Annotated in this window: 51 protein-coding genes, 1 tRNA gene, 1 other RNA gene and 1 pseudogene (2 of these 54 running past the window's edge); 30 read left to right on the top strand and 24 right to left on the bottom strand. The window is 67.1% G+C overall.

Features of this window, described 5'->3' with window-relative positions; genetic code table 11:
* On the top strand, positions 1-2,052 hold the final stretch of the coding sequence (locus tag J7I84_RS10405; RefSeq protein WP_214944192.1) for a DEAD/DEAH box helicase. 3,066 nt of this gene lie to the left of the window's left edge; the window shows 2,052 of its 5,118 coding nt (coding positions 3,067-5,118); the start codon falls outside the window, past its left edge; the stop codon is at positions 2,050-2,052.
* Positions 2,045-2,875, top strand: a complete 831-nt coding sequence (locus J7I84_RS10400) for a DNA-formamidopyrimidine glycosylase family protein (protein WP_214944190.1) — start codon at positions 2,045-2,047, stop codon at positions 2,873-2,875. Before J7I84_RS10405 ends, J7I84_RS10400 begins: the two co-directional genes overlap by 8 nt.
* 18 nt (positions 2,876-2,893) lie before the next feature.
* Here J7I84_RS10400 and J7I84_RS10395 read toward each other — a convergent pair whose 3' ends face one another.
* A complete protein-coding gene (locus J7I84_RS10395) occupies positions 2,894-3,514 on the bottom strand; it encodes a YitT family protein (RefSeq protein ID WP_214944188.1) in 621 nt (206 codons plus the stop codon).
* A 60-nt stretch (positions 3,515-3,574) separates the two neighbouring features.
* Between J7I84_RS10395 and J7I84_RS10390 the strand changes: the two genes are divergently transcribed.
* Positions 3,575-5,086: a PLP-dependent aminotransferase family protein gene (locus tag J7I84_RS10390; RefSeq protein ID WP_214944186.1), complete on the top strand. Its 1,512-nt coding sequence runs from the start codon at positions 3,575-3,577 to the stop codon at positions 5,084-5,086.
* A 162-nt stretch (positions 5,087-5,248) separates the two neighbouring features.
* Here the strand turns inward: J7I84_RS10390 and J7I84_RS10385 are convergent, their stop codons facing one another.
* Both J7I84_RS10385 and J7I84_RS10380 read right to left on the bottom strand, forming a co-directional pair.
* Positions 5,249-5,944 (bottom strand): SRPBCC domain-containing protein, encoded by a 696-nt coding sequence (locus J7I84_RS10385; protein WP_214944185.1) that lies wholly within the window; start codon positions 5,942-5,944, stop codon positions 5,249-5,251.
* Positions 5,941-6,579 (bottom strand): helix-turn-helix domain-containing protein, encoded by a 639-nt coding sequence (locus J7I84_RS10380; RefSeq protein ID WP_214944183.1) that lies wholly within the window; start codon positions 6,577-6,579, stop codon positions 5,941-5,943. The genes J7I84_RS10385 and J7I84_RS10380 overlap by 4 nt, the downstream gene beginning before the upstream one ends.
* A 106-nt stretch (positions 6,580-6,685) precedes the next feature.
* Here J7I84_RS10380 and J7I84_RS10375 point away from each other — a divergent pair, with 106 nt between their 5' ends.
* Positions 6,686-7,669, top strand: a complete 984-nt coding sequence (locus J7I84_RS10375) for an RluA family pseudouridine synthase (protein ID WP_214944228.1) — start codon at positions 6,686-6,688, stop codon at positions 7,667-7,669.
* On the opposite strand, the gene J7I84_RS10370 is transcribed toward J7I84_RS10375, so the two are convergent.
* Positions 7,641-8,171 (bottom strand): O-acetyl-ADP-ribose deacetylase, encoded by a 531-nt coding sequence (locus J7I84_RS10370; RefSeq protein WP_214944181.1) that lies wholly within the window; start codon positions 8,169-8,171, stop codon positions 7,641-7,643. The two genes, J7I84_RS10375 and J7I84_RS10370, sit on opposite strands and share 29 nt — an antisense overlap.
* A 34-nt stretch (positions 8,172-8,205) precedes the next feature.
* On the opposite strand from J7I84_RS10370, the gene J7I84_RS10365 reads away from it, so the two are divergent.
* A complete protein-coding gene (locus J7I84_RS10365; RefSeq protein ID WP_214944179.1) occupies positions 8,206-8,829 on the top strand; it encodes a DedA family protein in 624 nt (207 codons plus the stop codon).
* Here J7I84_RS10365 and J7I84_RS10360 read toward each other — a convergent pair.
* From J7I84_RS10360 to J7I84_RS10340, 5 genes are all read right to left on the bottom strand, one after another.
* Entirely contained in the window at positions 8,826-9,131 is a 306-nt protein-coding gene (locus J7I84_RS10360; protein ID WP_214944177.1) for a hypothetical protein, read from the bottom strand. The genes J7I84_RS10365 and J7I84_RS10360 overlap by 4 nt on opposite strands.
* A 151-nt stretch (positions 9,132-9,282) precedes the next feature.
* The gene (ppc, locus tag J7I84_RS10355) at positions 9,283-12,090 is read right to left on the bottom strand and encodes a phosphoenolpyruvate carboxylase (RefSeq protein WP_214944175.1); all 2,808 of its coding nucleotides are present in this window, start codon (positions 12,088-12,090) and stop codon (positions 9,283-9,285) included.
* Between the two features lie 113 nt (positions 12,091-12,203).
* Positions 12,204-12,743 (bottom strand): hypothetical protein, encoded by a 540-nt coding sequence (locus J7I84_RS10350; protein ID WP_214944173.1) that lies wholly within the window; start codon positions 12,741-12,743, stop codon positions 12,204-12,206.
* A gap of 31 nt (positions 12,744-12,774) precedes the next feature.
* Complete coding sequence (locus J7I84_RS10345; protein WP_214944226.1) at positions 12,775-13,338, bottom strand: dihydrofolate reductase family protein; 564 nt, start codon at positions 13,336-13,338, stop codon at positions 12,775-12,777.
* An 8-nt stretch (positions 13,339-13,346) separates the two neighbouring features.
* Positions 13,347-14,030 carry an NADPH-dependent F420 reductase gene (locus J7I84_RS10340; protein ID WP_214944171.1) on the bottom strand — a complete coding sequence of 228 codons (684 nt, stop codon included), beginning with the start codon at positions 14,028-14,030 and terminating at the stop codon, positions 13,347-13,349.
* Between the two features lie 123 nt (positions 14,031-14,153).
* On the opposite strand from J7I84_RS10340, the gene J7I84_RS10335 reads away from it, so the two are divergent.
* Positions 14,154-14,993 carry a DUF1684 domain-containing protein gene (locus J7I84_RS10335; protein ID WP_214944169.1) on the top strand — a complete coding sequence of 280 codons (840 nt, stop codon included), beginning with the start codon at positions 14,154-14,156 and terminating at the stop codon, positions 14,991-14,993.
* A gap of 12 nt (positions 14,994-15,005) precedes the next feature.
* On the opposite strand, the gene J7I84_RS10330 is transcribed toward J7I84_RS10335, so the two are convergent.
* Positions 15,006-16,211: an acyl-CoA dehydrogenase family protein gene (locus J7I84_RS10330; RefSeq protein ID WP_214944167.1), complete on the bottom strand. Its 1,206-nt coding sequence runs from the start codon at positions 16,209-16,211 to the stop codon at positions 15,006-15,008.
* Positions 16,208-17,002: an SDR family NAD(P)-dependent oxidoreductase gene (locus J7I84_RS10325; RefSeq protein WP_214944165.1), complete on the bottom strand. Its 795-nt coding sequence runs from the start codon at positions 17,000-17,002 to the stop codon at positions 16,208-16,210. The genes J7I84_RS10330 and J7I84_RS10325 overlap by 4 nt, the downstream gene beginning before the upstream one ends.
* A gap of 141 nt (positions 17,003-17,143) precedes the next feature.
* Here J7I84_RS10325 and J7I84_RS10320 point away from each other — a divergent pair, with 141 nt between their 5' ends.
* Complete coding sequence (locus J7I84_RS10320; RefSeq protein WP_214944163.1) at positions 17,144-18,424, top strand: glycoside hydrolase family 76 protein; 1,281 nt, start codon at positions 17,144-17,146, stop codon at positions 18,422-18,424.
* Here the strand turns inward: J7I84_RS10320 and J7I84_RS10315 are convergent.
* The gene (locus J7I84_RS10315; protein ID WP_214944162.1) at positions 18,421-19,023 is read right to left on the bottom strand and encodes a YdeI family protein; all 603 of its coding nucleotides are present in this window, start codon (positions 19,021-19,023) and stop codon (positions 18,421-18,423) included. The two genes, J7I84_RS10320 and J7I84_RS10315, sit on opposite strands and share 4 nt — an antisense overlap.
* 105 nt (positions 19,024-19,128) lie before the next feature.
* On the opposite strand from J7I84_RS10315, the gene J7I84_RS10310 reads away from it, so the two are divergent.
* The 8 genes from J7I84_RS10310 to J7I84_RS10275 all read left to right on the top strand — a co-directional run bounded on the left by J7I84_RS10310 (position 19,129) and on the right by J7I84_RS10275 (position 26,711).
* Positions 19,129-19,917: a VOC family protein gene (locus tag J7I84_RS10310; RefSeq protein ID WP_214944224.1), complete on the top strand. Its 789-nt coding sequence runs from the start codon at positions 19,129-19,131 to the stop codon at positions 19,915-19,917.
* Between the two features lie 9 nt (positions 19,918-19,926).
* Positions 19,927-20,466, top strand: coding sequence for an NUDIX hydrolase family protein (locus tag J7I84_RS10305; protein ID WP_214944160.1), 540 nt, complete (start codon positions 19,927-19,929; stop codon positions 20,464-20,466).
* 88 nt (positions 20,467-20,554) lie between these two features.
* Entirely contained in the window at positions 20,555-21,586 is a 1,032-nt protein-coding gene (locus J7I84_RS10300; protein WP_214944158.1) for a DUF6707 family protein, read from the top strand.
* A gap of 83 nt (positions 21,587-21,669) precedes the next feature.
* Entirely contained in the window at positions 21,670-22,395 is a 726-nt protein-coding gene (locus tag J7I84_RS10295; protein WP_214944156.1) for an SRPBCC domain-containing protein, read from the top strand.
* A gap of 99 nt (positions 22,396-22,494) precedes the next feature.
* The gene (gene tgt / locus J7I84_RS10290) at positions 22,495-23,781 is read left to right on the top strand and encodes a tRNA guanosine(34) transglycosylase Tgt (protein WP_214944154.1); all 1,287 of its coding nucleotides are present in this window, start codon (positions 22,495-22,497) and stop codon (positions 23,779-23,781) included.
* Positions 23,782-23,816: 35 nt separating this feature from the next.
* Entirely contained in the window at positions 23,817-24,566 is a 750-nt protein-coding gene (locus J7I84_RS10285; RefSeq protein WP_214944152.1) for a dienelactone hydrolase family protein, read from the top strand.
* A 175-nt stretch (positions 24,567-24,741) separates the two neighbouring features.
* Entirely contained in the window at positions 24,742-25,680 is a 939-nt protein-coding gene (locus tag J7I84_RS10280) for a type IV toxin-antitoxin system AbiEi family antitoxin domain-containing protein (protein WP_214944150.1), read from the top strand.
* A 173-nt stretch (positions 25,681-25,853) separates the two neighbouring features.
* The gene (locus J7I84_RS10275; RefSeq protein ID WP_214944148.1) at positions 25,854-26,711 is read left to right on the top strand and encodes a hydroxymethylpyrimidine/phosphomethylpyrimidine kinase; all 858 of its coding nucleotides are present in this window, start codon (positions 25,854-25,856) and stop codon (positions 26,709-26,711) included.
* A gap of 23 nt (positions 26,712-26,734) precedes the next feature.
* Here J7I84_RS10275 and J7I84_RS10270 read toward each other — a convergent pair whose 3' ends face one another.
* Positions 26,735-28,483, bottom strand: coding sequence for a pyruvate dehydrogenase (locus tag J7I84_RS10270; protein ID WP_214944146.1), 1,749 nt, complete (start codon positions 28,481-28,483; stop codon positions 26,735-26,737).
* Between the two features lie 164 nt (positions 28,484-28,647).
* A complete protein-coding gene (locus tag J7I84_RS10265) occupies positions 28,648-30,042 on the bottom strand; it encodes an MFS transporter (protein WP_214944144.1) in 1,395 nt (464 codons plus the stop codon).
* Between the two features lie 236 nt (positions 30,043-30,278).
* On the opposite strand from J7I84_RS10265, the gene J7I84_RS10260 reads away from it, so the two are divergent.
* The 3 genes from J7I84_RS10260 to J7I84_RS10250 are packed head-to-tail and all read left to right on the top strand — an operon-like array spanning position 30,279 to position 33,422.
* Positions 30,279-30,950, top strand: a complete 672-nt coding sequence (locus J7I84_RS10260) for a response regulator transcription factor (RefSeq protein ID WP_214944142.1) — start codon at positions 30,279-30,281, stop codon at positions 30,948-30,950.
* Positions 30,947-32,398, top strand: coding sequence for a HAMP domain-containing sensor histidine kinase (locus J7I84_RS10255; RefSeq protein WP_214944140.1), 1,452 nt, complete (start codon positions 30,947-30,949; stop codon positions 32,396-32,398). Before J7I84_RS10260 ends, J7I84_RS10255 begins: the two co-directional genes overlap by 4 nt.
* Before the next feature lie 40 nt (positions 32,399-32,438).
* Complete coding sequence (locus J7I84_RS10250; protein WP_251046435.1) at positions 32,439-33,422, top strand: TAXI family TRAP transporter solute-binding subunit; 984 nt, start codon at positions 32,439-32,441, stop codon at positions 33,420-33,422.
* A 172-nt stretch (positions 33,423-33,594) separates the two neighbouring features.
* Here J7I84_RS10250 and J7I84_RS10245 read toward each other — a convergent pair whose 3' ends face one another.
* Positions 33,595-35,079, bottom strand: a complete 1,485-nt coding sequence (locus J7I84_RS10245) for a helix-turn-helix transcriptional regulator (RefSeq protein WP_214944136.1) — start codon at positions 35,077-35,079, stop codon at positions 33,595-33,597.
* Positions 35,080-35,255: 176 nt separating this feature from the next.
* Here J7I84_RS10245 and aceA point away from each other — a divergent pair, with 176 nt between their 5' ends.
* Positions 35,256-36,572, top strand: coding sequence for an isocitrate lyase (gene aceA, locus J7I84_RS10240; RefSeq protein ID WP_214944133.1), 1,317 nt, complete (start codon positions 35,256-35,258; stop codon positions 36,570-36,572).
* A 255-nt stretch (positions 36,573-36,827) separates the two neighbouring features.
* Positions 36,828-38,480, top strand: coding sequence for a malate synthase A (aceB, locus tag J7I84_RS10235; RefSeq protein WP_214944132.1), 1,653 nt, complete (start codon positions 36,828-36,830; stop codon positions 38,478-38,480).
* Positions 38,481-38,724: 244 nt separating this feature from the next.
* On the opposite strand, the gene J7I84_RS10230 is transcribed toward aceB, so the two are convergent.
* On the bottom strand, positions 38,725-39,918 hold the full coding sequence (locus tag J7I84_RS10230) for a CynX/NimT family MFS transporter (protein ID WP_214944130.1): 1,194 nt from the start codon (positions 39,916-39,918) through the stop codon (positions 38,725-38,727).
* Between the two features lie 143 nt (positions 39,919-40,061).
* Between J7I84_RS10230 and J7I84_RS10225 the strand changes: the two genes are divergently transcribed.
* Complete coding sequence (locus J7I84_RS10225; protein WP_214944128.1) at positions 40,062-41,021, top strand: D-2-hydroxyacid dehydrogenase family protein; 960 nt, start codon at positions 40,062-40,064, stop codon at positions 41,019-41,021.
* A 14-nt stretch (positions 41,022-41,035) separates the two neighbouring features.
* Positions 41,036-41,569: a GNAT family N-acetyltransferase gene (locus J7I84_RS10220; protein ID WP_214944126.1), complete on the top strand. Its 534-nt coding sequence runs from the start codon at positions 41,036-41,038 to the stop codon at positions 41,567-41,569.
* Between the two features lie 21 nt (positions 41,570-41,590).
* Here J7I84_RS10220 and J7I84_RS10215 read toward each other — a convergent pair whose 3' ends face one another.
* Complete coding sequence (locus tag J7I84_RS10215; RefSeq protein ID WP_214944124.1) at positions 41,591-43,771, bottom strand: glycogen debranching N-terminal domain-containing protein; 2,181 nt, start codon at positions 43,769-43,771, stop codon at positions 41,591-41,593.
* 59 nt (positions 43,772-43,830) lie between these two features.
* A complete protein-coding gene (locus J7I84_RS10210) occupies positions 43,831-44,892 on the bottom strand; it encodes a glycosyltransferase family 4 protein (protein ID WP_214944122.1) in 1,062 nt (353 codons plus the stop codon).
* Between the two features lie 218 nt (positions 44,893-45,110).
* Here J7I84_RS10210 and J7I84_RS10205 point away from each other — a divergent pair, with 218 nt between their 5' ends.
* Together J7I84_RS10205 and J7I84_RS10200 are read left to right on the top strand one after the other, a co-directional pair.
* Positions 45,111-45,809, top strand: coding sequence for a DsbA family oxidoreductase (locus tag J7I84_RS10205; RefSeq protein WP_214944120.1), 699 nt, complete (start codon positions 45,111-45,113; stop codon positions 45,807-45,809).
* Positions 45,810-45,844: 35 nt separating this feature from the next.
* Positions 45,845-46,495, top strand: a complete 651-nt coding sequence (locus tag J7I84_RS10200) for a TetR/AcrR family transcriptional regulator (RefSeq protein WP_214944118.1) — start codon at positions 45,845-45,847, stop codon at positions 46,493-46,495.
* 14 nt (positions 46,496-46,509) lie between these two features.
* On the opposite strand, the gene J7I84_RS10195 is transcribed toward J7I84_RS10200, so the two are convergent.
* Together J7I84_RS10195 and J7I84_RS10190 are read right to left on the bottom strand one after the other, a co-directional pair.
* Positions 46,510-47,184 (bottom strand): LytR C-terminal domain-containing protein, encoded by a 675-nt coding sequence (locus tag J7I84_RS10195; protein ID WP_214944116.1) that lies wholly within the window; start codon positions 47,182-47,184, stop codon positions 46,510-46,512.
* Positions 47,177-47,476, bottom strand: a complete 300-nt coding sequence (locus J7I84_RS10190) for a type II toxin-antitoxin system VapB family antitoxin (protein WP_210411385.1) — start codon at positions 47,474-47,476, stop codon at positions 47,177-47,179. The genes J7I84_RS10195 and J7I84_RS10190 overlap by 8 nt, the downstream gene beginning before the upstream one ends.
* Before the next feature lie 147 nt (positions 47,477-47,623).
* On the opposite strand from J7I84_RS10190, the gene J7I84_RS10185 reads away from it, so the two are divergent.
* Positions 47,624-48,553 carry a hypothetical protein gene (locus J7I84_RS10185; protein ID WP_214944114.1) on the top strand — a complete coding sequence of 310 codons (930 nt, stop codon included), beginning with the start codon at positions 47,624-47,626 and terminating at the stop codon, positions 48,551-48,553.
* A gap of 84 nt (positions 48,554-48,637) precedes the next feature.
* Positions 48,638-50,275, top strand: coding sequence for a stealth family protein (locus J7I84_RS10180; protein WP_214944111.1), 1,638 nt, complete (start codon positions 48,638-48,640; stop codon positions 50,273-50,275).
* Positions 50,276-50,329: 54 nt separating this feature from the next.
* Here the strand turns inward: J7I84_RS10180 and J7I84_RS10175 are convergent, their stop codons facing one another.
* Together J7I84_RS10175 and J7I84_RS10170 are read right to left on the bottom strand one after the other, a co-directional pair.
* The gene (locus J7I84_RS10175) at positions 50,330-51,259 is read right to left on the bottom strand and encodes a phosphodiesterase (RefSeq protein WP_214944109.1); all 930 of its coding nucleotides are present in this window, start codon (positions 51,257-51,259) and stop codon (positions 50,330-50,332) included.
* 160 nt (positions 51,260-51,419) lie between these two features.
* Positions 51,420-51,932 (bottom strand): glutathione peroxidase, encoded by a 513-nt coding sequence (locus J7I84_RS10170; RefSeq protein ID WP_214944107.1) that lies wholly within the window; start codon positions 51,930-51,932, stop codon positions 51,420-51,422.
* Between the two features lie 107 nt (positions 51,933-52,039).
* Between J7I84_RS10170 and J7I84_RS21905 the strand changes: the two genes are divergently transcribed.
* Complete coding sequence (locus J7I84_RS21905) at positions 52,040-52,801, top strand: hypothetical protein (RefSeq protein WP_311381116.1); 762 nt, start codon at positions 52,040-52,042, stop codon at positions 52,799-52,801.
* Between the two features lie 95 nt (positions 52,802-52,896).
* Here J7I84_RS21905 and J7I84_RS21900 read toward each other — a convergent pair.
* A pseudogene (locus J7I84_RS21900) lies at positions 52,897-53,202 on the bottom strand (M23 family metallopeptidase); the annotation flags it as partial.
* A gap of 622 nt (positions 53,203-53,824) precedes the next feature.
* On the opposite strand from J7I84_RS21900, the gene J7I84_RS10160 reads away from it, so the two are divergent.
* Positions 53,825-54,760 carry an oxygenase MpaB family protein gene (locus J7I84_RS10160; RefSeq protein ID WP_214944103.1) on the top strand — a complete coding sequence of 312 codons (936 nt, stop codon included), beginning with the start codon at positions 53,825-53,827 and terminating at the stop codon, positions 54,758-54,760.
* A gap of 79 nt (positions 54,761-54,839) precedes the next feature.
* On the opposite strand, the gene J7I84_RS10155 is transcribed toward J7I84_RS10160, so the two are convergent.
* Positions 54,840-54,924: transfer RNA gene (locus J7I84_RS10155), tRNA-Ser, on the bottom strand.
* 393 nt (positions 54,925-55,317) lie between these two features.
* On the opposite strand from J7I84_RS10155, the gene ffs reads away from it, so the two are divergent.
* Together ffs and J7I84_RS10145 are read left to right on the top strand one after the other, a co-directional pair.
* Positions 55,318-55,414, top strand: an RNA gene (gene ffs / locus J7I84_RS10150) — signal recognition particle sRNA small type.
* Between the two features lie 21 nt (positions 55,415-55,435).
* A protein-coding gene (locus J7I84_RS10145) for a DNA polymerase III subunit gamma and tau (protein WP_214944222.1) crosses the window boundary here: on the top strand, positions 55,436-55,798 show its start. The gene runs 3,153 nt beyond the window's last position; the window shows 363 of its 3,516 coding nt (coding positions 1-363); it begins with the start codon at positions 55,436-55,438; the stop codon falls past the right edge of the window.

The raw sequence follows: 55,798 nt of genomic DNA, 5'->3' as shown, positions 1-55,798 counted from the left end.
CAGGGTGTTCTGGGGCAGGACGCCGCTGTGGTTGGCCAGGCCGAGGCCGCGCCTGTAGATGCTGTGGCCGTCGAAGCCACGCCCGGAGTCCCCCTCGAAGCTGTGCCCATGGAGGCAGCCGCCCCCGCCACCGTTGCGGAAGCGGCGGCGCACCTGACCGCCCTCCAGCGCGCCAACCGCGCCATCAGGGTCAACATCGGCGGCGTGGAACGCTTCGCGGCAGTGGAGGATGCCGCCCGGCTCCGCGACGCCATCGGCGTGCCGCTGCCCATGGGAGTTCCGCTGGCCTTCATCGAGCCGGTTGCCGATCCCCTGGGCGACCTCGTCTCCCGGTATGCCCGCACCCACGGCCCCTTCACCGCAGCGGAGGCGGCGGCCCGGCTGGGTCTTGGCGTGGCAGTGGTGGGCACGGCGCTGAAACGCCTGGCGGCAGATGGACGTGTGGTGGAAGGCGAATTCCGGCCGCACGTCACCCCACCCGGAACCGCACACCCGGACTCCCCACCGCAGGAGGACGCCGCCCACGAATCCGGCCTTGGTGCCGAAACGCAGCCACCGGATGAACCGCCGCCACCTCCTGCCGGCTCCTCGGCCGGCATCACGCACACCGTCGCCAGTGAATGGTGCGACGCCGAAGTACTGCGCAAGCTCCGCCGTCGTTCGCTGGCCGCCCTGCGCGCGGAAGTGGAGCCGGTGGACGGCGCCGCATACGGACGCTTCCTGCCCGCGTGGCAGCATGTCAGGACCCCGGGCGGCGGCCGTGGCCAGCCCTCCCTGCGGGGCCTGGACGGCATCATCACCGCTATCGACCAGCTCTCGGGAGTGCCCGTGCCCGCCTCGGCATGGGAACCCTTGGTGCTGGCCACCCGCGTATCCAACTACCAGCCGGCCATGCTGGATGAACTGATGGCCGCCGGTGAAGTCCTGTGGTCCGGTGCCGGGTCGTTGCCCGGGAACGACGGCTGGATCAGCCTTCATTTGGCGGACTCAGTGGAATTGACGCTCAACCCGTCGCCCGAGTTTGAACCGGGGGACGCCGGCCGGCGGCTCCTGGACCACCTGCGGAACAACGGCGGCGGGTATTTCTTCCGGCAGCTGACCGAGGTGGCCGGGGGCATGGACACCGTCCTTAGCGACCAGGAGGTGGTGGCCGCGCTCTGGGACTTGGCGTGGGCCGGGAGGATCACCGGAGACACGTTCTCCCCTGTCCGCGCCCTGATTGCCGGGGGCCACACGGCCCACCGCCAGGTGGCCCGCGCACCGCGCGCCAGGGCGCCGCGGCTGGGGCGCCTGGGCCGTTCCCACGGGACAGGCCTGATGGGATCCCCCGGGCTCGCCGGTGGCCGGTATGGATCGCAGGGTGCCGCCACCCCGCCCACTGCCGCCGGCCGTTGGTCTGCCCTGCCCGAGCCTGAACTTGATGCCACCGTCCACGCCCGCGCTACCGCGGAACTGCTGCTGGACCGTTACGGCGTGGTCACCAGGGGCTCCGTTATGGCAGAGCAGATCCTGGGCGGCTTCGGGCTCATGTACAAGGTGCTGGCCCGGCTGGAGGAGGCAGGCCGCTGCCGCCGCGGCTACTTCATCGAACACCTCGGCGCCGCCCAGTTCGCGGTTCCCGCCACCGTGGACCGGCTCCGCTCCTACTCAGAGGACACCCAGCTGGCAAAGGTGGAACCCGTGGCCCTGGCCCTCGCCGCCACCGATCCCGCCAACCCCTACGGTGCCGCCCTGCCCTGGCCGGCCTTGCAGGATGACGCCGGCACCGGCCACCGGCCCGGCCGGAAGGCCGGTGCGCTGGTTGTGCTGGTGGACGGGGCGCTGGTCCTCTATGTGGAGCGCGGCGGGAAGACCCTGCTTGCCTTCAGCCAGGACGACGCCGTCCTGGCGGCGGCAGGTGCGGCGCTGGTGGGTGTGGTGACCCGCGGAGCAGTGGACAAGCTGATCATGGAGAAGGTGAACGGGCACGGAATCCTGGATACTCCGGTCGCCGTTGCCCTCAGCTCCGCCGGCGCCTACTCCACGCCGAAGGGACTGAGGATCCGTGCCTGAGGGCGATTCCGTCTGGCGGGCCGCGCACCAATTGCATGCGGCCCTCGCGGGACAGACACTGATTGCCTCGGACTTCCGTGTGCCCCGGTTCGCCACGCTGGACCTCTCCGGCTGGACTGTGGACGAGGTGGTCCCCCGGGGCAAGCACCTGCTGATGCGGGTGGTCGGCCCGGAGGACAAGCGGCTGACCATCCACTCGCACCTGAAGATGGAAGGTGCCTGGCAGGTCTATCCACCCGGCGGGAGATGGCGCAAACCGGGTTTCACCGCACGGTGCGTCCTTCGTACCGCCGTGGCCGACGCCGTCGGTTTCTCCCTTGGAATCGTGGAAGTGGTGGCCACCGCCAATGAGGATTCGATCGTCGGATTCCTCGGCCCGGACCTCCTGGGCCCGGACTGGGACCTGGACGAGGCCGAACGCCGTGTCAGGTCGCGTCCCGAGGTTCCCATCGGCGTAGCGCTGCTGGACCAGCGAAACCTGGCGGGGATCGGCAACATCTACCGCTGCGAAGCGTGCTTCCTCTCCGGAATACATCCCGCCACCCCCGTCGCCGGCGTCGCGGACGTGCGGACCCTGATGATCGACGCGAAGCAGCTCTTGGAGGTCAACCTGGGCCCGGGACGCCGTGTCACCGTCCTCAATCCCCGTGGCTTGCCGGTAGGCAGGATGGCCGGCCGGCCGGGCTACTGGGTGTACGGGGGTGAGCGACGGCCATGCCTGAAATGCGGCACCCCCATCCGGCGCGGGCTCCTGGGCAAGCCGAACGGCGAAGAGGAACGGGACATCTATTTCTGCCCCAAGTGCCAGCCCGCGCCGGCCTGACATCCGGTCTGGGTGGTGTTAGCAGTTCGCGGGGCTGGGCTCCTTGGCGGATTTGGACTCCCCGGTTCCGACCATGAAGCGCGGCAGCAATATGTGCACCAAGGGACCGATCGCCAAGGCGTAGACCACGGTACCCGCGCCCACCGATCCACCGAGCAGCCAGCCGGCGGCCAGCACCGTCACCTCGATGAGCGTGCGGGAGAGCCTGACGGACCATCCCGTGCGCCGGGCCAGGCCGGTCATCAGGCCGTCCCGGGCACCTGGCCCGAAACCGGCGCCGATGTAGCAGGCCGAGGCAACGGCGTTCACCAGCACGGCCCCCGTGAGAAGGCCAGCCTGAACGGCCAGATGGGTCGCCGGCGGGATCAGTGCCAGCCCGATGTCCGCGAAGACGCCCACCAGGACGGCGTTGCAGAGCGTTCCGAAGCCGGGCATCTGGCGCAACGGGATCCAGAGCAGCAGCACCAGGAAACTTACGGCGATCACCACCACGCCGATGCTCAGCCCGCTGCGGTTGGCCAGCCCCTGGTGGAACACGTCCCACGGGTCCAGGCCCAGGCCGGCCCGGATGAACATGGCCAGGGAGATGCCGTACATGGCGAGGCCGGTGAAGAGCTGGACGAGTCTGCGGGTCATCATGCAACCATGCTCGCAGCCAACTGGCATTCAATTACATATCCAGTCTGAAATACTGGCTACATGGCTGCTGCCCTTACCGCCCTGGCTTTGTCCCGCCTTCTTGGACCGTGGAACAGCGGACCCGGGCCCGCGTACCGTGAACTGGCGGACGTGGTGCGGCTGCTCATCCTTGACGGGCGGATCCCGCTGGATACAGCCTTGCCCAGCGAGCGCTCGCTGTGCTCAACCCTGGCGGTCAGCCGGACAACCATCACGGCCGCATACTCCAGCCTCCGGGACCAAGGCTTCCTGAGCAGTGGCCAAGGCAGCCGCGGCAAGACCCGCATCCCCGAACTGACTCCCTTCGGTCCGGCGCTCTTCGGCCCGCAGCCGCCTTCCGCCGGCGCCCTGGCAGCACCCGGGCTCACCGCACCCGGGCTCACCGCGCCCGGTCTGACGGCGCCCGGAGGACTGGTGGACCTGGCCTATTCGGCGCTGCCTGCCAGTGGGGAGGTGGTGCACCGGGCCTTCGCCGCGGCGCTGACGGAACTCCCCGCACTGCTGCCGGGGTTCGGCTACGACGCCCTGGGACTGCTGCCCCTGCGGCAAGCGATTGCGGACCGGTACACCGCCGCCGGAGTGCCAACGCAGCCGGGCCAGGTCATGGTGACCTCCGGCGCCCAGCACGCCCTCACCATCATCATCCGCACCCTGGCAGACCGGCAGGACCGCATCCTGGTGGAGCATCCCAGCTACCCCCACGCGCTGGATGCCATCCGTTCCGCCCGGTGCCGCCCCGTCCCGGTGGCCTTCGCCGAGTCCGGCTGGGACCTTACCGCCATGGAATCCGTGATGGCCCAGCAGCAACCGAAGCTCGCCTACCTGGTCCCGGATTTCCATAACCCCACGGGGATGATCATGCCTGACGCCCAGCGCCGCCGGCTGGCCCGCGCGGCCGCCCTGGCCGAAACCGTGCTGGTCGCGGATGAGACGCTGCGCGACCTGAACCTCGACGGCGTTGCCACCACTCCCCTGGCCGGCTTCAGCAGCGCCGTGGTGTCTATCGGATCGCTGAGCAAGTCACACTGGGCAGGCCTCCGTACCGGCTGGATCCGCGCTTCGGAGGCCATGATTCAGCGGTTTGCCGCGGCCCGTACCACCCTGGACCTTGGCGGCCCCGTCATGGAGCAGCTCGCGGCGGCGCACCTGGTACGGGCACTGGAGGAGCCGCTGCCCGCACTGCTGCAGACGCTGCGCCGTAACCGGTCCGCGCTGCTCGGCCTCCTGGCGGAGCACCTTCCCGCATGGCAGGTGACTCCGCCTGCCGGTGGCCTCTCCGTGTGGTGCCGGCTCCCCGCGCCCATCAGCACTGCGCTGACCGTACTGGCCCCGGAATTCGGCATCAGGCTGGCGGCCGGACCCCGGTTCGGAATCGGCGGCGCGTTTGAACGCAACCTGCGCGTGCCCTTCACCCTCCCGCCGGACAGGCTCGAGATTGCGGTCCTTGCCCTCCGGGCGGCCCAGGACAGGCTTGATGCCGCGCCCCAGCTGCGGCGCTCCCTGACCCAGGCGCCCGCCGTCGCCATCGCCTGAGCAGACAACTGGACCGATACATCTGTACCCGTGCCACGGGGTGGCACCTGTCGACGCCGCAAACATGCTGCGACCCGCTCGTTACCTGGCGCGGGGGGTATATCGGGTGCGTCAGGTAACGAGCGCAGCCGGCGGCAGTTTGCGCGTCGACAGTAAACGGGACTACGACGCGTATACGTGCTCCAGGAATGCGCCCCACGCCTTGGCCGTGGCCTCCGTGTCACTGGTGCCACTGAAGTCGTGCACCGTCATGCCCACGGGGGCACCGAAGGCGTTGCGGCCAAAGAACCGGTACATCGCATCCGCCGTGCGCACGCCCAGGAAGTGCTCATTCGAGAAGTCCACCTCGCCCGCCAGCCGCCCCACGCCGTCGACCTCCACATCAACGGCGGCGCCCTGCTCCGCGGAGCCGACGCCCAGCGCTTCACGGAGCCGTGTGAAACCGTCCGCCGCCTGGGATGCCGCGGGGGCCTGGATGTCGGTGAACACCACGGGGCGGCCGTCGAAGTACTGCAGGTACTGGCCCAGCGTGTGCAGGTAGAACTCAGTGTGGCGGCTGGCGCCGTCGTACTGCTGGTCCCAGTTATCCGCGAAAATCCCGCTGTGGACGTAGTGGAGCCGGGCGCGGCCGCCGTCCAGCGGCTCCAGCACGTGCTCCAGCTGGTTGAACCAGCCGTCCGGCCCGTCCATCCGGGACACCAGGTGGTGGGGGTACTCCTCCACCGTCCTGACCGCGGGCCACTGGTCCGTGGGAAACATCCAGGCCGGCGTTCCGTTCGTGACCGCTTCCCAGACGCGTTCCGGCGTGCCGGGCAGCTCCGTGTCGTGGATGATCTCAAAGTCCCGTTGGTCGCTCATTTGTCCTGCTCCTTGCCTGATGTGGATTTGTTCGTTGCCTTGCGGGCACTGGTTTCTTTAAGGGCCGGGTGCAGTGCCACAACGAGCCGGTGCCGCCGCCCTTGGGGCGACCCGCCGCCGTCGTGGTACTTGTCCACCAGCCGCGTGACCTCGATGCCGAGTTCCTCGGCGAACGCGGCCCTGTCCGCGGCAGTGCGGAAGGTGATGTCGCCGTCAATGGCGAACGTGGCCAGCTTCTGCCTGGCAGCGGTGGCGCCGGCAATGAGCCTTCCCACTTCCTGCACCATCCGCGCGGCCAGCGCCAGCAGCCAGAACGCGGAGAAACGGTCGGCGAACCGGCCGGGGTCCGGGGACACGGCGGCGAGCGCGGAAGGTGAGATGAGGTAGGAGGCTGCCGTGGCCTGAAGGACCCGCTCGGTCACATTGCCCTTGCGGCGCTCCTCCACCAGGTCCACCAGGCCGTACCGCTCCAGGGCCTTGAGGTGGTAGTTCACTTTCTGCCGGGGCAGGCCGATGCGCACCGCCAGCTGCGTAGCCGAGGCCGGCTGGACCAGTTCCCGCAGGATCCGGGTGCGGATGGGGTCCAGGGAGACCTCGGCCGCGGCCGGGTCCTCGATGACTGCGATGTCCTGCATGCCTCCAGTGTCCAACCGACAACTTTTCTTGTCAAGAACTTTATTATCGTCGGCGCCACCGAGGGCCCCAAACCGGCCAGGACGGCGCCGGTAGAATGGACCAGTGATGCAATCCCCCCTCCCCGTGCGCGACGGCGTGAATGCCACCCGCCTGCGCCTGCCGGAGGAGGGACCCTGGGACACCGCCATGGACTACATGATGCACCGCTGGGGCCACATCGATCCGCAGGGCATCGAGGACAGATTCGACGCCGGCGAGATCGTTGGCGAGGGCGGCGTACCCCTGAGCCGGCACACCAAACTCGAAGACCACACTTTCATCTGGTACTACCGCACGCTGCCACCGGAGACACGGCTGCCGGTGGAGATCAGTATCCTGCACCAGGACGAGCACCTGCTGGTGGTGGACAAGCCGCATTTCCTGCCCACCACGCCGGGCGGCACGTACATCCAGGAATCTGCCCTGGTCCGCCTGCGGAACCAGTTGGACCTCCCGGACCTGATCCCCATGCACCGGCTGGACCGCATGACCGCCGGCGTCCTGCTCTTCTCCACCAACCCACAGACGCGCGGCAAGTACCAGGTGCTCTTCGAGAAGCGGCAGGTGCAGAAGGAGTACGAGTGCGTCTCAGCCGCCGAGCCAGCGCCGGGGTATCCCGCCGTCGACTTTCCCGTGGTGGTCCGCAACAGGATGACCAAGTCCCGCAGCTACCTGCTGGCGGAGGTCATCGACGGCGAGCCGAACGCGGAAACCAGGATTGAGCGGCTGGAAACGTTCGACGGCGGCCCTTCCGCGGGTGCCGACGGTGACGGTGCCGGTGCCCCCAGCATCCACGGACGCCTGGCCAGGTACCGGCTGGAACCGCACACCGGCAAGACCCACCAACTGCGGGTCCACATGGCCTCGTTGGGACTGGGCATCGTGAACGACGCCTTCTATCCCGACCTGCTGGACAAGGCCCCGGACGACTACGCCAAACCGCTCCAGCTCCTGGCCCGCGGCATCCGGTTCGTGGACCCGATCTCGGGAAGGCCCGTGGAGTACCGCAGCAGCCTGGAGCTCACTGAAGCGGTCCAAGCACGTCCCTGAACACCGCCTCAACCTCCGTGGTGCGCAGCACGAACTCCACCAGTTCCAGCCCGCTGCCGGAGTGTGAAGCCCGGAATCCGGTCACAGCATCCAGCGCTGCCTGCGCCACGGCCGCCGCACTCCACCCGAAGGCCCCGGCTCCGACCGCCGGAAAGGCTACCGTGCCGGCCTCTAGAACATCAGCCAGCCGGAGGCTTTCACTGAAGCAGGACACCAGCAGCGCGCGGTTGGTCTGTCCCGCATGACGGTTGGGCCCAACCGTGTGAATCACCCAGCGGGCCGGCAGCCGGAAGGCCGGTGTAGCCACAGCGGCGCCGGTCTGGAGTCCGTGCGGCAGCCCGGTGGCCCGCAGCTCCCGGCAAGCCGCCAGCAGCTCCGGCCCGGCGGCCCGGTGCAGCGCCCCGTCCACTCCCCCGCCGCCAAGCAATGAAGAGTTTGCGGCGTTCACCACCACATCCACCCGCCGGCGCGTAATGTCTCCCTGCAGAACCGAGATCCGCATGCCGCCAGTTTCCCAAGTGAGGTACCTTGTGGCAATGGACTTCGGCAGCGTTGACAGCTGGGGGACGGCCCTCTACTTCTGGGTGATCCCCGTGGTGATTGGCGATGCCATTTTTCCGCCCATCCCATCGGAGATGCTGGTGATCACCGGGGGTGCGCTGTCCGCTGACGGGCGGGCCAACGTGTTCCTGGTCCTGGTGCTCGCCGCCGTGGCGTCATGGCTGGGAGACATGCTGGTGTTCCACCTCTTCCGCCGGCGGCTAAGCCATGTGCTGGACCGCTGGAAATGGGGCCGCCGCGTCCACAGCGGCATCCATGCCGCACTGGCCAAAGCCGGCCGTTCGTCCACCTACGGGACCATCATCGGCGGCCGGTTCATCCCCGGCGGGCGGCTCGCCACCTCGGCAGCGTCCGGCATCGCCAACGTCTCCGTCCGCGGCTTCAGCCTGTGCGCCGGACTGGGGGCGGTGCTGTGGGCATGCTGGCTGGTCGGGCTTGGATATTTCACCGGTTCAGCCACCGGGCTGCCGTTTTGGGCCAGCTCCCTTATCGGCGTGGCCGTGGGCCTGGTGATCGGCGCCGTCGTCGGGATCATTGTCACCCGCCGGCGGGGTGACCGCTCCCCGGTCGAGGACGAGCCCATGCCCGACCCAGGCTAGACAGGCAGCCACTTGCCGCGGCTGCGCCGCAGCACGCTGAGCGAGCCCGTCAGCGCAACGCGTTCGACGGCGTCGCGCATCATGGCGGCCGATTCCCGCGCCTGCTGGTTCTCACCGCTGTACTCAGTGGCCTCCACGAGGAAACGCAGGTTCAGCTGCGGCACTCCGCCGGCGATCTGGAGCTGGTGCGCCTCCACATGGTGGCGGGTCCCGAGTACCTCCACGGCCGTATCCATGACGGCCTCCGGCGGATTACCTGGCCGGAGCCCGGTGATCTTGAGGCGGGTCTGGAAGGAAGGCATGCTCCCAACCCTATCCAAACGCCCGCTCACCTCCTGCACCTTAAACCCGAACCCCCGCTCACTCCTCTGAAGAGAGTGAGCGGGGGTTCCGGTTAAAGCGGCGAAACGTGAGCGGGCGTCGGGGGAAAATCCGCCGGAAGTGAGCGGGGGTTTAGCCGGTGTTGCGGAGGCCCGCGGCCACGCCGTTGACGGTGATGAGCATGGCCCGCTGGAGGCGCTCGTCGATCTCGGCCCCGCTGATCCCGGCTTCGGTCCGGATGCGACGGAGTAGTTCCACCTGCAGGTAGCTGATGGGGTCCAGGTACTGGTCGCGGATTTCCAGGGACCGCTTCAGCGTGGGCTGGGCGTCCAGGAGCAGGTTTTCGCCCGTCAGCTTCCGGACCTCCGCGACTGTGAGCTCGTATTCCTCACGGATGGCGCGGAACAGGTGGTGCAACTCTTCGGGGACCAGGGTGGCCACATAGTAGCCGGCAACGTCCATGTCCGTCTTGGCGAGTGTCATTTCCACGTTGGACAGCACCGAACGGAAGAAGTTCCAGTGGTCCATCATTTCCACCAGCTGGGCGGAGTGTCCGGCCTCGCGTGCGGCCTTGAGCCCGGAGCCCACGCCGTACCAGCCGGGCACGATCTGCCGTGACTGGGTCCAGCCGAACACCCACGGGATGGCGCGCAGGCCGCCCAGTCCGGCCCCGGAGTCGGGGCGCTTGGACGGGCGGGAACCTATATTCAGGGAGCCCAGCTGCTCCACGGGGGTGGACGCCATGAAGTACGCGGGCAGGTCCGGGTGGTCGATCAGCTTCCGGTACCGGTCAAACGCCGCGTCCGAGATGGCTTCCATGACGTGCCCGTAGCGCTCACGCTGGTCCTCGGAGGTCCGAGGGTCGCGGTGCAGGGCCGAACCCTGCATGACGGCGGCGAGGGACAGTTCCAGGTTTTCGCGGGCAAGCTCCGGCAGGGAGTACTTGTCCGAGATGACCTCGCCCTGCTCGGTGAACTTGATTTCGCCTTCCAGGACACCGTTGGGCTGGGCCAGGATGGCGTCGTAGGTGGGCCCGCCGCCGCGGCCCACCGAGCCGCCGCGGCCGTGGAACAGGCGGACGCGGACTCCGTGCTTGGCGGCGACGTCGCGCAGCTTTCGCTGGGTCTTGTGGATTTCCCACTGGCTGGTCATGACGCCGGATTCCTTGTTGGAGTCCGAGTAGCCCAGCATTACCTCCTGGATGTCGCCGCGCAGGCGGACCAGCTCCCGGTAGGAGGGGTCGGAGAGCAGCTGGTCGATAATTTCGGCCGAGGCCCGCAGCTCCTCCACCGTCTCCAGCAGCGGCGCAAAGCCCAGCTTGGCGTAGGGCTTGTCGCCAAAGAGGTTCACCAGGCCGGCTTCGCGAGCCAGCACGGCCGCGGCCAGGACGTCGTCGGCGCCCCGGGTCATGGAGATGATGTAGGTCTCGATGACGTCCGGGCCGTACAAGCGCAGGGCCCGGCGGATCTCACGGAAGACGTCGTAAGTGCCGTCGGCGGCGCCGTCGAGCTTAATCGGGTGGCCGGAAAGCGGACGGCGGGAAGCCAGCTCCGAGCCCAACACCTCGAAGCGTTCTTCACGGCTCAGCTCGGCGTAGCGCAGCCCGGGCCCGCCGATCCGGTCCATCAGCTGGCCAACGGCGTCGTGGTGGTGGTCCGCGTGTTCCCGGATGTCCAGGGTGGCCAGGTGCAGGCCGAAGGAGGCGATGGCGCGGCGGACGCGGGCCAGGGCACCGTCCGCAGCCAGGGCCGCGGAATGGTTGCGCAGCGAGAGCTCCAGCAGATGCAGGTCCGCCAGGAGTTCCTCGGTTCCGCTGTAGTCGCGGCCGTGTTCGTGGTTGGAGTTGGCAGCCACCCGCTTGCCCGTGTTGATGAGCTTGGCCTTGATGCAGGTGAGCTTCAGCCGGTATGGCTCCTGGGCGTTCAGCTCCAGGACGCGCTTGTCCAGGCCGGGCAGCTTCTTGAGGTCCTCGTCAATGGACGTCAGCAGCGACTCGTCCGCGCCCGCCAGTGCCGTGGAGTTGGACAGGATGGAAATCAGTTCATCGATCATCCCGATGCTGATCCGGATGGCGCTCTGGTTCTGGATCTGGAGGATTTCGCGGGTCACGGCAGCGGTGACGTTGGGGTTGCCGTCGCGGTCACCGCCGATCCAGGAGCCGAACCGGATGGGGGCATCCTTGGACGCGAGGGTGACGCCATGCTCTCCGAGCAGCTCGGAGAGCTCTGACAGCATTTCCGGCATGGCGTCGGTAAGGATGCCACCCAGGTAGTAGATGGCGTTCCGGGCCTCATCCACAGGGGTGGGACGGACCTGGCGCAACTCGTCGGTCTGCCACATCTGATCGATGATCTCCGCCAGCTGCCGGTCCTGCCGGCGCCGGGCGGTGGACCCCTCGGCAGTGGACTGGGACAGGACGTCCGAGAGCTTGCGGATTTTGTCCAGGACGGAGCGGCGGGATGCTTCGGTGGGGTGGGCGGTGAAAATGGGACGCACGTCCAACCCGTTGACCACTTCCTGCAGCACGTCCGGGCCGGCCTGCGCAGCAATGTCAGCCACGGTCTTGGCCAGCCAGCCGTCCTTTTCGGCGCGGGTGCGCAGGCCGCGGACCCGGTGCACCTGCTCGGCGGCATTGGCCAGGTGGAAGTAGAACGCAAAGGCGCGCACCAGGTCGGTTGCCTGCTCGATGGGCAGGGAGCCAAGGAGTTCGCGGACCTGGGCAACGACGTCGTGCGCGCTCCAGGGCCCCGTGGCGTGCGCACCGCCGCGCGCTGCTTCCTTGGATTCCTTGGTCAGGAGCCGGACCTGCTCCACGAGGTCCAGGAGTTCCGGTCCGTGCTGGCGGACCAGTGATTCGCCTAGCAGGGTGGACACACGGCGGACATCCGCGCGCAGTTCGGAGGCAAGATCGGTTTCGGGAGGTGTTGCAGTGTGAGCCATTGAAACAATCTTTCGAGGGGTTCGGACTTGGCTCGTACACTGCGCTGGATACTGTGAGCCACGTTACTAGCTAAAGATGCTACCCCCGCTCCTGCGCAGCAGTGGAATCCGTCTCAAAAGATGTCGGCGTACCCCACGTGGCGCTTGACGGCGTCGAGCTCAGCCCGTAGTTTTTCCGTCTCTCCCTGCCACGCAGCCAACTCAGCCCTGCGGCGGCGTGCCTGCCTGGCCTGCACTGCCGCGGCTGCCAGCGCCACCGGCACGGAAACGGCAAGTGCCCAGCCTGCGGCCGCAAAGAAGCCCAGGGCAACAGGAAGGGCGGCTTGGAAGTCGATGAAATCGTTGACGCTGCCGGCCATTCCGGCCAAAGTCCCGTCAAGGGGTTCCAGGAACTGGCCCACCACCGGAGCCCCGGACAGCGGCGGCGGAGCGAGCTTCGGCTGCGTGTCCCCGCCCCAGCGCCCGTCCGCCGCGTGGTTCAGGACATAGATTCCGGCGCCGACGTTTGCTGCCATAAAGACGACGACGGCGGCGAGCGCGGCGAGGTCCGCCCGCCTCCGGCGCCACACCAGCACGCCTGCGAAGGCAGACACGGCTGCTGTCCAGGCAAGCGCCGCGAGCCACTCCCGATTTATTCCAGCAAGGATGTCCATCCACCCATTCAACACCGGCGGCTGCCGGTACTCAGCGCCTGGTTTCGTACCTGGTGAGCAGTACACCGTCGGGAAACGTCCGGGTCTCCGCCAAGTCCAGGTTCACCCAGTCGTCGAGGGCGGTGAAGAACGGGGTGCCGCCGCCCACCAGGACCGGATGGGTGACGATCACGTACTCGTCGACCAGGCCGGCCCGCATTGCCGCGGCGGCGAGGGTGGCACCGCCGATGTCCATGGAGCCGCCGTCATGGGCCTTGAGCCGGGTGATCTCGGTGACCGCGTCGCCGGTGACCAGGCGGGTGTTCCAGTCGACCGTGCCGACCGTCGAGGAGAACACCACCTTTGGCATTGCCCGCCAGCGGCCGGCGAACTCGATCTGCGCTGGTGTGGCGCCGGGCTGCTGGTCGGCCGTCGGCCAGTGCGAACTCATCGTCTCCCACAGTTTGCGCCCGTACAGCGCCAGGTCCGTTGAGCCCACCCGGTCGGACCACCATTGGAACAGCTCGTCGCTCGGTACGCTCCAGCCGACGTTATCGCCGGGTGCGGCGATGTAGCCGTCCACGCTCACGTTCATGCCGAAGGCCAGTTTGCGCATGGTGCCCGTCACCCACGGACGATCTTGAAGTTGAAATCCGGGGTTCCCAGCGCGCCGAACAGCCGCAGCCAGAGTGGCAGCACCATCTCGGCGCCGCGCGCAGTGGTGATGTCGCCGAGGTCGATGATGTCCCGGTGGCCCAGCGATTCCAGCAATCCGGTGACAACGGCCTTGGCCCCCGCCTCGTCGCCGGAAACGAACACTGAATGGTCTCCGTCGGCGAGCCTGCGCGGGTCCACCATGATGCCCGCGTTCATGGTGTTGAGGGTCTTCACCACGCGGGCCTCGGGAAATGCGCGCTGGATCCGCTCGCCCAGGCTTTCGGTGTTGACGGGGTTCAGTACCGGTGGCATCCCCTGCGAGAAGTCGAGTGGGTTGGAGACGTCCACCAGGACTTTTCCGGCCAGCCGGGCAGCCCCCACCGCACCCAAGGCTGCCAGGGATGATGCGCCGTTCGTGGCATTGACCACCCGCTCACTCTCCCCGGCGGCCGCCGCGAAGGTGTCCAGCCGGATGCTGCCGTGGCCGGCCAGCCATTCCTTGAAAGGCGGCGCGCCCACGGGATCCGGGCTGGTCCGGCCGGCAGTTTCGGCGGGGTCCCGCGTGCCCAGGACCACCTGGTGCCCCAATCCGCTGAATGCTGCTGCCAGCGTGCGCCCTACAGTGCCCGTGCCAAGAACTGCAATCTTCATGGCAGAACGCTACTCTCCGGACAGGCCACGGCAAGGGAAAGGCCGGGACAAGGGGGAAAAGACGGCGGAATGAAGATGACCTGCCGGCGGTTGAAGCGGGGGCATACGCAACCGGAAGGAACCATGACCACTCTCCCAGCCGCCAGGGTCGAGCGCTGGCTGCGCTTCCGCACCAGCCGCGACAAGGCCCTGGCAACGCCGCACGGTTGGCTCACCCTCACCTCCTTCCAATGGCTCGGGGACTCCCCCGCCGCCGTCGACCTCGTTCCGGGCCTGTGGTCCACTCACGGTACGGAGTCAACAAAGGCCACGACGGCGTTCCTCACCGCAGCCCGCTCGGACGGGCTCACCCTGGTGGGGACGGGCGAAAAGGTGGACGGCACCGTGTCCGCCGTCCTGGCGGACGAGGAGTCCCTGATGTGGGTGCAGTACGGCGGCCCGGACGGTGACCAGGTGGTGGTGGAACTGGCCATGCGCGGAGGCCGGTACGCGATCCGCACCCGGGACGCAGCTTCACCGGTCTTCACCGAGTTCGACGGCGTTCCCACCTTTCCATACAACGCGGACTGGGAAGTGACAGGAAGGTTTGAGCCGTACCCGGCGCCGGTGGACGTTCCGATCGGCACCGCAAACCCGCTGGTGGACGGGGTGCACCGCAGCGTGGGCGAGGTAGTGTTCCGCCTCCCCGGCAGCGGCCACGAGTTCCGGCTCCAGGCGGAAGCAGAGAAACTCGGTGCCCTGACCGTCACGTTCCATGACGAGACCAACGGCGACACCACCGATGAGTGGCGGAAGCTCTCGCTGCCACGGCCCCGGCCGGACGGCTCCGTGGTGCTGGACTTCAACCGCGCCATCAACTACCCCAGCGCGTTTACCCCTTATGGCACCTGCCCGATGCCCGTGAAGAACAACAGCCTGGACATCCGAGTGGAGGCCGGCGAGAAAGAGCCATATCCCGCTTAGCGCCCGGGAAGCTCAGGAAATGGCTGAGATCCCGGTGATGGCCCGGCCCACGATCAGGGTGTTGACCTCGAACGAGCCCTCGTAGGTGTAGATGGCCTCGGCGTCGGCGAAGATCTTGGCCATCCGGTAATCGGTGACAATCCCGTTTCCCCCCAGGATGGACCGGCCCAGCGCCACGGTTTCACGCATGCGGGCGCTGAGGTAGGACTTGGCCAGCGCCACTTGGGGCATGCCGGCAGCGCCCTGGTCCTGCAGCCTGGCAATCCCGGCCATCATGGACATGCTGGCCACGGAGTTGCCCAGCATGGTCACCAGCTGCTGCTGGATCAGCTGGAAGTGGGCCAGCGGCCGCCCGAACTGGTGGCGTTCCACGGCGTATTGCCGGGCAACGTCGAACGCGGCCAACTGCTGGCCCACGGCCTGCCAGGCCACCATGATCCGCGAGCTGCGGAGCAGTTCCTTGGTGTCTTCGAAGCTGCTGATCCCGCCGAAGCGGTCCGCCTCCGCAACCCTGACGTCCCGGAACTCGATGTTCGCGTTCTGGACGGTGCGCAGGGCGATCTTGTTCTCGATCCTGCTCCGGCTGACCCCCGGGAGGGTGGCATCCACGATGAAGCCCCGCACCGAACCGTCCGCCTCGTCCAGGGCCCACACCAGCATGTAGTCGCAGAACGTCCCGTTGCCGATCCACCGTTTGGCACCGTTCAGCACCCAGGTATCGCCGCCGTCGTCGGGTTCCCCCGTGGTGGATGAGACCCGCCGGGCCCGGGTCTCCATCCCGCCCGCCACGTCCGAGCCGTGCAGGGGTTCGGTCAGGGCGAAGGCGCCGGTGGTGCGCAGCTCCGAGGCGTCCGCCAGCAGCCGCTGCTTCTGGTCTCCGGTGCCGAACGTGTGCAGGGACTCAACGAAGAGGTCGTGGTGGACCAGGAAGAAGGTTGCCAGGGAGGTGTCCACCCGCGTTATCTCCGCGATGACCAGCCCGGCGAACAGGTGGCTGTAGCCGCGGTGCACGGGCGTGCTCAGCTCAAGGGCGGCCAGCTTGGGCAGGATGTGCGCGGGGAACTCGGCTTTGTTCCACCAGTCCCCGGCGTAGGGTGCCACCTCGGCGGCCAGGAAGTCCCGCAGTTCAGCCAGCTTGTTCCGTTCAGCCTGGTTCAACATTGCTTCGACGGCGAAGAAGTCCGCCGCCGGCAACTGGGAAAGATCCGGTGCACTCATTTCGGTCCCATCCGGATGGCGCCGTCCAGGCGGATGGTTTCGCCGTTCAGCATGGCGTTGTCCACGATGTGTGCCACGAGGTTGGCGTATTCCGCGGGCCTGCCCAGCCTGGACGGGTGCGGAACCTGGGCGCCCAGCGAGTCCTGCGCTTCCTGCGGCAGGCCGGCCATCATGGGGGTTTCAAAGATGCCGGGGGCGATGGTGACCACGCGGACCAGCGAGCGCGCCAGCTCCCGGGCGATGGGCAGCGTCATGGCGGCGACGGCGCCCTTGGAGGCGGAGTACGCGGGCTGGCCGATCTGCCCGTCAAAGGCCGCCACGGAGGCGGTGTTGATAATGACGCCGCGTTCCGGCCCGCCCAGCGGGGTGACGGCGGGCTCGGTGGCCACCATGGCTTCGGCCGCCAGCCGCAGGACATTGAAGGTTCCCACCAGGTTGACCTGGATGACCCCGTTGAAGGTTTCCAGCGGCAGCACGCCGTCCCGTCCCAGTACCTTGCCGGGGGTGGCGATCCCGGCACAGTTGACCACGATCCGGAGCGGTCCCAGCCCTGCGGCGGTTCCGACGGCGGCCCTCACCCCGGTCTCGCTGGTCACGTCAGCGGGGGCGAAGACGGCGGACTGGCCGGCTTCGGCGCGGCTGTTGAGTTCGTCCGCCACTGCCTGCCCGCCTGAGGACGGGAGATCGACGAGGACTACGGAAGCACCGGCGTCGAACAACCTCTGCGCGGTGGCTGCTCCCAGCCCGGACGCACCCCCTGTCACCAGTGCGGTGTTGCCTTTGATGTCCATACATCCTCCTTGATGCGTGTCCCCGCGCCGCGGCGCGGCCTGGGGCAACAGTTAATGCATGTTAACTGAAATCCAGCGCCGCCGCACTCACCCTCCGCTTCCTGCACTCCCGGCCCGGGCGGCACGGTTAGGGTGGACGGCATGACGTCGGGCAGCACTTCACTAACCACATGGCAGGACAGGGCAAACCACGCGGCCCGCTCGGTGACCTCCCTCTTCGGCCGGAGGCTGCTGTTCCTGCCCGGAACCCATTTGGGCGCGGTGCTGTGGCAGGGAAGGCATCCGGCAGGGCAGGGCAGCCAACCCGGGCCACGGTGGCGTGCCGCGCTCCGGCGGGTACGGCCCGCCGCGGCCCTGGCCCTCCCCTGGCACTACTGGTGGCAGGCGCATTACGTTGACTGCCTGGTGGACACCGGGCTGCGGGAGCTTGGCGGCGGAGCCACCCCCGCCGCCCGGTTCAACGGGCCGGACCGGCCCAGCGCAGGGCACCTGGCCTCGCGCCTGGTTACCGGGATCAGGCTCCGCAACGCCCTGACCTTCGTGAACAGCTACTACGACGACATGGCCTGGCTGGCCCTGGCAACCCTCCGGCTGGACAGGCTGGCCGAGGAGACGCGGCGTCCGGGCCGCCGCCGCAACGCGAAGGTCCGGGCATCGCTGGAACTGCAGTTCGACGCCGCCTGCACCGACGACCTGGGCGGCGGCACGTTCTGGAGCAAGAAGCGGGACTTCAAGAACACCCCCGCCACGGCTCCCGTGGCCCTGTTCTACGCCCGCACCGGCCACCACGCCAAGGCCCAGGCACTGCTGGACTGGCTGGATGCAACCCTGTTTGACCCCAACCAGGGCCTCTACCTGGACGGCGCGCGACTGGATCCCGCCGGCGGGGTGGTGCTGGAGCGGGCTGTGTACACCTACAACCAGGGCCCGGTGCTGGGCGCGCTCCTGGAGTTGGGCGGCGAAGCGAACCTGGCCCGGGCGGCGGTCCTGGTGGACGCTGTGCAGCGGTTGCTGACGGTTCCGGCGGACGGTGCCGGGGCCGGTGCTGGTGCCGGTGCTGGAACCAGCACCGCCGGTTACGTACTCCGCTGCGAAGGAACGGGCGACGGCGGCCTCTTCACCGGAATTCTCTGCCGGTACCTGGCACTCGCCGCGGCGGACATCAGGCTTTCCGAGGCTACCCGCGCCACGGCTGCGCGGCTGGTGACGGCCACCGCCGAGGCGTTCTGGAATGGGCGGCGCCTGGTAGGCGCCCGTGAGGCGGGGGGCCGGCGCGAAGGACAAAGCATCTTCTCGCTGCACGCCACCCAACCGGCAGCCGCAACGTATCCGGCCGGCGCCGCCGTCGAACTTTCCACCCAGCTTCAGGCGTGGATGGCGTTGGAAGCCGCGGCGGCTGTCACCGCCGCACCGCTTCCCTAGTCCTGGCCGGCTGGGCGTTTCTTTTGCGGATAGGGCGTCTCGCCGCGGGCCAGCATGTCAACGAAACCGGCGATCCTGCGCTCCCGTGTGGCGGCCTGCTTAGCGGAGTTGGTCCGGTACACCAGGGCGAACAGGTTGGCCTTGGTGAGCACATCGAACGTTGCCTGCGCCGCCGGGTTGGCGGCAATCGCGGCTGCCAGGTCCGCTGGAACCTCGACGTCGGCCTGGCCGCCGTAGGCCGCGTCCCAGCGGCCGTCCGCCTTCGCGGCCTCCACCGCTGCCCTGCCGGCATCGGTCATTTTGCCCGCTTCTTCCAGCCGGCCGATATGCCCCACGTTCCGCGCGGACCAGACGCTGCGCGGACGCCGTGGTGTCATCCGCTGGAAGGAGCTTTCCCCGTCCCGGCGCCGGAGTTGCCCATCGATCCAGCCAAAACACAGGGCTTCATCGAGCGCCGCCGGGTAGTCGAGGCCGGTCACTGTCCCGCCCTTCTTATGCAGGACCAGCCACACGCCCGGACTGGTCCCGTGGTTCTCTTCCAGCCAGGCACGCCAGGCAGCGGCGTCCGGCACCAGCAGTTCCTCGAGGTCATCGGCCATGGCCTAATTCTGCCTGTGGAATCCCGGGCCACAAGCCCCATGTGCAGAACGGCTGCAGGTGGCATCATGGCCCTACAGACCCATCCGCCACGTGAGGACAACGCCATGCTCCGAGTCCGCCCCGTCCATTTCACTTCGCGCACCGAGTCCTGGAAGCAGCTCCTCACGGCACTGGGGATGGTGCAAACGGAGGACGACGGCGGGTGGCTGGTCTTCGATTCGGCGTCCGGCCGCCTTGCGCTCCATTCCGCGGAGGCAGGTTCAGGCCAGGACGGCCGGACCGTGCTGGCTGTCGAGGTGGGAGATGTGGCCGAATTCGCGCGCCGCACCAACCTGTCGGCGCAGGAGGACTCGGCGCAGGGAGACAGGACGCAGGGAGACGGGGCCCAGGCGGAAGGGACGCAGCCGGAACGCGCCGAACCGGCGCAGCTGGTCACCGCCGACCACGGTGAGGCCTGCCGCATCACCGCGCCGGACGGCTTCAGCTTCCTGGCTGACAAGGCCGCCCACTTCGCCCAGTGCGCGGACGCGGATTCCGCACTTGCCGTCGTGGCTGTCTGGTACACCGCGGACCCGGAGGGCGCTGCCCGGACGCTGCAGCATGTCGGCGCCCGGCCCCGCCCCGTGCCGGACAACGACGAGACCGCCGACTTTACCGCCAAGAACGGCGGCATCCTCCTGGTGCGGCCGGCATCCGGGCCCGCGCGCTCGGGCCTGGGCTTCGAGTACGACGGCGGCCTGGAACCGCTGCAGGAGCGGCTCACCGCCGCGGGCCTCACCGCCAGCCTGACCGAGGAGGCATTTGGAAGCACCCTCCACGTAGCCAATCCGGACGCCGGGAGCCCCAACGCGCCCGCCACGGTGTGGATCTCCCAGCGGCGCCCCATGGGGTAGAACTTAAGCATGAACGTGCGCACACCTGACCCGAATCCCGGCTGGCTCTCTGAAGAAGACCTCTTTGAGGCGCGGGGGCGGTTGCCCATGGTGTACGTGGAGGCGGTGCCTGTCCGGCTGGACCCGCTGGGGTACGTCAACGAGGTGGGAACGTTGCTGCAAGCGGATGCGGACGGGACCATGGTGCGTTCCCTGGTGTCCGGCCGGGTCATCTATCGCGAAACCATCCGCGCCGCCCTGCTGCGGCACATGGAAAAGGACCTGGGCCCCCTGGCGTTCCCACAGCTGCCGCTCAGCCCCGTGCCGTTCACGGTGGCCGAATACTTCCCCGCACCGTCCCAGACAGGCTTCACCGACGAGCGGCAACACGCCGTGGCCCTGGCCTACGTCATCCCGGTCACGGGCGAGTGCGAACCGCGCCAGGACGCCCTGGAACTGACGTGGATGACCCCGGAGGAAGTCCTCAGCCCGGGCGTCCAGATGGAGTTTTCCGGTGGCCGCGGGGGGCTCATCCGGCAGGCCCTGGCGTTCGCGGGTGTGGGTTTCTGACAGCCCCGCCGGGACGTGGGGGTCCCCGGTTTTGAGTGCCCGCCTTTGTAGACTGTAGGGCGGACCGCAAGAGAACTTAAGGACTCCCATGACCGAAACACCAGCCGCCAGGCACCACCGTGAACAGCAGGCTGGATCTCTGACCACCGGCACCCACATCCTCCTCCCGGACGGCCGGCGTACCGCCGAAATCGACCAGGTGGAGCTTGAGCACGACGATTTCGGCTCGCCGGCACTGGTACTGGCCAGCCTCTCCGGCGGCGGGACGCTGCGGGTGGCCATAGGCACCATGGTCACCGTTGTGGATGGAACGCACGACGACGTCACCCAGCTTCCGCTGCCGGCCAGCCTTCCCGGGGCCACGCCGCCGGTGGAAACCGCCGCACCCAACGATTTCCGGCAGGAGCAGCCCGGCGCCGGGACCGGGCCGATCGCTGTGGCGCCCGCCGTCGTCGTACCTCCCCTCCCGCCCGTACCGCCCGCAGCGACCGGGCCCAGCGAGGAGGAACTGGCCCTCATCCCGGCCCCTACCGGGACCCCCGAATCCGTAGTCGAGGCGGCCGCTGAGGCGCACCCCGACGCGGAGGGCGTCCTGCTCCTGGCCGACAGGCTGTCCAAGGGCGTCAACTTCAAGTCCGGAAGCTGCCTGAAGGACCTCAGCGACCTGGCGCACGAACTGTTCGTCACGCTCAAGGACGCCGACGGCGCACTGTCGGTGGCAGACCTGATCACGGTGCTGCCCTATGACGGGAACCCGGGCCGGTGGACCTCAGTGGAGGCCTCCCTGGCGCTGGCGAGCTACATCTGCCGGCAGGACGGCCAGGATGAACGCGCCGAGGTTTACGAGAAACTGATCCGCACCCCGGAAAACCAGGAGACGGACCCGTTCAAGGCCCGCATGGCCGCCAAGGTGCGGCAGCGCTCGCTCAATGAGCCCAACCTGTACGACAAGGAAATCTTCCGCTCCATCGACAACTCCAACCACGATGCCGAGCGTGAATGGCGGCTGCTGCGGCTGGAATCCCTGCTGTTCCTGCGGGCGCACGGCGGTTCGGAAACCATCGGGACGCCGGAGCTGGAACGGCGCATCAGCAATGAGCTGGAGGCCGTCCGCTCCTGACCGCGGGGGCGCCCTCCGGGCAGCTTCCGGCCAAGGGAAATTACCCCTACCCGGGGCTATGTCCGGGGCGTACATTCGGGGCTATGACCAACAATCTCAGCGTAGTGATCAACGCCGACGCGCCGCAGGTCTGGACCATGCTGCGGGAGCCGTCCAAGGTGGCCCAGTGGCATGGCTGGCAGGCGGAGGACCTGGAGTCCGAGATCAAGGAGATTTACTTCTCCGATGTGCAGGAGTCTGCGGACCACACGAGCCTCACGGTGCACGGCGGGGACACGTTCGAACTCCACCCGGAGGCGGGCGGAACACGGGTCAGCGTCACGCGCGGCGCTGTGGACCATGACTCCGAATGGGCTGCCTGGGACGAGGACATCACCCAAGGCTGGCTGACCTTCCTGCAGCAGCTCCGCTTTGCCCTCGAACGGCACCCACATGGCAAGCGGCACACGCTGTTCCTGCACCTCACAGAGGGCAAGGGCTCGGCCATCGAGAAGCTGGGGCTCTCCGACCTGCCGGCGCCGGGCGAGCCGTACCAGGTGACACTGGGCACCGGCGAGGACATCAGCGGCAAGGTCTGGTACCGGACCAGCCACCAGCTGGGGCTCACGGTGCACAGTTATGCGGAGCACGGCGAGGGGCTGCTGGTGGTGGCCGACCATCCGGCCATCAAGGATGTCCGCGCGGAGGGTGACGGCTCGCTGGTTATCGCTTCCACGTACGACCTTGGCGCCGGCACTTTCGACGCCATCCGCTCGTCCTGGGATTCCTGGCGGGCCGAAAACTACCCGTCCTCGGAACCGGCCAGCTGACGGAACCGGCCAGCTGACGGTGCCGTGCCGCTGAGGGCGGCGGGCTGCCGGCACCCCGCGGTTTACGGTGGCCGGGCGGTTTGCTGGCAAACTGGTACGGTGCCAGCCGACCCCGCCTTCGCCCCGCCGGAAACCCGATCACAGTTCTCCTTCACGGTAGGCACCCGACTGGCGGAGTCCTGCCCGCCGTCGGCAGCACAAGTGGCCGAAAACGACGGGGAATTTCTGGGCCGCACCGGTACCATCAGCACGCCGCACGGCGAGATCCAGACGCCTGCCTTCATCGCAGTCGGCACCAAGGCCACCGTGAAGGCCGTGCTCCCGGAATCCATGGCAGACCTCGGCGCGCAGGCACTGCTGGCCAACGCCTACCATCTCTACCTGCAGCCCGGCGCGGACATCCTGGACGAGGCAGGCGGCCTGGGTGCCTTCATGAACTGGTCCGGCCCCACCTTCACCGACTCCGGCGGATTTCAGGTGATGAGCCTGGGCTCCGGGTTCAAGAAGGTCATCGACATGACATCGGTGGACGCCTCCGGACCGGACGACGCCGTGGCTCCCGGCAAGGAACGACTGGCCCACATTGACGACGACGGCGTCTGGTTCAAGTCCCACCTGAACGGGGACCGCCACCGTTTCTCCCCCGAGATCTCCATGCAGGTCCAGCACCGGATCGGCGCGGACATCATGTTCGCGTTCGACGAGCTGACCACCCTGCAGAACTCCCGGCGCTACCAGGAGGAATCCCTGGAGCGCACCCGGCTGTGGGCTGAACGGTGCCTCGAGGAGCATTTCCGCCTGACGGAGGAACGAGCCGGCAAGCCGTACCAGGCGCTGTTCGGCGTGATCCAGGGGGCACAGTACGAGGACCTGCGCCGGAAAGCCTGCCGCGACCTTGGCGCCATGCCCTTTGACGGGTTCGGCATCGGCGGGGCCCTGGAGAAGGAAAACCTGGGCACCATTGTCCGCTGGTGCAACGAGGAATTGCCGGAGGACAAGCCACGGCACCTGCTGGGCATCTCCGAGCCGGACGACATCTTCACCGCCATCGAAAACGGCGCGGACACCTTCGACTGCGTCTCCCCCACCCGGGTGGCGCGCAACTCCGCCTTCTACACCCCGGACGGCCGGTTCAACCTCTCCGGCGCCAAGTACAAGCGCGACTTTGGGCCGCTGCAGGAAGGCTGCGACTGCTACGCCTGCGCCAACTACTCCCGGGCATACATCCACCACCTCTACAAGGCCAAGGAAATGGTGTCCGCCACCCTCATCTCCATCCACAACGAGCGGTTCGTGGTGAAGATGGTGGACGACGCCCGGCTGGCCATCGAGTCCGGCACCTTCTTCGATTTCAAGGCCGAGACCCTGGGCCGCTACTACTCCTGAACGTTGCTCCCTGCTGCCTCGGCTATCCTGACCCAATGCTCATCGAGATCCAGGCCACAGAAGGCCCTGCCGAAGCCCTAGTCGTCCGTCCAACCACCGGAACCGGCCCGTTCCCCGGCGTAATCCTTTACATGGACGCGTTCGGCCTGCGCCCGCGCATCGAGGAGATGGCCCAGCGCATCGCGGATTGGGGCTACGTGGTGCTGGCTCCCAACGTGTTCTACCGGGAAGGAACGGCCGCCGAACTGGCCCCGGCACTGGACATGTCCACCCAGGAAGGCCGGGAGGCGGCCGGCAAGGCTGCTTTCCCCCGGGTGGGGCGCCTCACCTCGGACAAGGCGCTCCCGGACATTGACGTATGGGTATCCACCCTGGAGGCCCTCGACGGCGTGGCGCCCGGCCCCATCGGCACCACCGGTTACTGCATGGGCGCCCGGCTCGCTGTCCGCACCGCCACCTCGCACCCCGACGTAGTGGCAGCATGCGGCGGGTTCCACGGCGGCGGCCTGGCCACGGATGAGCCGGACAGCCCGCACTTGGGGCTCAAGGATGCAAAGGCCCGTTTCGTGTTCGGCCATGCGGACCATGACCGGAGCATGGCCCCCGAGGCCGTTGCCCGTCTGGGTGAAACGCTCAAGGACGCAGGGCTGGAGGCATCCAACGAAATCTACGCAGGTGCCCCGCACGGCTACACCATGGCGGACACCTCGGCCTTCCACCCCGAAGCCACCGAGCGCCACTTCACGGAGCTGCGCGCGTTGCTGGACGGGACGCTCAAGGGCTGACCCGGCGGGGCGCCGACGAACTCGCCGGAAAGCTGCCGGCTCGCCGGAACGTTCCAGCGGTCCGGACTCTTTCCGGCGATCCCGACGCTTTCCGGCGGTCCCGGGAGCGGGGACGTTTTCCACATGACGACGACGGCGCCTTCCGGAGGTGCCGCAGCGGCAGGATCCTGTCGGGATGACACCACAGCAACCAGTCCGTCTCCCCGCCCTGCCGGGCACCGGCAACCTGTGGCGAACGGGGCAATTGCACGAGAAGGGCCTCAATTCCAGGGCCCTTAAGGCCTTGGTGCTCCACGGGAAGCTTGTCCGGCTTCGCCACGGCTGTTACGTCCGCGCTGAGCTGTGGGAGAAGCAGACGGCTCCTGTTCGCAGCAGGCAACTGATTCGCGCCCATGCGCACGGGACGCTGACCACCTCGACGGGCGGCTATGTGTACAGCCACACCTCCGCGGCCCGGCTGCACGATTTGTATCTGTGGGATGTTGACGACAAGATCCACCTTCTGCTGCCGGGGAGTCCCTCCAGCGAGCGGCTCGGCAAGGATGTCCGCGGCCATACCCGGCCCTGGACCGGGCCGGAGGTGGTGACTCTCGGCGGCCTCCGGGTGACCTCACTGGAGCGGACGGTAGTGGATTGCGCCATGATGCTGGGCTACCGCCAAGCTCTGGTTCTGATGGATCACGCCCTCCGGCTCGGTGCTGACAAAGCCCTCATCGAAAGCATGGCTGAGGGCCTGCAGGGACGCCGCGGGATCCGTACACTCCGGCTGGCGCTCGCCCACGCAGATCCACGTTCGGAGTCAGCCGGTGAGACACTCACCCGCGAACTCCTGGCACGCCTGAACCTTCCCCTGCCGGAACCCCAGGTCGCGGTAGCTACCCGCGCGGGCCAGTACCGCCTGGATTTCGCGTGGAAGGAGAAAAAGGTCGCACTTGAATTCGACGGGAAAGCGAAGTACTTCGACTACAGGCCAACGCCCGAGGTGCTGCTTAAGGAACGGCAGCGCGAGAATGCCCTGACCGAGAACGGCTGGACCTTCGTGCGCGTGAAATGGGCCGACCTCTTCCACGAACACGAGTTCAAAGCCCGTGTCCTGGCAGCGCTCCGGCGGTAGCCGTGGCGCTGGCCAGCGAAGCCGCCGGAACGGGACCAGGCCGCCGGTTCTTTCCGGCGACCCAGCACAGTTCCGGCGAGCCAGCACAGTTCCGGCGTGCCGGCGCCATTCCGGCGTGAGGTACAGGGCAGTCAAGCGAGCAGCAGTCCGACGGCGGATGGCAGGATGGATGCATGACTTCCGTTTCCCCTGATGCAACGCTGTCCGCCACCGGCCCCGCGGTGGTCCTGACCATCGCCGGCTCTGAAGCCACCGGTGGTGCCGGTGCGCAGGCCGACCTGAAGACCTTCCAGGAACTGGGCGTCTTCGGCATTGCCAACCTCACCTGCATCGTCTCCTTCGACCCAAAGGACAGCTGGAACCACCGCTTCGTGCCGGTGGACCAGCAGGTGATCGCGGACCAACTGGAGGCGACGACGGCGGCGTACGGCCCGGCGTCGGGCGCGCCTTCAGCCTTGGACACGGTCAAGATCGGCATGCTGGGCAGCCCGGCCACCATCAGCACCGTGGCCGGGGCACTGCAGGAGAACAGCTTCGCCAATGTGGTCCTGGACCCGGTGCTGATCTGCAAGGGCCAGGAGCCCGGCCACGCGCTGGACACCGACCAGGCGCTGAAGGCGCAGATCCTGCCACTGGCCACGTTCGTCACGCCCAACCACTTCGAGGCGGAGTCGCTGTCCGGCCTGGAGATCACGGACGTCGAGTCCCTGAAGGCCGCTGCCGTCCGCATCCACGAACTCAGCGGCGCCGCAGTCCTGGCCAAAGGCGGGGTACGGCTGGAAGGCCCGGACGCCGTCGACGTTTTCTACGACGGTGACACCCTGGAAGTCCTCAGCGCTCCCAAGGTGGGCGAGGTGGCTGTCTCCGGCGCCGGTTGCTCGCTGGCCGCCGCCGTGACGGCCGAACTCGCCAAGGGTGCCAGTCCCCTGGAAGCGGCCCGGACCGCCAAGGACTTCGTCACTGCCGGCATCCGCAACCGGGTCGCCTCCGGCGCCCCCTTCGATGCCCTGTGGCAGGGCGGCCCCCGCTAGGAGGCACCGCCCTTGCTTCCCGGCTAGCGCCGGGGGATGTTCCGCAGGTTGCTGCGCGCCATGCTCACGGCCTCGCCCGCCCCGCGGTTGAGGACCACCTTGGACATCGCGGTGGCGAACCCGATCACCTGCGATCCGGAGATCTTGGGCGGGATGGACAGCGCATTGGGATCGGTGATCAGCTCCACCAGCGAGGGGCCGGGGTGCGCGAACGCCTCCCGGTACGCCGCCTCGATCTTCCCGGGGTCCGTGACACGGACAGCGTGGAGTCCCAGCGCCTCTGCCACGGCGGCGTAGTTGGCGTCCGGCACGTCCACGCCAAAGTCGGGAAGCCCGTCCACCAGCATCTCGAGCTTCACCATGCCCAGGGTGGAGTTGTTGAACACCACCACGTTGACCGGCAGCTTGTACGCGGCCAAGGTGATGAGCTCGCCCAGCATCATGGACAGGCCGCCGTCGCCCGAAACCGAAATGACCTGCCGTCCCGGATACGCCAGCTGCGCGCCAACGGCGTGCGGGAGGGCGTTGGCCATGGAGCCGTGAAGGAAGGACCCGATCAGTCGCCGGGTGCCCAGCGGGTTGATGTAGCGCGCGGTCCAGACGTTGCACATGCCGGTGTCCGCGGTGAAGATGGCGTCCTCCGCGGCCAGCTGGTCCAGCAGGGACGCCGCGTACTCCGGGTGGATGGGCTGCTTCTTCTCCACCTTGCGGGTGTAGGCGCCCACGGCCTTGTTCATGAGCCGGTCGTGCTTCTTCAGCATCTGGTCCAGGAACCGGCGGCTCTTCTTGGCCTTCACCAGCGGGATCAGCGCGCGCAATGTGGGCAGAACGTCGCCGTGGACGGCAATGTCGACGTCGGTCCGCCGGCCCAGCCGCTGCGCCGCCCGGTCCACCTGCGCTGTCCGGGTGTCCGGGAGGAACTGGTCATACGGGAAGTCGGTGCCCAGGAGGATCAGCAGGTCGGCGTCCTCAATGCCTTCAGCCGCGGCCCCGTAGCCCAGCAGTCCGGTCATGCCGATATCGAACGGGTTGTCGTACTGGACAAAATCCTTGCCGCGCAGCGAGTGGCCCACCGGCGCCTTGGCCAACTCGGCGAGCGCCATCAGCTCACTGTGCGCCCCTTCCACGCCGGCGCCCGCGAAGATGGCCACCTTGCCGGCGTCGTTGATCGCGTCCGCAAGCGCCTGGACGCTCTCCGGGTCCGGGACCAGGCTGGCAGGACGGAATGTGGCGGGAAGCGGCGTGGGGCCTACGGCCTCCAGCCCGGCGATGTCACCGGGCAGGGTGACGACGGCGACTCCCCCAAGTCCCAGCGCGTGCTGGATGGCGCTGTGCACCACCCGGGGCGCCTGCTCTGCGGTGCTGACCAGCTCCGAGTACACCGAGCATTCGTTGAACAGCCGGTCCGGGTGGGTTTCCTGGAAGAAACTGCTGCCGATCTGCTTGCTGGGGATGTGCGAGGCGATGGCCAGCACGGGCGCGCCGGAGCGGTTAGCGTCGTAGAGCCCGTTGATCAGGTGCAGGTTTCCGGGGCCGCAGGAACCCGCGCACACGGCAAGCTTGCCGGTGAGCTGCGCTTCGGCGGCGGCAGCAAAGGCGGCGGCTTCCTCATGGCGGACGTGGATCCAGTCGATGCCGCCCTTCGCGGAACCTCCCGTTTGCCGGACGGCGTCCACGATCGGGTTGAGGCTGTCGCCCACAATCCCGTAGATCCGCTGCACGCCGGCAGCCTGGAGTTGTTCGATGAGCTGGGTGGCAAGTTCCTTGGCCATGGGTGCAGACTCCCGCGATTGTGGTGGTGTGCTGACATGGCCAATATAGTCGGCCCGCCTTGGCTGGCTTCCCCGGCGCAGCGCAAAGGAGGCGTACGACGGCGGCCGGGCAGCCGCCGTCGTACGCCTCCTTGGGAGACACGTCCGTTTGGACGCCCGAAACCCTAAACGCCGAGGGAATCCTTGTCTTTCCCGCCAGCCCGCGGCGACTGTTCCCAGGCGTGGCCCTGTTCGTCGTCCAGGTGCGTGGCCTTCTTGTTCTTCAGCGCGAAGATGTAGACCAGCAGTGAAATGGCGATGGTCACTGTGACGTAGGTGAAGAACAGGTCCTCCCGGCCTACGGTCTGGAACGCCGCCCCGATCAGCGGAACCGTGCCGCCAAAGAGCGAGTTGGCGATCGCGTAGCCCAGGCCCACGCCGAGGGCACGGATGGAGGCCGGAAACAGTTCGGCCTTCACCAGGGCGTTGATGGAGGTGTAGCCGCCCACGATCAGCAGGCCGCCCATCATGAGCAGGAACGCGGTGAACGGATCCTTGGTGCCGGCGAGGGTGGAAAGCAGCGGCCACGTGAAGAGCACGCCGGTGATGCCGAACCAGAGAAGCAGCGGCTTGCGGCCCACCTTGTCCGAGATGATGCCGTAAACCGGTTGCAGGAGCATGAAGATGAACAGGGCCCAGAAGTTGATCACGGAGGTGTCGGTCTTGGCGATGCCGGAGGTATCGTTCATGAACTTCAGGATGAAGTTGGTGTACGTGTAGAACGCCACCGTGCCGCCGAGGGTGATGCCGATGCAGACCAGCAGCGGCTTCCAGTAACCGGTGAACAGCAGCTTCATGGAGCCCGGCTTGGCCTGGCCGGCCACTGCGGGGGTCTTGGCTGCCTCGATCTGTTCGGCCGAGACGGTCTCCTCCATGGAGCGCCGCAGCCACAGCACCACGAGTGCGGCCACGCCGCCGATGGCGAACGGAATGCGCCAGCCCCACTCGCCCAGGTCGCCCTTGGGCATGACGTTCTGCAGGACCACCAGGACCAGCAGGGCCAGCATCTGGCCACCGATCAGGGTGACGTACTGGAAGCTGGAGAAGAAGCCGCGGCGCTTGGAGGTGGCGGCCTCGGACATGTAGGTGGCGCTGGTGCCGTACTCGCCGCCGACGGAGAAGCCCTGGATCACGCGGACCAGCACCAGCAGGATCATGGCCCACAGGCCGATCTGCTGCTGCGTGGGCAGGATGGCGATCGCGAAGGAGCCCGCAGACATCATGGTCACGCTCAACGTCAGCGCAGCCTTGCGCCCCTTGCGGTCGGCGTAGCGGCCGAAGAACCAGGCACCGATGGGCCGCATCAGGAACGACGTAGAGAACACGGCCATCGCCTCGAGGCCGGCCTGCAGGTCGTCCTTGGAGTTGAAGAAGTGCGACTGGAAATAAGCGGCGAAGACGGTGTAGACGTAGAGGTCGTACCACTCCACGAGGTTGCCGGCCGAGCCTTTGAGGATGTTGCCCACCGCCCGACGGGTCTGGGCTGCCTCACTGCGGGGCGCGGTATGTTGGGTGCTCATCGGTGAGTTTCTCCTTGTGGTGACATCGGCCTCCAACGCCGGGGGCCTCATCCACGGTATGGGTGATCCACCGCACAACCAACGCCGCGGCGCATTTCCTAACACTTCCTTAGGTTTTGCCCGTGCGTCCCGTTCCGCCTGCCTCCCGGCCGCCGTCGGGCAAAACCCTTCCGCAGGCGGTAGTCTCCAAAGGCGGGGGTGATCCAGGAGACCGCACAACGGCAAGGAAGATGGCAATGGACGTGCTGATCGTCGAGGACGACGACGCCATGGCCGGTGCCCTCACCGCCGCCGTCGAAAGCGCAGGGCTCCACTCGCAGCGGCTGGCGCGGGGTGCCGACGCGCTGCTGTCCCACCGGAACTTCCAGGTGATCCTCCTGGACCTTGGCCTGCCGGACATGGACGGGCTGGAGGTGCTCCGCAAACTCCGCCAGGTCACCGACGTCCCCATCCTGATCCTGACCGCCCGGGACGACGAACGCAGCGTGGTGCTCGGGCTGCGTTCCGGCGCCGACGACTACCTGGTCAAGCCCGTCAAGCTGGTGGAACTGCTGGCCCGGATCGAGGCGGTGACCCGGAGGGCGGGGCGCGCCGGGGGTGTCCCGCAGGAGGACACCATCGTGCTGGACGACCTGGCGATTGACCTGAACCGGCGGACCGCGTCCCGAGCCGGCCTGCCGCTCCCCCTGACTGCCACGGAGTTCGACCTCCTCGCGCTGCTGGCACGCCATGCCGGCTCGGTGGTCACCCGTGAACAGATTCTTGACGCCCTGTGGGGTGACGCTTTCCTGGCTTCTTCCCGGTCGCTGGACGTTCACCTCACCGGGCTGCGGGCAAAACTGCAAAAGCCAGGCTTCATCATCAACGTCCGCGGCGTGGGCTACCGCGTGGAGGCGGCCGGCGCATGAGGCTGCGGGTGCTGGGCGTCCTCAGCGTGCTTTGCCTGGTGGTGGTCTTCCTGATTTCGGGCACCATCCTTACCTCCGCTTCGCGCGAGCTGACCCAGGAGCTGCAGATCAACCGGGCGGCGTCCCTGAACCGGCTGGCGCAGGTGGCGTTCGATGCATCCGCCGACGCAGACACGGCGCGGCTCCAGCGGGAGATGGACACCTACTCCGGTCTCTACGGGGAAGGAATCGTGGTGCGGGTGCAGCAGGCCACCCTTCATTCCGGGGATCTGGACGCGGGCCGGTCCGATGTCCAGGAGGCGCTGTCACTGGCACGGTTGAACGTCAGCAACACCGCCCTGGAACCGCTGCAGCCCTTCGGTTCCGGGACCCGGATCATCTACCGTCCCTTCGGCAGCGCCAGCCAGGTCCTGGGCGCCGTGGTGTTGGACGTGGACGCCGGCATTGCCCGGCAAAAGCTCCGGGAACGGTGGCTCGCGGTTGGGCTGGCGGCGCTTGTCCTTGCCGCCGTGCTCCTGCTGGGCGCGGCGCGGGTTACGGGATGGGTGCTCCGGCCCGTCCAGCGGCTGAACTCGGCGGTGCATGAACTGGAAAGCACAGGCCGCGCCGGACGCCTCCCAGAGGACGGACCGCCGGAACTGCGGGAACTGAGCCGCTCCTTTACCGTGATGGCGCGGACCGTCAGCGCCAGCATAGCGGCGCAGCGGCAGCTGATCGCGGACACGTCACACCAGCTGCGCAATCCCGTGGGGGCGCTGCGGCTGCGGCTCGACCTGCTGCAGCTCGAGCTGAAGACGGTCCGCGAATACGATGCGGCCGAGCGCGCCATGGTGGAGCTGGAGCGCGTGGAGGAGATCCTGGACGGGGTACTGAAGCTTGCGGCCGCAGAGCACCGGGCGTCCGAAGGGTATCTTCGGGCGGCCGGCGGCCTGGAGGACCATCCCGGGCGCCAGCCGGTGGACCCATACCCAGTCCTCCAGGGGGAGATCGAGCGGGCAGCACCATTGGCGGAACAGGCCGGCTGCCGCCTGGTCCTCGCTCCGCCCCCGCAGCCGCCGGCACTGGTTTCCTGCCACCCGGCGGAGCTGGCCCAGATGGCGGCCGAGCTCCTCAACAACGCCATCAAGTACGCCCCCGGCGCCACCGTGACAGCCGGTGTGCAGCTGGAGGGGGGCGCGGTGGTGGTGGAGATTTCCGACGACGGTCCGGGTCTTTCCGCCCCGGAGCGTGCCTCGGCTGCCACCCGGTTCTGGCGGTCCCCGCAGCATTCATCAGTTCCGGGAACCGGGCTGGGAATGACCATTGTTGGTGAGCTCGCTGCTGCAAACGGCGGCCACTTGGTGCTGGCCGAAGCGGCCCCGCAGGGGCTCGCGGCCCGGGTTAAGTTTCCTGTTCCAGCGGCCGGCCAGGTCGCTTTCAAGCCCGGCGGGGGTGGTGCCGGTGCGTGATCCTGGTGCGATAAGTGGTCCAGGTGCCCCGGGCGGTCCTTTGGCGACGCCGGCGCGACGGTTCGTACTCAAGGCCGCCTTCGCCGTCGGACTCGCAGCGAGCCTGCCGCCTGCCCTCAGTGCGTGCACCGGCGGTGTCCGGCCGGAGGACTTGACCGTGGCCGGCGGCGAACCGGGCGGGTTCTACCTGGAGTTCTCAACGCTGCTGGCCGCGGCACTGGAACGGCACGGCGTTGCCGCCCATGCGCGGGCGGTGTCCACAGGTGGAAGCCTGGACAACATCGCCGAACTGCGGGCTGGGCGGGCCGCCTTTGCCGTAGCCCTGGCCGACGCTGCCGGGGACCAGGCCGGTGCTGAGGGAGCGCAGATCGCCGCGGTTGGAAAGGTTTACGAAAACTACGTCCACTGCGTGGTGCGGAAGGACAGCGGCATCCGGGATATTTCCGGGCTGGCCGGGCGCAGGGTTGCTGTGGGCCAGCCGGGATCAGGCACCTCGCTCACCACTCCCCGGCTGCTCGAAGCCGCGGGGCTGGGCACGTCGGCTGATGCCGCCGCGCCCGCTGCCGGAACTGCCGCCGTCGAAAATCTTGGCCTGAACGACGGCATCGCCGCCCTCAAAGCGGGAACGGTGGATGCCCTGTTCTGGTCCGGCGGGGTGCCCACGGCCGCCATCGCCGCAGCCCAGCAGGAGGTGGCGTTGGGACTTCTGGATTTATCCGCGCTGCTGCCCGAACTGCGTCGGCGGTACGGCGGGATGTACGACCGCGTCCTGATCCCGGAGGGCAGCTACCCCGGCATACCGGCAGTGTGGACGGTGGGCGCACCCAATCTGCTCCTGTGCCGCCGGGACCTGGACGACGCCACCGTGGAGCGGACGGTGCAGCTGCTGGTGCACAACGCCGGCGAGCTCATTCCCCAGTCCACCCTCGGAGTCCAGTTCCTCAGCGCAGAAAGCCTGATCAACACCGCCGGCGTCCCCCTGCATCCCGCCGCCGCGGCCGCCTACCGTACACTGCACGGCTGACCCAACGCCCGCTCACCTTTGACGGTTCAAACCCAAACGCCCGCTCACGTCCTGCAGCAAATCCACCAACGCCCGCTCGCTTTCGCGAGAAGAGCGAGCGGGCGTGCGGGAAAAAACTGCAGGACGTGAGCGGGCGTGCGGGAAAAAACTGCGAGACGTGAGCGGGCGTTTCCTAGGAGCCGGAATGCGCCTGAAGGAAGCTGTACACCTCGGTCTCATCGACCCCGGGGAAGGCTCCCGGCGGCATCGCAGCCAGCAGATGCGAGTGGGCACGGGCGGACGGCCAGGCGTTCCCGGCCCACTGGTTGGTCAGCTCGGCAGGCGGCCGCTTGCAGCAGTTGGGATCCGGGCAGTTGGACGTGGCCCGGGCGGTGGTCTCCCGCCCGCGGAACCACTTCACGTGCTGGTACGGGACGCCGATGCTGAGGGAGAACTCGCCGCTGGCAGACCGCTCGGTCCGCGCGGTGCACCAGTACGTGCCTGACGGCGTGTCCGTGTACTGGCTGTAGGCGCTGAACTTGTCCGGCACATCGAACACGGCCCGGGACGTCCAGGCCTTGCACGACGGCTGGCCCTCGATGGCGCCGGTGTGGTCCTGGGGAAAGCTCACGCCGTCGTTCTCATACGCCTTGTAGATGATGCCGCTCTGGTGCGTCTTCTGGAAATGGGTGGTGATGCCCAAATGCTTGGTGGCCAGGTTGGTGAAGCGGTGCGCCGCGGTCTCGTAGGAGACAGCGAATGCGTCCCGGATGTCCTCCACCGCGATTTCCTTGGCCGCCTTGGCTTTCTGCAAAAATTCGACGGTTGCCTGCTCGGGCAGGAGCAGGGCGGCGGCGAAATAGTTGGTGGCCACCCGCTGGGCCAGGAAGTCGCCGTAGTTCTTGGGCGTTTCATGGCCCAAGACGTAATGGCCCAAGGCCTGCAGCAGCACCGAGCGGGGGTCGTGATCCTGCCGCTGGCTCTGCGTCAGGTAAATTTTGCGGTTCTTCAAATCCGTCACAGAACGGGTGGAATGCGGCAAATCACTCACATGGTGCAGGGTAAAACCGAGGTGCTCGGCGATGTCCGCAATGACGTGCTGGCTCAGCGGCCCGGTGGTGTAGCCCACCTCCTTGAGGACCTTCTGTGCCTCGGCCTCGTACTCCGGAAAGTAGTTGCCCCGCTCCCGCATCATGGCCCGCAGTTCGCCGTTGGCGCGGCGGGCTTCCTCCGGTGTGGCCACCTGCTCATTCATCTTCCGTTCCAGTTCATGCAGCAGCCCCACCTGGGCCTCCAGCACATCCAACGGAAGCCGCGAACTGATGCGGATCTTGGGCAGGTCGAGGGACTCGTAGAGCGGCCCGCGCTGGTACCGTTCCAGCTCGATTTCCAGGGCGGCGCGGCGGCTGGGTGGCTCGGCCCCGAGCAGCTGGTCGATGCTGACATTCAATGCCGCCGCGAGGTGCTGGAGCAGCGTCAGTTTGGGCTCGCGCTTGCCGTTTTCAATCAGGCTCAGCTGGCTGGGAGCAGTGCCGACGGCGGCACTCAGGTCATCGAGCGTGAGCTTGGCTTGTTTGCGCAGATGGCGGACACGGCGGCCCAGCGCAATGACGTCCAGCTCCGCTGCGGCGGTGGACGGTGGCTGGGAGACGTCCCGGTTCCAGCTTGAAGGCGACATTTCTGAAGAATACGGGAAGAAGTGCGTTTCTTTCCATAGCTTTTGGCTAGCGAGGGGGTTGAAAGTGCTGAAAAGTAGGTGCCACGGAAAGAAACACCGCACCGGAGAAGCGGGTGGGAACCTCAACGACGCGGTACCCACCTACTCCATCCGGAGCTCAATCAAGGAGATCAACGATGACTGCAGCATTTGAGCCCACCCAGCAGACGCCCGAACAGCAGGCCGCCGCCCTGGAGCTCGAGTGGGCCGCCAACCCCCGCTGGGAAGGTGTGACCCGGGACTACTCAGCCTCCGACGTCGTCCGACTCCGCGGCCGCGTCACCGAAGAACAGACGCTGGCCCGCCGCGGCTCGGAAAAGCTGTGGAAGCAGCTCACCGAAGAGCACAAGACCGGCGGCTACACCAACGCGTTGGGTGCCCTTACCGGCAACCAGGCCGTGCAGCAGGTCAAGGCAGGGCTGCGCGCCATCTACCTTTCCGGCTGGCAGGTTGCCGCGGACGCCAACAACTCCGGCCACACCTACCCGGACCAGTCCCTCTACCCGGCCAACTCCGTCCCAACCGTGGTCCGCCGCATCAACAATGCCTTGCTCCGCGCGGACCAGATCGAGTTCTCGGAGGGCATCCAGAGTGTTGAGGACTGGCTGGTCCCGATCGTCGCCGACGCCGAAGCCGGCTTCGGCGGCCCGCTGAATGCCTACGAGCTCATGAAATCCATGATCCAGGCCGGCGCTTCCGGTGTCCACTGGGAAGACCAGCTCGCCTCGGAAAAGAAGTGCGGCCACCTGGGCGGCAAGGTCCTGATCCCCACCCAGCAGCACGTCCGGACCCTGAACGCCGCCCGCCTTGCGGCCGACGTCGCCGGCACTCCCACCGTCGTCATTGCCCGCACCGACGCCGAGGCAGCCACCCTGATCACCTCGGACGTGGACGAACGGGACCAGGAGTTCATCACCGGCGAGCGCACCGCGGAGGGCTTCTACAAGGTCCGCAACGGCATCGAACCCTGCATCGCCCGCGCCAAGGCCTACGCCCCGTACTCCGACCTCATCTGGATGGAAACCGGCACCCCGGACCTGGAGCTGGCCCGCAAGTTCGCCGAGTCCGTCAAGGCCGAGTTCCCGGACCAGATGCTCTCCTACAACTGCTCGCCGTCGTTCAACTGGCGCAAGCACCTGGACGACGACACCATCGCCAAGTTCCAGCGTGAACTCGGCGCCATGGGCTTCACGTTCCAGTTCATCACCCTGGCCGGCTTCCATGCCCTGAACTACTCGATGTTCGACCTCGCCCACGGCTACGCCCGCGACGGCATGAGCGCCTACGTCGAACTCCAGGAAAAGGAATTCGCCTCCGAGTCCCGCGGCTACACCGCAACCAAGCACCAGCGCGAAGTCGGCACCGGCTACTTCGACACCATCTCCACGGCGCTCAACCCGAACGCCTCCACCCTCGCCTTGGTCGGATCGACCGAAGAGGGCCAGTTCCACTAATTTCCGCCCAAGGTGAGTTATTCGCTTCGCTCACCGAAGAGGCACGACGGCGGCACACACGTAAGCGTGACGTCGCCTGGTCGGGAGGGGGAATCCGGAAGCGTGCGTAAAGGGGCCCTGTCCCCGGCGTCGACCGAGCTTTGCGAGGTCTTACGTCGGGGATGGGGATAGCACGCGGAGGATTTCCGTTCCCGGCCGCACCCACTCAGGCAAGTCCCGCCGTCGAACTTCCCTTTCGTCTTTAAGGAGACTGAGATGAACAGCTTCACCGATAGCTTCACTATCAATGGCATTACCATGACCGCGCAGCCCATTTGCCGGCAGGATGAGGTGCTGACGCCGGACGCCCTGTCCTTCATCGCCAAGCTGCACCGGGCTACTGCTGACCGGAGGCAGGAGCTGCTGCAGGCTCGGCGTACACGGCGGGCTGACATCGCTGCCGGGCAGGACCCAAGGTTCCTCCGGGAGACCGAGCACATCCGGAATGATGCTTCCTGGCGGGTGGCTCCCCCGGCACCCGGACTGGAGGACCGCCGGGTGGAGATCACCGGCCCGGTGGACAAGAAGATGACCATCAACGCCCTGAACTCCGGTGCCAAAGTGTGGCTGGCGGACATGGAGGACTCCTCCACCCCCATGTGGCGGAACGTCATCAAGGGCCAGCTGAACCTTACCGATGCCCTGGAGCGCCGGATCGATTTTACCAGTGAAGAGGGCAAGGAATACAAGCTCCGTCCGGCCGGGGAGCTGCCTACCATCGTGGTCCGGCCCCGTGGCTGGCACCTGCCGGAGAAGCACATGCTCATCGACGGCGCCCCCATCCCCGGCGGCATTGTGGACTTCGGCCTGTTCTTCTTCCACAACGCCCGCCGCCTGCTGGCCCAGGGCAAGGGCCCGTACTTCTACCTGCCCAAGATTGAAAACCACCTCGAAGCCCGGCTGTGGAATGACATCTTCATCCTTGCCCAGGACCTGCTCGGCATCCCGCAGGGCACCATCCGCGCCACCGTGCTGATCGAGACCATCACCGCCGCCTTCGAAATGGAGGAGATCCTCTATGAACTGCGCGACCACGCCGCAGGCCTGAACGCCGGCCGCTGGGACTACATCTTCTCCATCATCAAGAACTTCCGCACCCGCGGGCCCCGCTTCGTCCTGCCGGACCGCGGCCAGGTGACCATGACCGCCCCGTTCATGCGCGCCTACACCGAACAGCTGGTCCGGGCCTGCCACAAGCGCGGCGCCATGGCCATCGGCGGCATGGCCGCCGCGGTTCCCAACCGCAAGGACCCGGAGGCCAACGCCAACGCCCTCGAAAAGGTCCGCACGGACAAAACCCGCGAGGCCAACGACGGCTTCGACGGTTCGTGGGTGGCCCACCCGGACCTGGTGCCCGTCTGCCGCGAGGTTTTCGACGGAGTCCTCGGGAACAAGCCCAACCAGCTGGACCGGCTCCGCGAGGACGTCCACCCGGATGACCGCGCCCTCATCGACATCGCTTCCCTGCACGGCACCATCACCGAACAGGGCATCCGGAACAACATCGAAGTGGGCATCCGCTACATCGAGTCCTGGCTCCGCGGCAACGGCGCAGTCGCCATCCACAACCTCATGGAGGACGCCGCCACCGCCGAGATCTCCCGCTCCCAGCTCTGGCAGTGGATCTACGCCCGGGCCATCACCGACCACGGCGAGATCATCAGCCACGAATGGGTGGAGGAGCTCCTGGACGAGGAATTCAGCCGGCTGGAGCGCTTTGACGGCGACCGGTTCGAGGACGCGCGCGACATCTTCGAGGAAGTCACCCTGGCCACCGAGTTCCCTTCCTTCCTCACCCTCCCCGCCTACGCCCGCTACCTGACCGAAGCCCGCGAAAAGGCCACCGTCGAGGAGCTGGCCGCGGCCTAAGGCAGCGCACAACTTCCGTCCGCCGGGCCGGCACGCCCTTCGCAACAGGCCCCCCGAAATCCGGGGCGCCGGCCCGGCGACGGAGCACTACCCACACGCCCGCTCACGTCCTGCGGGAAGACCCAAAACGCCCGCTCACTTTCCTGAAGAAAGTGAGCGGGCGTCGTCGTGTTTGTTGCGTTAAGTGAGCGGGCGTCTGGGGCCCGGCTGGGGTGGGGAGGGGTGCACGACGGCGGCAGCCGGCTCAGCGCCCCTTCGGCACCTGCCGCACGGACAGGGTGGTGCTGACGAAGAAGGTCAGCACCGACACCAGGATGACCAGCAGGGCCGGCGTCCACGATCCGGAGCTGTCGTGGACGAAGCCCACCAACGGCGGGGCCACGGCGGCGAGGCAGTAGCCCAGGCCCTGGACGGTGGCGGACATCCAGCCGGCGGAGGCCTGGTCGCGGGCAAGCTTGATGATGGCGATGAAGATCAGGGTGATGCCGCCTCCCTGGGCGATCCCGCCTGAGGTGGACCACAGCCACCACAGCTGCGGCAGGAACAGCAGTCCCGCCGGAACGGCGAGCCACAACGCACCCAGGGTGACCGCCACCGCCGTCGTACTCAGGTATTTGGCCGCGAAGGGCACGCCAAGGCCGCCCACGATGGCGAGGATCTGGAAAATCGAGGACGCGGCGCCGGCCTGTGCGGCATTCATGCCCAGCTCGTCGTGCAGGTAGCTCGGCAGCCAGGCCGTGACGCCGTAGTAGGAGAACGCCTGGCCGCCGAAGCCCGCCGTGAGCCCGAACGTGATCCAGCCCGAACGGCCCGCCGGGACCCGGGCCGTGTCGCCGCCGTCCCCGGCCTCGACCAGGAATGCCGTCCGCGGCCCCACTGCCAGCACCCAGACCACCACTGCGGCCACGGCCAAAACCGCGACGGCGGCCAGCGTCAGCCGCCACCCAGTCACTGCCGCCAGCGGGGCCGTGGCCACCGAGGTCAGGAAGGACCCGATGTTCAGGGCGGCGGTGTAGATCCCCATCGCGGTCCCCTGCCGCCGCGGGGCGAAGTCCCGGCGGATGATCAGCGGCACCGCAATGTTGCCCACAGTGATGGCCACACCGATGACCACCGTGCCGGCCACCACCAGCGCCGGTCCTCCTGCGGAACGGAGCAGCACGCCGGCCAGCACGCCCAGGATGGTCAGCGTCACCGCGAACTCTGCACCGAACTTCCGGGCCGCCAGGGACGCCAGCGGAGCCGCCAGCGAAAAGCAAAGCACGGGGATGCTGGTCAACAGCCCCAGCATGACCGGCGAAAAGTGCAGTTCCGCCTGCATGAGGCCCACCAGGGGTGCGACGGCAACGAAGGGGCCGCGGAGGTTCAGCGCCAGCAGGCCGATGCAGGCCAGCAGGACCCAGCTTTTCGGGATGCGGGACAGGACGCGGCCGCTCACAGGGGCAAAATCGGGAGTGGGCGTGGATTCATCACTCCCATTGCTATCACGCCTGGCGTTGCTGGAGTTTCAGGCACCCGTCCGGCCAGCCCTGCCATACCATGAACGTGACCCAAGGACGTAGGACACTGCGAAGGACACCCATGACCCACCGCCTTGCCATCCTCGACGACTACCAGGACGTGGCCCACGGCTTCGCCGACTTCACGGCTTTGGAGGCTGAGGGTGTAGCAGTGACGTCATACCGTGAGCCATTCGCGTCCCGGGACGCCCTGGTTTCGGCGCTGGCAGACACCACCATGGTGATCGCGATGCGGGAACGGACGGCGTTCCCGCGCGAGGTATTCGAGCAGCTGCCGGCACTCGAGTTGCTGGTCACCACCGGAATGGCGAACGCCGCCATCGACCTGGAAGCCGCAGCGGAACACGGCGTGACCGTGTGCGGCACGCCCGGCTCACCCACCGCCGCTCCGGAACTGGCCTGGGCCCTCCTGCTCGCCATCGCCCGGCACCTTCCCGCAGAGGAGAACTCCCTCCGGGCAGGGACGTGGCAGTCCACCGTGGGTTTCGAGCTGGCCGGGAAGACCCTGGGCGTCGTGGGGCTGGGCAAGATCGGCCGGCGGGTGGCCGCGTACGGGCAGGCATTCGGCATGGACGTGGTGGCGTGGAGCCAGAACCTCACGCCGGAAGCAGCCAAGGAAGCGGGCGCCCGGCGGGTGTCCAAGGACGAGCTTTTCACGGTGGCCGACGTCGTAACCCTCCATCTGCGGCTCTCCCCTCGGTCCGAGAACACGGTGGGAGAGGCTGAACTGCGGCTGCTGGGCCCGGAAGGCATCCTGGTGAATACCGCCCGCGGGGCACTGGTGGACCAGGAGGCGCTGATCAAGGCGCTCAACGACGGGTGGATCCGCGGCGCCGCCCTGGACGTCTTCGACCAGGAACCGCTGCAGGCCGGGCACCCGCTCCTGGCTGCACCCAACACCGTGCTCTCCCCCCACCTGGGCTACGTCACCCAGGAAAGTTACCGGCAGTTCTACGGCGGCGCCCTTGAGGACGTCACCGCGTGGCTGGCCGGCTCCCCCATCCGAACCATCACCACCTGACCTGGAGAGAGCGCATGACCCACACCATCCGCAGGGCAACAGCGGACGACGCCGGCCCGCTGGCTGCGCTGGCGGCCGTCACCTTTCCGCTGGCCTGCCCGCCGTCGTCCTCACCCAACGACATTGCCGCCCACCTGGCCAACACGTTGAGTGAGGAACACTTCAAGGGGTACCTTGCGGACCCGGACACCACCATCCTGGTCATCGACGCCGGCGGGCAGCTTAACGGTTACAGCCTCCTGGTGGACAGGCCTGCCGCGGACCCGGACGTGGCCTCCGTGCTGACGCTGCTGCCATCCGTGGAAATCAGCAAGTGCTATGTCCACCCCGACTATCACGGGCTGGGAGCTGCGGCCGAACTCATGCACGCAAGCCTCCAGGCGGCGGCGGCATCCGGTGGGGCCGGGGCCTGGCTTGGCGTGAACAGCCAGAACGCGCGTGCCATCCGCTTCTACGGAAAGTCAGGCTTCCGCACGGTGGGGACCAAGTCCTTCCGTCTTGGCAGCACCGTGGAGCACGACTTCGTACTGGAACGCGCCCTGCCCTGAGCGGTTCAGTTGCTGGGTGGTTCAGGCTCCCGGATGGTTCAGCCCGTGATCGACCGGACTGCCGACAAAACCGTTCGGCGGGTAGGCCAGCGGCGGGCGCGGCTCGGCCAGGAGCTTGAGGCCCGGGGGCAGCCCCTCGATGTTGCCCGTTGTCCCGGCTGCGCTGATAGTGACCCGGCTCGAGTCCAGCATGACGTTTTCCGCCCGGAACGAGCCCACAACCTCGGGCAGGATGGGTGACAGGTGCACCACGCCGCGGGTGAAGACGGGATCGAAGCGGAGCAGGATCCGTGCCAGCTGGATCGGAGCAGCCGCAGCCCATGCCTGCGGGGAGCATGCGGTGGGGTACGGCACCGGGCTGGGGAACTCGCCCCGGTCAAAGCCGCAGAACAGTTCCGGCAGCCGGCCGTCAAAATGTGCTGCGGCGTCGAAGATCCCCAGGGCCACCCGCTTGGCCTCATCAACAAAGCCGTAGCGCATCAGGCCAGTAGCCACCAGCGCGGTATCGTGCGGCCAGACGGAGCCGTTGTGGTAGCTGACGGGGTTGTAGGCGCCCATGTCAGAGGCCAGCGTACGGATCCCCCAGCCCGTGAACATTTGCGGAGACATCAGGTGCTCCATCACTGACACCGCTTTGTCCTGGTCCACGATGCCGGTCCACAGGCAGTGGCCGATGTTGGAGGTCAGCGCGTCGACCGGACGCTTGTCCTTGTCCAGCGCCACGGCGAAGTAGCCCTTGTCCGGCATCCAGAACTTCTTGTTGAACTCCTCTTTGAAGGCCGCGGCCTTGTCCGCCCAATACATCTCCAAAGCGGTGTCACCGCTCCAGTGCGCCAGCAGTGACCTGCCCAGATAGGCCGAGTACACATAGGCCTGGACCTCGCACAGGGCGATGGGGGCCTCGGCGATGGTGCCGTCAGCGAAATTGATGCCGTCCCAGGAGTCCTTCCAGCCTTGGTTGACCAGGCCGTGCTCGTTGGCGCGGAGATATTCTACGAATCCGTCGCCGTCCCGGTCGCCGTACTTTTCGATCCATTCCAGTGCACGGTCTGCGTGTGCCAGAAGCGGCTGGATCTTTTCCCTGGAAAGTCCCCAGCGGCTTAGTTCGCCAAGGACCGCTACGAAGAGCGGGGTTGCGTCCGCTGTGCCGTAGTACGCGCTGCCGCCCAGGGAGAGTCCCGCCGTCACGCCCAGTCGGACCTCGTGCGGGATCCGTCCCGGTTCCTCCTCCGAATCCGGGTCTACTTTCTTTCCCTGGATCCCGGCCAAGGTCTGCAGGGTGCCCAGCGCCAGGTTCGGGTTGACCATCATGCTCATGTAGGAGGTCAACAGGGAGTCCCGCCCGAACAGGGCCATGAACCAGGGTGCGCCGGCAGCTACCGCTGCCCGTTCAGGGTGGTGTGCGTCGAAGATGCGCAGCGCACCAAGATCGCTCTGGCTCCGGTTGAGCAGGTCCTGGAGATGGGAGTCCTCGATGCTGATCCTCGGGACGTTTTCCTCCCAGGCCAGGTGCCGGCGCACGCCTTCGCGGTGGTGTGGCAGCTGTCCTTCCTTGAAGGGTTTTTCCGGAGCTTCCCCGTTCACCAACGGCACCACGATCACGCTGACGGCCCATTTCCCCCGCGCCGGAACAGTTACACGGAAGCGCAGGCCGTCAGTGCTGACTTCCGCACCACGGGCCCCGACGGCGGACCCGCGCTGCTGGCCGTGCCGGGCTGCCTCGATGACAAGCCGGCCCTCCGACACCGTCCGGCTGGTGTCATCCGGGCCCGTGGTGCGCCCGCCCTTGACGTCGAACAGGTCGGCCTGGTCAGCGTCCACGAGGAGTTCGATATCGCATTCCACGGGTTCGGCTGCGTAGTTTTCCAAGGTGATGTCGTCCTGCAGGCCTGGGCCGATATGCCGGACCTGACGGACCACCAGCGGGCTGTCGAACCTGCCGTCCGGCCATTTTGCCCGCCCCACGAAGGTGGCCTGGAACGGTTGGGGCCGCTGGGCAGAAAGCGGTTCGCGGAGCGACCCGTTGATCCGCAGCATCCAGCGTGAAACGATCCGCGTGTCCTGGTAGAAGACGCCGTTCGTGCCTGCATCGGGACTGATGTCGCCGCTGCCGGACGAGATACAAAAGGATGAGCCCTCCAGGACAGTCACTGAGCCGGATTCGGACACCGTTGCCTCATTGTCTGCATTCCAGGCGGTCATGGAAAAGACTCCCTTCTGAGGGGACGCTGCCCCGGTGGATCGGGAAAGCAGTTCTGCCCCTATCGATTCTGGTGCAACCGAGTACCGTGCGGAACCCCTGGAGGCAGCCTCCCTTCAATAAGGTCGCTGTAGAGTTCCAGGTGCTCGCCGACCATCCGTTCCGCACTGAACCTCTCCACCACCGCGTTGCGGCACTCCGCCCTGTCCAGGGCCGCAGCTGCCGGAACCAGCCCGGCCAGTTCCGCCGTCTTTCCCAGGAACCCTGTGCGCCCGTGCTTGACAATCTCCGGGGCGGAGCCGATGTAGGTGCCGATTACGGGAGTGCCGGTGGCCAGGGCCTCGATCATCACCAGCCCGAACGGTTCGGCCCATTGAATCGGATTCAGGAAACCCAACGCCTCCCCCATCAGCCGGTACTTTGCGGCATCATCCACCTCGCCCACGAAGTCCTCATTGGGTCCCAGCATCGGTTCGATGACTTCCCGGAAGTAGCGCACCTCCTCCGGTTCCCGCATCTTGACCGCGATCTTGAGGTGGATCCCGGCCTGCCGCGCGATGGTGATGGCTTCTACCAGTCCCTTGTCCGGCGACGACCGTCCCACGAAGCACAAGTATCCGCCGCTTCCGGTGCCCACCGGTACGGCGGACAAGTCCATGCCGTGGTGGATCACGCGGGTGACCGGAACGTCGGGGGCATGGGAAGCCTGGTCCCTTGAAATAGCAATGACGGCGCCCTTCCGTGCGACGGCTCGGTAGATATCCGCCGCCTGCGCGTGAAGGGGGCCGTGGATGGTTGTGGCCACCGGCACCGCGACCGGCCGGTGCAGGTAGAGGGGGCCGGCCAGGGTGTGGTCGTGGATGATGTCCACGTCCTGGAGCCCCTCGTACGCCCTGACCACGTGGCTGAGCTCGGAGAGCGTGGTCCCCAATCCGCCGTAATCGGTGGGCCGCATCCCGGGAACGAGCTGCACTGGGCATGTGCTGTCCGCGGGCGCCGCCAACAGCACCTCATGCCCGGCCGCCGCGAAGCCCCTGGCCAGCGTGTCCACCACTCGTTCGGTTCCACCGTAGGTTGCCGGCGGCACCGTAATCCACGGCCCTGTCACAAGTCCAATCCGCATTCCTGGCCTCACAGGTTTGACAGGCCGGGCTCCCCAGCTGGCCGGGCGGTACTCCACCGGGCATGGGCATCCACCGCGGTGTTTAAGCTTTGAACGGGCCTCCTGCTTGACCTCTGATCCGACTATTCCGCAGGAAAGCCCCCACCACAAGACCTGCTTGTGGGGCATCTCATAGTGGCACCCGGAATGGTGGCCGGAGCCTGCAGGTTGTGCACGGCATGAAGATTGAGATCTGGTCAGATGTTGCCTGCCCGTGGTGTTTCATCGGCAAGCGCCGGTTCGAGGCTGCCCTGGCAGCATTTCCGCACCGTGAGGCTGTCGACGTGGTGTGGCGCAGCTACCAGCTGGACCCAACATTGCCGGACCACTACGACGGGACCGAACTGGAGTACCTGAGCAGCCGCAAGGGCATGCCGGCCCCGCAGGTTTCGGAGATGTTCGAGCATGTGGCAGAGCAAGCCAAGGGTGAAGGGCTGGACTACAGGTTCGACAAGGTAGTGGTGGCCAACAGTTTCACCGCTCACCGCCTGATCCACCTCGCGGCAGCCCATGGCAGGCAGGATGCGGCCAAGGAGCGCCTGCTCAGCGACCACTTCGAGCACGGCAAGGACATTGGAAACCGGGATTACCTGTCCTCCCTGGGCCACAGCCTGGGCCTGCCGGCCAACGAGGTGGAGGAACTCTTCACCACGGACAAGTACTCGGACGAGGTCCGGTTCGATTTCCAGGAGGCCCGTGGCCTGGGGATCAGCGGGGTCCCGTTCTTCGTGATAGACCGGAAATTCGGGTTGTCCGGCGCCCAGCCCACGGAGACGTTCGCCGCTGCCCTCCACCAGGCGTGGCAGGACGCCAACCCCCTGGTCCTGGTCAATTCCGCGGAAGCCGAGGCCTGCGGCCCGGACGGCTGCGCGGTCTAGCGCCTTTTACTGACACATCGCGGTAAAGTGTCTCTATGCCCAGGATTTCAGCGGCCAGCAACGCCGAACAACGCGCGGACACCCAGCGCCGTATCCTCACCGCTTTCGGCGAGCTCCTTTTCACCCACGGCCTGCCAGGGCTGACCATGACGGACGTGGCCCGGCACGCAGGTGTGGGCCGCACCGCCGTCTACAACTACTACGCGGACATCGAAGAACTCCTGATCTCCTACGCCCTGGACGAGACCGAGAAATTCCTCTCCGACCTGCGCGAATCGCTGGGCCGGCTGGAGAATCCCGTCGAGCGGCTGGCCCTGTACGTCCGCGCCCAAGTGGTTGACCTCAGCCGCCGCCACCTCCCGCCCGGACCTGCCATGGGGGCGGTGCTGTCGCCGTCGTCCTTTGCCAAGCTCTCCGACCATGTGGGCGAGCTCAGCGTCCTGCTGCAGGGCATCCTGCGTGACGGGATGGAGCAGGGGTACCTTCCGGTGGCGGACGCGGGCCAGCAGGCCCAGCTGATCCTGGGCACGTTGTCCTCCAGCGCCGCGAGGGGCAGCGACGAGCCCGCCGAACTGGAGGCGCGCGTAGCCCGGACCGTGCGCTTCATCCAGTTGGGCGCAGGTGCAAGGTTCGACGACGGCGGCCGGCCCCTCCGGGTTGCCCAGCTTCCGGCAGTGGCCGGCTGAGTCCCCAGCGTCGGTCAGGGCGTTGGAGCGGCGGCAGGCATGACGGGCAGTTTGTCCGTGTCCGCTGTGCGTCGGTTCTCCCGTGGGCAGCTGAGCTTCCCGGGCGTCTGGTCCACCAGTTCCGGCGGGACGAGCGCCTTGTAGTCCTGCGCCAAAATCACGTCAACGCTGGCGTCGGTCCTGCCGTCCTGGAAGTAATCCGATCCGGGCACGTGGCGCTGCACCGTGAACGCCGCCGCTTGTCCTGCAGCACCCGACACCACTGCGGCCACGCCCCGGTAGCCGGCCTTGACGTTCGATACGTTCCCCACCACGAACTTGCGTGCCAGGAATTCATCCGCCACGGAGCGGGCAAGACCGGGACGGCTGGTGGAGTTGTAGACGTTCAGGTTGATCTTGTCGGCAGGCGTGTAGTCGAACATCGAGGCCGGGCACGAAGACACCGCGGTCGGGGCGGGCTCGGCGGAAGGTATCTTCAGCCGGCCATTGATGATGGCCAGGGCAAGGATGATCCCTGCCGCGATCACGCCGATCAGAATGACCAGCACCACCCCGTGCAGCACGCGGCGGCGAACCCTGGCCGTCTCGTCGGCATCCTTGACCGCTTCCATGGCGGCACGCAGCTCGGGCCCGGAAACAACGCGGTGGCCATGCAGGACCCCGGGGTCCTTTGGCCGCCTGCTAGCCATCGAGCACCAGGACCCGGGCATGGATCGCAGTGCGCTGGTGCAGGGCGGTCCGCACCGCGCGGTGCAGTCCGTCCTCAAGGTAAAGGGTCCCCCGGTACTGCACCACGTGCGGGAACAGGTCACCGAAGAATGTGGAGTCTTCCGCCAGCAGCGCTTCCAGGTCCAGGGTGCGCTTGGTGGTCACCAGTTCGTCCAGCCGCACCGGCCGCGGCGGCAGCGACGCCCACTGCTTGGGAGTGCTGTAACCATGGTCGGGGTAAGGGCGGCCCTCGCCCACAGCTTTGAATATCACCATGCCACAGTAGGCACCGCGGTGCCCCAGCGAAAGTAGCAGGGCTGGGGCACGCCAGGTTGTAGCCAAACAGTGACCATCCGCCCCACTGCCCGGTCCGCAGGCGCCCGCACGGGACGGCGCCGGTCCTGCTGACAGAATGGACCCATGACAGTATCCGAGTCCCCTGCCGTGTCCGCGCCCGGAATCCGCCTGCCGTCCGCACCGCCGCTGGCGCTCCTGCTGGACGTGGACGGGCCCGTGGCCAGCCCCGTGACCCGCGACGTCAAGCCCGGCATCATCGCGGACCTGGTGGCCCTCGCAGCTGCCGGGATTCCCGTCATCTTCAATACCGGCCGCTCGGACGCCTTTATCCGGGAGCAGGTCATGGAACCGATGATCGCGGCGGGCATTCCGGCAGGCACCGTCATCCACGCCATCTGCGAAAAGGGCGCGGTCTGGTTCAGCTATACCTCCGCCGGCCCGGGTCCCATCCATGTGGACCGGGAGCTTGCCGTTCCGGCGGCATACGGCGACGATGTCCGCCGGCTCGTGGCAGAGGACTATGCCGCCCACATGTTCTTTGACGAGACCAAGCGCGCCATGGTTTCCGTGGAGCAGCACATCAACGTGCCCAGCGCCGACTACCTGGCAGAACAGAAGCTGTTCGATGCCGAGGCGATGGAACTCATGGCACGGCACGGGCTGGGCGTTGTCCGGCTTGACCACCACGCACCGAATTCCGACGACGAGGTGGACTACCGCGTGGATCCCACCATCATTTCCACGGACATTGAGTCGGTGCGGCTGGGGAAGGACCTGGGCGCCAGCCGCGCGGTAGAGCTTCTTGCGGCCCAGGGGATCACACCCCAGGCGTGGCGGACGGTGGGCGATTCACGCACCGATTACGCGATGGCGGACTGGCTGCACCACAATGACCATTCCGTTAAACATGTCGACGTGCGGCCGGCGGACGGCGTGCCCAGCAAGCCTTACCCCGTGCTGACGGCAGCTGACCTGGGCCTGGAGCCCACGGTGATCCACGACGACGCCGGCGGTGCTTTCCTGCGTGCCTGGCGGGAGGCGCTGGACGCCTAAGCCTGCGCCGGCCGCCGTCGCCCGTTTCTGCCCGCGCGGCCGCAATTTCGCCCTGAAATGTTCCGTTACTCCGGCAGGGCTATCATGCAGGTAAGAACGCCCACTTCCAGCAGCGCGGAGACAACCATTACAGAAGCACCGGTCCAGGACGAGGTCTACTACGGCGCCCAACCGTCCGTGGAAGAAGAATTTCACGCCGAGATCACGTCGGCGGCGGCTGAGCAACGGCTCAAGAACCGGCCTGACGTCATCCGGTACAAGGGCCGCTATGCCCTGATCAATGACACCAGGACCCCCTACCAGGCCATGGTGGAAGACCTGCTGTTCCTGCGCAACGTCCTGGCCAACGCAGGCCTTGCGTACCTCCTGGTCCGCGGCAACAACGACCGGCCCGTGGTGGCCCTGGACTGGAAGGACCGTAAGAAGCTTCGGGCTGCCTTGGTGGAGGCGTGCCGGGACGAGCCCTTCTATTCCATGACCGTGGACGCCAAGAAGAAGACCTCTGTCCTGGTGGCGGACGGTGAGCTGTCCCCCAACCGGCAGGGACGTATCTTCCGGCTGTACCGGCCGCGGGTGGAGCCGGTGGGCGGCTTTGAATTCGGCGCTTCTGCCGGCGTCCAGATCGAGCTCTGGTCCTTCGAGGGCGAACAGCTTACCCTTCCCATCGAGAACTCACTGACACGCAGGACGCTGCTGCGCCAGGATGCGGTCCGCGGCACCGTGGAACGCTACGGCCACACCTGGCCCACCATCGAGAACATGTTTGCGGACCATGCAAGCGACATCAGCTTCGACATCGACATCGTTTTCTCCTGGGTGGACGGAAGCTCCCCGGAATACATCGCTGCCCGCCGCGCCCAGCAGCAGGGCGTTGTCCTGGGCGAGGGCGACGACCATGAGGCCCGGTTCCGGCAAATAAACGAACTCAAGTACGCACTGCGGTCCGTGTACATGTTTGCGCCCTGGATCCGCCGCATCTTCATTGCCACGGACTCCCCCGCTCCTGCCTGGCTGGCAGAGCACCCGTCCGTCACCATCGTCCGGAGTGAGGAGTTCTTCTCCGATCCCTCAGTGCTGCCCACGCACAACTCCCAGGCGGTGGAATGCCAGTTGCAGCATATCGAGGGGCTGTCCGAGCACTTCCTTTACTCCAACGACGACATGTTCTTTGGCCGGCCGGTGGGCCCGGACATGTTCTTCACCCCCGGAGGCATCACCAAGTTCATCGAAGCGGAAACCAGGATTGGCCTCGGCGAGAACGACGCCGAGCGCAGCGGGTTCGAGAATGCGGCCCGGGTAAACCGCAAGCTCTTGTGGAACCGGTTCGGCCGGATCACCACCCGCCACCTGGAGCACACTGCCGCTCCCCTGCGGCGCAGCGTGGTGGACCAGATGGAGGAGGAGTTCCCTGAGGAGTTCCGGAAGACGGCGGCCAGCCGGTTCCGTGCGGCGGACAACATCTCCGTGACCAACTCCTTCTACCACTACTACGCCCTGCTCACCGGCCGCGCCGTGACGCAGACCGCGGCAAAGGTGCGCTACGTGGACACCACCATGCGCTCCGGCCTCAAGTACCTGCCCAAGCTGCTCGCAAAACGGAACATGGATTTCTTCTGCCTGAACGACGGCAGTTTCCCTGAGGTCAGCGCGGACGAGCGCGCCGAGGTGGTGACCGACTTCCTGGAAAGGTACTTCCCCATCAAGGCGCCCTGGGAGAAGTAGCCCAGCCTCACGTTGAGCCAGCCGACGCAGGGCGGCCCCTCTTGCGGAGCCGGCCTAGCGCCGGGTGGGGACGCCGAGCTTGGCGCTGCCTCGCTGCTTCGTGGTCTCCGGAATCCGGACCCCGGCAGCCTCCAGCCGCCGGGCCGTCTCTTCGGGAGACACGTACTCGCCGACCGTAGGCGCACCGCCCATCGGCACCACGGAGTGCACGATGGTGTGTTCGTATACGTGCACCAGGTTGAAGGCCTGTCCGCCGTCCTGCCCGCGGGTTCCGCCCACGGGTACTGTCAGGTCCTGGGTGTAGCAGGAGGCGGAAGCGACCGAGACGGGGACCCCTGCGAAGCTGGCCGTGGTGGAGTAGTGCAGGTGGCCCGCCAGGATGGTGCGGACATCCGAATTGCGCACCACTGCCGCCAGGGATGCCTGGTCCCGCAGTTCCACCAGGACCGAAAGGTCCAGCACCGACGGAACTGGAGGGTGGTGGAGGGCCAGGATGGTGCCGTCCGGGGCAGGGGTTTCCAGCTGGCGGGCCAGCCACTCCAGCTGTGCTGCGCTCAGTTCACCATGGTGGAAGCCCGGGACAGTGGTGTCCAAAGTGATGACGCGCAGCCCGTTGATGAAGTAGCTGCGGTCCACCGGCTCCTCACTGCCGGGCTCGTCGAGGAGGCCCTGACGGAAGCTGGCCCGGTCGTCATGGTTTCCCATGGCCCAGATGACCTGGGCGCCGAGTTCCTTACAGGCGGGGTCGACGATGGCGCGCAGCTTTGCATACGCGCCGGGATCACCCTTGTCGGCGAGGTCGCCCGTAAAGATTACGGCCTCCGGCCTGGCTTTGGACGCTTTGACTTCGTCGAAGAGCTGGATAAGCCTGGCTTCGCTGTCGACGGTTCCGTAGAGGGGTTCTGGACCTCCCAACAGGTGGGGATCACTCAGGTGGAGTAGGAAGTGGCGTGGCCGGGGATGTTCGGCCTCGATGTGCTCCATTGCTACCTCTATGGTCGGTGGGAAGCCGTTCTTCCCTTGTACCCTTCAGTAATATTTATCCAATCAGACATTTGGCAAACTTGGGGTGAATCGCCGTTGCTGATGTGGAAAAAGTTAGAAGAACTGCGCTTTCGCAGAGCAAATTCGGCCAGCCGCCCGTTTATCCGAGTGCCAAGTCGATAGCGTCGATGACCTCTGCCGAGTCGGGCTCAACGGTGGGGGCGAAGCGGGCCACCACGTCCCCCTCGCGGTTGACCAGGAACTTCTCGAAATTCCACTTCACCATCCCCGGCAGCAGCCCGGTCTTGAACTTGGTGAGCTCGGAATAGAGCAGGTGCTGGTTCCTGCCGCGGACCTCTGCCTTGGCCGTCAGCGTGAACGTGACACCGAAATTCCGTTGGCAGAACTCCGTGATGTCGCTGTCGGTCCCCGGTTCCTGCCCTGCGAACTGGTTGCACGGAATGCCCAACACTTCGAACCCCCGGTCGCGGAACTTCCCGTAGAGAGCCTCCAGGGCGGCATACTGCCGGGTGAATCCGCAGTTGGAGGCCACGTTGACCACCAACACCACTTTCCCTTTGAACTGGCCGAAATTCGTCCTGGTGCCGTCGTTCAGGATCAGCGGGATCGGGTAGAGGGTCCGGAGGCTGCGTGTGGGGGAAAAGTTGCTCATACAGGCCCTTCGGTGCCGGGAGCCGCATGTACGGGTCAGGAGTGGAAATTCCCTAGGCCGGAGGCGCCGTCGGTGCTGGTTGGGTCAAGGTAGGAGTAGGTGTCGGCGTGGGCGTTGGGGCCGGTTCCGCGGGCGGCGCGATCGGAGCGGGTGCCGGCGCGACAGTGGTAGGTGCAGGAGCGGGAGCGGTCGTTGGGGCGGGAGCAGGAGCCGGCGCGGGAGCGGGGGCTGGGGCGGGAGCAGGTGCAGGAGCCGGCGCTGGTGCAGGCGCTGGTGCAGGCGCGGGAGCAGGCGCTGGTGCAACAACGGTTGGCGACGGCGACGGGCTCGGCGAAGTGGGGGCAGGCGACGGCGACGGGCTCGGCGAAGTGGGGGCAGGCGACGGCGACGGGCTCGGCGAAGTGGGGGCAGGCGACGGCGACGGGCTCGGCGAAGTGGGGGCAGGCGACGGCGACGGGCTCGGCGAAGTGGGGGCCGGCGACGGCGACGGCGACGGCGTCGGGCTCGGCGCAGCGGGCGACGGCGTCGGGCTAGGAGCTGTCGGCGACGGCGTCGGGCTTGACGGCGCAGCCGACGGATCGCTCGGTACCGGGCCGGGCGATGGCGGGGCGGCATTTGCCGCCGCTTCAGCAGGGGGCAGCTCCGTCGTCGTCAATTGCACGTTGGGAGGAGGGAGCACAATGCCCGTTACCCGGTCCGGCGCGGGCGCCGGGCCGGGTACCAAAAGCGGCGGGAAGGGCGAAACCTGGAGCCCGGCTGCGGGAAGTCCGTCTCCCGCGTCGATCTGGAGGGGGATGGTCCAGCTGATCCTGCCGCCGGATAAGCCGACGCCGGGCACGTATGACACCATCTGGGCCGGAGGCGCCTGATTCAGCGCGCGGAGCTGGAGGAAGCTCCATCTGAGGGGATTGGTGTAGCGGCCGTTCAGGATGGCCTCGAAATGCAGGTGGCAGCCCGTGGACCAGCCGGTGGTGCCCACGCGCGCGATGACCTGGCCCACCTGCACCTGGTCACCTGTGTGCACGCCGATGGCTTCCAGGTGGTTGTAGGTGGTGATGAGCCCGTCGCCGTGGTCGATCTCGATCCGGTTGCCGCCGCCCCAGGGGTGCCAGCCGGCTGCCCTCACAACACCGGAATCTGCTGCGTATACGGGCGTCCCGCAGGGGGCTGCATAATCCTGCCCCAGGTGGAAGTCTCCCGCTGACCCGCTGATCGGACTGACCCGGAAGCCGAACGGCGAGCTCGGGTCCAGTAGCTGAAGGGGTGACATCAGGAAGCCTGCCAACGGCCTGCCCGCGCCCGCCGGGCCAACTGTCAGGGCAGTCGCGGAGTGCTGGTCCACGCCGCCGATCGCGGTGTGCGGGAAGTCAAGGGTGACCTGCGGATTGGACAGGATGGCGGGCGGAAGCGCGGCCCCTCCAACCTGGTCCGTCGCCGTCGCCGTCGCCGTCGCCGTCGATTCGGTTTGCGCTTCCCTGCCGTTAACCGTTCCGGACTTTTCCGGAATTCCGAACGGGGCGGCAGAGTCCGGGGTGGTCCCAGTTCCGGCCACCGAACGCGCGAACTGTGGCGGCTCTGCGGAGCCTGCAGAAAGGTTCACTGCACAAACGGACGCGGCCAGCACGCCGGCAGCAGCGACGGCGCGGGCAACGGGAGAAAAGGTACGCTGGTCCGGTTTCCGGCTACCGGGCACGGAATTCTTGCCCATTGACTGACTCCACGACGTGGCCTGCCGCACGTTGTCTCGACGGTACGTCCCATGGGACCACAGGACCGCAGGCGTGGGAACCCAGTAGCCGGACATTGCGGGTTTTTTGTGGGCGGTTAGGGGATCGGGTCCGCGATCCGCTGCTGGATCGAGCCCTCGTAGCGGAAATGGGCAACAATGTCTCATGCGCAATGTCCTTCGTATTTGGCAGGACGAAATCAAAAAGACCTTCTCAGGCAGGGCTGATGCCCCGCCGGACTGGACGCTTAAGCTGGCCGACGGCGACGATTCCGGCTACCACCTGCCCGGTTCGGCAGTGTGGGCAGTTCACGGCTCCATGACGCCCATCGTGGGCGGAATCCGCACGCTGCTCATGCAGTCGCTCCATCCGGGCGCACTGGCGGGGGTCCATGAGCATTCCAACTTCCGCGACGATCCCCTGCGCCGGCTGGCCAACACCATCCGCTGGATCTTTACCGTGACCTACGGTTCCACGGCGGCCGCGGAGCAGGCGACGCGGCGGGTCCGGCGCCTGCACGAGCCGGTCCAGGGCAACTACAAGGACAACGACGGCGAAGTGCGCACCTACAGTGCCAATGATCCCGGGCTGGCGAACTGGATCCACCTAGCCTTTACGGACGGCTTCCTCGCGGCCCATAAGATTTGGGGCGGCCCCATTCCCGGCGGCGCGGACGCCTACGTTCGGGAGTGGGCCCAGGCGGGGCAGCTGATGGGGGTGGAAGACCCCCCGCTGACCGAAGCGCAGATGCGCAGCCAACTGGACCAGTGGTATTCACAGGGTGAGCTGCGCGCGGACAACCGGGTCAAGGAAACAGTTGAGTTCATCCGCAATGCTCCGCTGCATCCCCTGCTGAAGCCTGGTTACAGGATCCTGTTTGCCGCTGCCGTCTACAGCTTGGAACCCCGGTACCGGCAAATGCTCGGACTGTCTGTTCCACGGCTGGGCCCGTCTCCCCTCCCGGTGCGGCTGGCGACAAAGGCGTCGCTCGGCGTCGTCCATTTTGCACTGGGCGGCCCTCGGAGACGGATGGGCCCCAGCGAAACAGCAGCGAGGCAGCGCCTGAGGCGGCTTGGTGAACCGTTAGCGGACGTGGCCTGACCATCAATGAAGGACGCCGCGACGGCGGCGGAAAAGCAAGAACCCGGCCCCGAGGTTCCGGGGCCGGGTTCTTGACCGGCGGAGAATGGGGGATTTGAACCCCCGAGGGCGTTAACCCAACACGCGTTCCAGGCGTGCGCCATAGGCCGCTAGGCGAATTCTCCAACTGCTTCTGAATCAAAAGCAGGTACTAGATTACCTGAAGTTTTCCGCATCGCCCAATTGGCACATCCGGCGGAGGTTTTTCAGGGCCGCATCACCGCCCTGAAGCGGTGCGATCCAATCCCTTAACTTGAAAATGGACGCCCCCAACGCGCCCATTTCCTGTTGCACCGTTGAGCTGCCGGGTCCGTCCCGTTAAGCCAGGCCACGCAGCTCACAACCTTGAGATTGCCCCAATCGGTGTACATACCCATGATCGCGGGTGGGGTGGAGATTAGCAATGGAAATTCATGTCCGGCGACGCTTTTGGCACCGCGCGGGGGACATGTCAGGGCCTCGAGGCGACGGCGCCGAGCACCGATTCGAGTCGCGCCACATGTTCGGGTAAAGTATCTGACGGCCCCTCATGTGGCGTCATCCTGTTGAACTCCCCCAGGACCGGAAGGTAGCAAGGGTAGACGGGCTCTGGCGGGTGCATGGGGGGTCTTTACTATTCCCCCACAGGGCGGCATGATGTCAGCCCGGATTGGTAGGGTTTTCTCTGTGACAGTTACTACCGCCCTGTACCGCAGATACCGTCCCGACTCGTTCGCTGACGTTATCGGGCAGGAGCATGTCACCGAGCCGCTGATGACGGCTTTGCGGAAAAACCGCGTCAACCATGCCTACCTTTTTTCCGGCCCCCGGGGCTGCGGCAAGACCACTTCCGCCCGGATCCTGGCCCGCTGCCTCAACTGCGCCCAGGGCCCCACGGACACCCCCTGCGGAACCTGCCCCAGCTGCATTGAGCTGGCCCGCGGCGGCTCGGGCTCCCTTGACGTCATCGAGATTGACGCCGCGAGCCATGGCGGTGTCGACGACGCACGGGACCTCCGT

It is taken from the genome of Arthrobacter sp. ISL-85 (assembly GCF_018613675.1).
GTDB lineage: Bacteria > Actinomycetota > Actinomycetes > Actinomycetales > Micrococcaceae > Arthrobacter.
This window is presented reverse-complemented; position numbering and strand designations above follow the sequence as displayed.

Excerpts from the sequence above, each read along its gene's own strand:
- J7I84_RS10395 (WP_214944188.1), bottom strand. The coding sequence starts at position 3,514 with ATGATGACCCGCAGACTCGTCCAGCTCTTCACCGGCCTCGCCATGTAC.
- J7I84_RS10390 (WP_214944186.1), top strand. The coding sequence starts at position 3,575 with ATGGCTGCTGCCCTTACCGCCCTGGCTTTGTCCCGCCTTCTTGGACCG.
- J7I84_RS10385 (WP_214944185.1), bottom strand. The coding sequence starts at position 5,944 with ATGAGCGACCAACGGGACTTTGAGATCATCCACGACACGGAGCTGCCC.
- J7I84_RS10380 (WP_214944183.1), bottom strand. The coding sequence starts at position 6,579 with ATGCAGGACATCGCAGTCATCGAGGACCCGGCCGCGGCCGAGGTCTCC.
- J7I84_RS10375 (WP_214944228.1), top strand. The coding sequence starts at position 6,686 with ATGCAATCCCCCCTCCCCGTGCGCGACGGCGTGAATGCCACCCGCCTG.
- J7I84_RS10370 (WP_214944181.1), bottom strand. The coding sequence starts at position 8,171 with ATGCGGATCTCGGTTCTGCAGGGAGACATTACGCGCCGGCGGGTGGAT.
- J7I84_RS10365 (WP_214944179.1), top strand. The coding sequence starts at position 8,206 with ATGGACTTCGGCAGCGTTGACAGCTGGGGGACGGCCCTCTACTTCTGG.
- J7I84_RS10360 (WP_214944177.1), bottom strand. The coding sequence starts at position 9,131 with ATGCCTTCCTTCCAGACCCGCCTCAAGATCACCGGGCTCCGGCCAGGT.
- ppc (WP_214944175.1), bottom strand. The coding sequence starts at position 12,090 with ATGGCTCACACTGCAACACCTCCCGAAACCGATCTTGCCTCCGAACTG.
- J7I84_RS10350 (WP_214944173.1), bottom strand. The coding sequence starts at position 12,743 with ATGGACATCCTTGCTGGAATAAATCGGGAGTGGCTCGCGGCGCTTGCC.
- J7I84_RS10345 (WP_214944226.1), bottom strand. The coding sequence starts at position 13,338 with ATGCGCAAACTGGCCTTCGGCATGAACGTGAGCGTGGACGGCTACATC.
- J7I84_RS10340 (WP_214944171.1), bottom strand. The coding sequence starts at position 14,030 with ATGAAGATTGCAGTTCTTGGCACGGGCACTGTAGGGCGCACGCTGGCA.
- J7I84_RS10335 (WP_214944169.1), top strand. The coding sequence starts at position 14,154 with ATGACCACTCTCCCAGCCGCCAGGGTCGAGCGCTGGCTGCGCTTCCGC.
- J7I84_RS10330 (WP_214944167.1), bottom strand. The coding sequence starts at position 16,211 with ATGAGTGCACCGGATCTTTCCCAGTTGCCGGCGGCGGACTTCTTCGCC.
- J7I84_RS10325 (WP_214944165.1), bottom strand. The coding sequence starts at position 17,002 with ATGGACATCAAAGGCAACACCGCACTGGTGACAGGGGGTGCGTCCGGG.
- J7I84_RS10320 (WP_214944163.1), top strand. The coding sequence starts at position 17,144 with ATGACGTCGGGCAGCACTTCACTAACCACATGGCAGGACAGGGCAAAC.
- J7I84_RS10315 (WP_214944162.1), bottom strand. The coding sequence starts at position 19,023 with ATGGCCGATGACCTCGAGGAACTGCTGGTGCCGGACGCCGCTGCCTGG.
- J7I84_RS10310 (WP_214944224.1), top strand. The coding sequence starts at position 19,129 with ATGCTCCGAGTCCGCCCCGTCCATTTCACTTCGCGCACCGAGTCCTGG.
- J7I84_RS10305 (WP_214944160.1), top strand. The coding sequence starts at position 19,927 with ATGAACGTGCGCACACCTGACCCGAATCCCGGCTGGCTCTCTGAAGAA.
- J7I84_RS10300 (WP_214944158.1), top strand. The coding sequence starts at position 20,555 with ATGACCGAAACACCAGCCGCCAGGCACCACCGTGAACAGCAGGCTGGA.
- J7I84_RS10295 (WP_214944156.1), top strand. The coding sequence starts at position 21,670 with ATGACCAACAATCTCAGCGTAGTGATCAACGCCGACGCGCCGCAGGTC.
- J7I84_RS10285 (WP_214944152.1), top strand. The coding sequence starts at position 23,817 with ATGCTCATCGAGATCCAGGCCACAGAAGGCCCTGCCGAAGCCCTAGTC.
- J7I84_RS10280 (WP_214944150.1), top strand. The coding sequence starts at position 24,742 with ATGACACCACAGCAACCAGTCCGTCTCCCCGCCCTGCCGGGCACCGGC.
- J7I84_RS10275 (WP_214944148.1), top strand. The coding sequence starts at position 25,854 with ATGACTTCCGTTTCCCCTGATGCAACGCTGTCCGCCACCGGCCCCGCG.
- J7I84_RS10270 (WP_214944146.1), bottom strand. The coding sequence starts at position 28,483 with ATGGCCAAGGAACTTGCCACCCAGCTCATCGAACAACTCCAGGCTGCC.
- J7I84_RS10265 (WP_214944144.1), bottom strand. The coding sequence starts at position 30,042 with ATGAGCACCCAACATACCGCGCCCCGCAGTGAGGCAGCCCAGACCCGT.
- J7I84_RS10260 (WP_214944142.1), top strand. The coding sequence starts at position 30,279 with ATGGACGTGCTGATCGTCGAGGACGACGACGCCATGGCCGGTGCCCTC.
- J7I84_RS10255 (WP_214944140.1), top strand. The coding sequence starts at position 30,947 with ATGAGGCTGCGGGTGCTGGGCGTCCTCAGCGTGCTTTGCCTGGTGGTG.
- J7I84_RS10245 (WP_214944136.1), bottom strand. The coding sequence starts at position 35,079 with ATGTCGCCTTCAAGCTGGAACCGGGACGTCTCCCAGCCACCGTCCACC.
- aceA (WP_214944133.1), top strand. The coding sequence starts at position 35,256 with ATGACTGCAGCATTTGAGCCCACCCAGCAGACGCCCGAACAGCAGGCC.
- aceB (WP_214944132.1), top strand. The coding sequence starts at position 36,828 with ATGAACAGCTTCACCGATAGCTTCACTATCAATGGCATTACCATGACC.
- J7I84_RS10225 (WP_214944128.1), top strand. The coding sequence starts at position 40,062 with ATGACCCACCGCCTTGCCATCCTCGACGACTACCAGGACGTGGCCCAC.
- J7I84_RS10220 (WP_214944126.1), top strand. The coding sequence starts at position 41,036 with ATGACCCACACCATCCGCAGGGCAACAGCGGACGACGCCGGCCCGCTG.
- J7I84_RS10215 (WP_214944124.1), bottom strand. The coding sequence starts at position 43,771 with ATGACCGCCTGGAATGCAGACAATGAGGCAACGGTGTCCGAATCCGGC.
- J7I84_RS10210 (WP_214944122.1), bottom strand. The coding sequence starts at position 44,892 with ATGCGGATTGGACTTGTGACAGGGCCGTGGATTACGGTGCCGCCGGCA.
- J7I84_RS10205 (WP_214944120.1), top strand. The coding sequence starts at position 45,111 with ATGAAGATTGAGATCTGGTCAGATGTTGCCTGCCCGTGGTGTTTCATC.
- J7I84_RS10200 (WP_214944118.1), top strand. The coding sequence starts at position 45,845 with ATGCCCAGGATTTCAGCGGCCAGCAACGCCGAACAACGCGCGGACACC.
- J7I84_RS10195 (WP_214944116.1), bottom strand. The coding sequence starts at position 47,184 with ATGGCTAGCAGGCGGCCAAAGGACCCCGGGGTCCTGCATGGCCACCGC.
- J7I84_RS10185 (WP_214944114.1), top strand. The coding sequence starts at position 47,624 with ATGACAGTATCCGAGTCCCCTGCCGTGTCCGCGCCCGGAATCCGCCTG.
- J7I84_RS10180 (WP_214944111.1), top strand. The coding sequence starts at position 48,638 with ATGCAGGTAAGAACGCCCACTTCCAGCAGCGCGGAGACAACCATTACA.
- J7I84_RS10175 (WP_214944109.1), bottom strand. The coding sequence starts at position 51,259 with ATGGAGCACATCGAGGCCGAACATCCCCGGCCACGCCACTTCCTACTC.
- J7I84_RS10170 (WP_214944107.1), bottom strand. The coding sequence starts at position 51,932 with ATGAGCAACTTTTCCCCCACACGCAGCCTCCGGACCCTCTACCCGATC.
- J7I84_RS10160 (WP_214944103.1), top strand. The coding sequence starts at position 53,825 with ATGCGCAATGTCCTTCGTATTTGGCAGGACGAAATCAAAAAGACCTTC.